Below are 57671 nucleotides of genomic sequence, written 5' to 3'. Positions count from 1 at the left end.
CCAATAATGCTTAAAAAACCAGCTTAATTTACCTAAAACATCAAACATATCAATCACCTACTTTATTATTTGAATCAATTTCATCATGCACTATTTCAATTAAAAACCCGAACAACGGAGTCGTTACTAGTTTCCACTCTAGGTGGTCGCTTTTTAGTGGGAGGCCATTAAGCCAACGTCTGAGCTAAAGCTCTCCTTGCCTTACCAGTGCCTTTCCTCCCACGACCCGCAATGTTTATTGCGACGAGTAATCGCAGGCCCAAAGGACTTCGATGGACGAGCATTTAACGAAGTCTCAAAATTCTTCAATGGGGCGAGTAAATACACTGCCCCAGGACGTGCTAGTGTCGGCGTTGGTCACAAATTTTTACGGTGGGACGAGCATTTAGCTAAAGGATCAGGATGTGACTGCTTTTAGCCAACCAGGAGTCGACCACCAAAGTGAATGCATAAAGTGAAAGTTACAATACGCGAATAGTTAGTTTTTTCAGTGTCTAATGTTCGGATTTGTTCTTGGAATGAACAGTTATGAAATTGACTCATTTATCAAAGCTTTTCAGTAAGTATCTAGTCTTATCAACCATTAAAAAAGCACGTTATTGTTACGTGCTATTAGTTTGTATATTTTATCATTCTATTTATTTAGTAAAATGTTATGACAAATTTTTCATATTATTCATTATAATATGTAAGTACTTAATGTCAATATGTAGAAAAAAATATATCGTTTAGCTCTTTCATTCCTCGACATTTCTTTCCTATGATATAATTAGTTTTATTAAAGAGATCATATTGACCTGGAAAAGGAGTTTTACTATGCAAATAGAAGAAATGCTAGAGTATAATAAAAAATTTGTTGCCGATAAAAATTATGAACAGTTTTTATCTAATACGATCCCGAATAAAAAAATGGTCGTATTTACATGCATGGAATCACGGCTCGTTGAGTTACTTCCCAAAGCATTAAACATCCAGAATGGTGATGTGAAAATGGTGAAAAATGCTGGAGCAATTATTCGAAAGTCGTTCGATAGTATTATTAAGAGTATTCTCGTCGCTATTTATAAATTACAGGCAGAAGAAGTAGTCGTTATCGGGCACCATGATTGTGGGATGTCTTGTGTCGATACGCATGACTTAAAGGATAAAATGAAGGCAGAAGGAATTACGGACGAAACATTTAAAGCACTCGAATATTCGGGGATTGATTTTCATAAAGAATTTCACGGCTTTAATACAGTGGAAGAATCGATTGCACAAAGTGTTGAAATCATTCGGGAACATCCACTCTTACCTTCCCATGTACTAGTTCACGGCTTAGTCATTGACCCGAACACTGGAAAAGTCGATGTGATTTCTCTTGATAAAAAGGAGAAAACGGAGAAAAACTAACGAAGTAAAAATAAAAGGCATGAAGGGTTTATCCTACATGCCTTTTCACTTTATATTGTGTTTGATCCTTAAACTAGAGGCTTTTCAAGACTAGGTTATCTCGCCATTTTTTCGATTAATTGAATAACTTGCTCACGAGATTGTTCGCTAGAATATTTCCTCATTTCATTTTGTAAAGTAGAAGTATCATCGACCAGTTGGTGAACCGCATCTATAAAGCTTTCTTTCGTCATTTTCTCCTCTTGCAACACATGTGCAAGACCATTTTGTTTGAAAGATTGAGCATTATCAATTTGATCTCCTCGACTAGCAGAAAGGGATAATGGGATGAGTAACATCGGAAATTGTAATGCTAAAAATTCAAATATAGCATTCGCCCCCGCACGTGAGATGACATAATCCGTTATTGCAAATATATCTTTTAATTGTTCGTTTATATACTCAAACTGAACATAGCCTCGTTGCTGTATTTTATCGTCCATATTATTCCGTCCACATATATGGATAATTTGAAACTTTTGTAATAACTCAGGCAAGTTTTGTCTCACTATATCATTTATTTTTTGGGAGCCAATACTTCCACCCATGATTAACAAAACTTTTTTATTAGGTGAAAATTTTGTTAATTGATAACCACGATTTTTATCTCCTTGAAATAACTCTTCTCGAATAACTGCCCCAACATATGTCGCCTTTTTCTCAGGTAAATATGTTACTGTTTCTGGAAAAGTTGTTAGTACTTTTTTTGCAAACGGAGTTGCTAATTTATTTGCAAGACCAGGCGTAAAGTCGGACTCATGAATAATCGTAGGGACACGACGAAAACGCGCAGCAACAATAACAGGTACGGAGACAAATCCCCCTTTGGAAAAGATGATATTCGGTTTCGTTTTCCGAATGATATTCCATGCATCTATCGTCCCTTTTAAAACTTTAAACGGATCTTTGAAATTTTCTACCGACATATAACGACGTAATTTTCCTGTCGATATTGGATGGTAAGTTACATGCGGTAATTCACTAATTAAATCACGTTCAATTCCTGTTTTTGACCCAATATAATCTATTTTCCAACCTTGTTTCTCAAAATGCGGAATTAAAGCAAGGTTCACAATAACGTGACCTGCCGTTCCACCACCCGTAAATAAAATACGTTTTTGCTTCATATGTATTTCCTTTCTCAAACGTTCCATCTCTTAAATTATAATATCATTACTCATTATATATTACATCATTTATGAAGAGGTAATGAAATTTTTTATTGTATGTTCCATTTAACATTAAAATTTCCTCTAACCTTATCCCCACCAATGACAATAAAATATTTTTCATCTTTTTCTACATCATACTCCAAATAATGTCCATCTTCAGCCATCGGTAAATAATCTCCTTTTTTATTTTCAAAGTGATATCCCCAGCCACCATCATTTTCAGCATAAAATGTAACTGTATATGTCAACTTTTCCCCTTTTGTGAGCTTGATTGGAATTTTATGCTCCCCATGGAAATAGGAGAAGGAGGCTTCATAACTTGAATCTAAACGTTCTGATTGCCAATTTATTTTTTTGGTAAAATCATTCACCATAACTAAAACCAGAAGGAGTGGAAGTATCACTGAGAAAACAATCGAAGTCCACTTGTTTTTCGTTATAGCAGTTACCCCAACATAAAAAAGAAGGGCTGCACAAAGTCCAATAATTCCAGCGATCATAATATATGCAATATGAGGTTCAAAAAATATAAAAGGAAAAAAACCAAATAATCCATAAAGAATAAAAGGTGTTGCCTGGAATTTCGGTAAGAACTTTATCATAACATCGATAAGAATCGAACAGAGCATACCATATCCATAAAATGCAATCCATAATAATGGTTCCTTCAATGTTTGCGAAAGTTCAAATAAGTCAAACTGAATGATTACTAGATAAATAAACATAAAAACAGAAAAAGAAAAGCCTGCACCAATAAATTTGATGTAACTATAGTGATACCACGTCTTTTTAATAGGCAATATCTTTCCCCCTCTTACACATACTTTATTATATATTGAGGCAGAGAAATTTGCGAATATCATTGAATGTACATTTGGAAAAGTAAAAAGGCAGAATGTGGGTATCACTGACGATGATATAGAGAAATCTTCAGATAATGTGATGGAACTTAGGCTCTCTTTGACGAACATGCGCATGGACAACTCCTCCGTTAGATGGCGAATTGAATTAGTCTATACCAAAATATCTTAGCGGCCATATGCGCAATTCACCTGTTATGGCCCATCTTCGTGATTATATGGCGATTCTTGGATGTTATGTGGCGCATCTTCGCGATGAGATGGCGATTCTTAGATGTTATGTGGCGCATCTTCGCAGTTAGATGGCGATTCTCGGATGTTATGTGGCACATCTTCTCGATGATCTGGCGAATCTCATTCATTATTGTTGAGAATGGCACAAAAAATCTTAACACTATATTTCAAAGTAAATATTTTCGCATCCTGCCTGTTCCAATTGGTTCAAAACCAGCATTTTTGATCATTCGTTTCATTACATGGATACAATCTACCGCTAAAAAGTTTCTCAGTTGTTTGTTTGATGCAATATGTCCAAGAAGTAATTTGTAGTCATTAATGTTTTCTAAATGAGCAGAAAAGGATTCATCCTTACATTTCTGACAAACCCATTTATTATATTTTTTCACCATGGTAGGTAATTCGCATTTAAAACAAAACATTCCTTTTACTAATTCACCGTTATGTACATGGTATTTCTCCATCATATTGTTGTCTGGTGGTGTGTGTGAATGAATTAATAGTTGAGTTAAATCTTTTACATTTTGACTGCATCCATTAGGGGGAAGGGTGTTCATTCTATTGTTCCATTTAAATACTAATTGATTACTATGAATGACTTTTTCCATGGATCCTTTAAAATTAGGATCTACTTGGACGATAGTATGAGGGAAGCTAATTACTACTAAATATTGAACTAGAATATTTGTATAGCCATGTTTATGCAACCATTTTCGTAAACGATATTGTTGTAATTTTGCTTGTGTAATTGGATTGGGAAAGCCTTCCTGTTCGCCATTATCATTAATACGAATGACTTGATCTATCTCTTTAAACAAGATTGTTCCATACCAGTTTTTCACTTCTAAAATAACAATACATTTTGGATTTAATAATATGAAATCCATTTGAAAATGACCGAATTTGTCTTGAAGGCGTATATCATGAAGAATGATCGCCTCATTTTTAATAAATTGAAGCGGAAAATCAATTGCATTTAACCCCTTTATTTCCGTCTTTTTTCTTATCAGGTCACTGTAAACATTTTCCCGCTTTGTATTATCTTTATGCATCCTTCTATAAAGTGCTTGTAATTGATCAAGTTCCAGAGATCTCTCTCGTTTTTTAATCATAATTTAAAACACTCCCTCTTATTAAATTTGGATAGAGTACTTAAACTTCTGGTAACGGATAAAAACGAATGTTGACGTACAACAAACAGATCAACTGGTGCATATGGACGTTGATATCGATGATTCTCGGATGCTATATGACGCATCTTCACGCTGGGATGGTGATTCTTCGGCGTTAGATGGCGCAACTCCACGATGAGATGGCGATCCTTCGGCGTTAGATGGCGCATCTCCACAGTGAGATGGCGATTCTTCGGCGTTAGATGGCGCAACTCCACGTCGGGATGGCGATTCTCCAGCGTTAGATGGCGCATCTTCACGATGAGATGGCGATCCTTCGGCGTTAGATGGCGCATCTCCACAGTGAGATGGCGATTCTTCGGCGTTAGATGGCGCAACCCCACGATGAGATGGCGATTCTTCGACGTTAGATGGCGCATCTTCACGCTGAGATAGCGATTTACAATACAAGCGTATCACGAGCAGTGCAGGGGAAACAAATTAGCAAAACTTCATTTTAGCTCGAAAAGATAGGGTAAAATGAAGTTTTCATTGATTGGAAGGGGCAAGACTGGGAATATAGAAAAGGATGCAGTTAAAAAGACTGTCAAATTGAAAAAAATGACATAAAAAATCCTGCTTAGGTTATATCAACCTAAGCAGAATTTCAATGTAAAACTTATCCTTGTAGTAATAAGTCGTATGGATCTTCTAACATTTCTTTAATTCGAACTAAGAATTGTACAGCTTCTTTACCATCGACGATGCGGTGATCGTATGAAAGTGCTAAGTACATCATTGGGCGTACTTCAATTGTGTCGTCTGGCATAACGACTGCACGTTTAACGATATTATGCATTCCAAGAATACCAACTTGCGGTGCATTTAAAATTGGTGTAGAAAGCATAGAACCGAAAATTCCACCGTTTGTAATCGTAAATGAACCACCTTGTAAATCATCGATGCCTAGTTGATTATCACGAGCTTTTGTTCCAAGTCGAACAATTTCACGTTCAATACCAGCAAAGTCTAATTTATCCGCATCACGAACAACAGGAACTACTAGGCCACCTGGTGCAGACACTGCAATACCGATGTCATAGTATTCTTTAACGATAAGGTTTGTTCCGTCAATTTCTGCATTGAGTAAAGGGAATTCTTTTAATGCAGCAACACTTGCTTTCGTAAAGAATGACATAAAACCTAGTTTGATATCATTTTTAGCTACAAAGCTTTCTTGACGTTCTTTACGCATATTCATTACTGCCGTCATATCTACTTCATTGAATGTAGTTAACATTGCAGCCGTTTGTTGTGCTTCTACTAAACGTTTTGCAATCGTTTGACGACGACGTGACATTTTCTCCACTTTCACAGGTTTACTAAATTCTTGTGCAGGTTCTGCAGCTGCCTGTTTCGATGCTGGAGCAGGTGCTGATTGAGTAGGTTGATTTGCCGCTTCCACATCCTCAGGACGAATACGACCTAAAGGATCTTGTGCTTTTACCTTACTTAAGTCGATATTTAGTTCACGCGCTAATTTTCTTGCCGCTGGTGAAGCGATCACATCAGAAGAATCCTCACTTGTTTCAGTGTTTGCAACAGCTGCTGGTGCTTCTTCTTCAGTCGTAGCTTCTGCCTTTGGTGCGTCTGCAGCCGGTTCACTTACCGTACCAGCTTCTGCGTTTTCGTCCACTTTTGCAATTGTGTCTCCTACGCTAACATCGTCACCTTCTTCAGCTAAGACCTCGACAATAACACCTGCATAGTCTGAATTGACTTCCACATTTACTTTATCCGTTTCTAGCTCAACAACAGGGTCACCTTTTTGAACTTTATCCCCTGCTTTAACGAGCCACTCCGCAATTGTTCCTTCTGTAATTGATTCAGCTAGTTCTGGAATTTTAATTTCCTTCACTACTATTTCCTCCCTTTGCTGGTCTAATCGCTTCTGTAACGACTTTCTTTTGGATTACTTTATGGATATTCGGTTCACCAACAGATGTTGATGCTCTTTCCGGACGTCCAATATAACGAATTTCTTGTCCGTCTTTTGCTAGATCGCGTAAATATTCTAACACAAAACGCCAACTTCCCATATTTTTCGGCTCTTCTTGGACCCAAGCGATTTCTTCTAAATTTGGCAATTGGTCGATTTCTTTTTTCAGTTGTTCCAATGGAAATGGATATAATTGCTCCACCCTTAATGCACGTAACCAATCGAACTTTTCATCAGCATTAGCAATTTCCTCTTCAATATCAACCATCACTTTACCAGAACCAAGTAGTAATCTTGTAGCATTTTTCTTACTTACCTTTAAGTTTGGTTGATTTCGTAGTGGTAAGAATTTACCTTCTGTAAACTCTTTAGCCTCGGATGCTACACGCTCATTACGTAGTAAGCTTTTCGGTGACATAACGACTAAAGGTCTAGCTTCTTCTCGGCCACGCATTTTCGCTTGACGACGTAATAAGTGGAAGAATTGTGCAGATGAAGTAACATTTGCAACGATCCAATTATTTTCTCCGGCCATTTGTAAGAAGCGTTCAAGCCGTGCACTTGAGTGTTCAGGTCCTTGGCCCTCATACCCATGTGGTAATAGCATGACCATATTGGATTTATCTCCCCATTTCGCACGTGCAGAAGAAATAAATTGGTCAAAAATCACTTGTGCCACATTGGCAAAATCACCAAATTGTGCCTCCCAAATCACTAATGTTTCAGGAGATTGAATACTATATCCATATTCAAAACCTAATACAGCAGTTTCTGATAATGGGCTATTATGAATATCAAATGAAGCATTTGCATCCTCTAAACCGTGCATTGGACAATATTTTTCGCCTGTTTCTGTATCATATAGAACAAGGTGACGATGCGCGAAAGTTCCACGTTCAGAATCTTGCCCTGTAATTCGAATTGGAATTCCATCTTTTAAGATAGAAGCGAATGCTAGTGCTTCTCCTTCACCCCAATCAGCCTTATGTCCTTCTTCTAAAATATTTTGACGACGTTTAAATACTCTCTCTAAACGTTTAAACCCTTTAAAATCTTCCGGTCGGTTCAATAAATCAGCGTTTAACTTTTTCAAGTCTTCTAATGGAACTGCGGTTTCATAATGATCGATACTGTTTGCTAAAACGGTAGGCATATTTACTTCAGAAATTCCCGAAAGTTCATCCTCTTTCATCCCATCATAAACAGCTTGTAGTTCGTTTTGATGTTTTTCTTTCATTGCATTTACTTCATCAGCAGTTACAATTCCTTCGTTTGTCAAAACATCTGAAAAAATTTCAGTAACTGTCGGATGAGTATCAATTTCACTGTATAAAATTGGCTGAGTTGCTCTCGGTTCATCCATCTCATTATGTCCGTAACGACGGTAACCGACTAAATCAAGCACACAATCTTTTTTGAACTCGTGCGAGTATTCATAAGCAAGTTGAATGGCTCGAATACATGCAATTGGGTCATCAGCATTTACTCGGATGATCGGAATTTCATATCCTTTAGCTAAATCACTTGCATAACGAGTAGAACGGCTCTCTTTGCGATCTGTTGTGAATCCAATTAAGTTATTGGCAATAATATGAAGTGTCCCACCTGTACGGTACCCTATTAAACCACTTAAGTTCATCGTCTCTGGTACGATTCCTTCACCGATAAATGCAGCATCCCCATGAATTAATACGCCAATTGCTTTATTTAAATCTTGAACAGGATAGCCTTTTTCATCACGGTTATCTTGCGCTGCTCGTGTAAATCCAGCAACTACCGGATTTACAAACTCTAAATGTGATGGGTTATGTGCTAATTTCACTCTTGTTGAAGCTTCATCATTTTTCACTTCTCGAGTTGCACCAAAATGATATTTCACATCACCAGACCAGCCATAATTAATCCCCATTGACCCTTCGGATGGCATTAATTCTTTATCAGGAGCATGGTGGAATTCAGAAAAAATTTTGTCTAACGGCTTACCTAGAACATAAGCAAGCACACTTAAACGACCACGATGAGCCATCCCCATCATAATGTTTTCAATTTTATCATTGTTAGCAGACTTCACAATCTGATCAAGGACTGGAACCATCGATTCCAAGCCTTCAATTGAAAAACGCTTTTGTCCGACGAATGTTTTTTGTAAAAAGTGTTCGAAACCTTCAACATTAATTAATCGTTCTAATAATTGCTTTTTTTCCACTTCAGTTAAAGTAAGTTCAAATTCACCTGATTCAATTCGATTTAAAAGCCATTTTCTTTCTTCATCACTATTTACATGGTCATATTCAAATGAAATTTTACCAGTATATTTTTTACGTAAAAACGCAACAGCATCATATCCATTTTCTACATGGGTAGGAGCTTTGTCCCACAACCATGTTGCTGGAATATTTTTTAAGTCTTCATCCGTAATATTGTACGTTTTTGGATCTAATAAATTAGTCTTTTCATCCCAGCCTCCGACAGCATAAATATCGGCTTCAAGATGTCCAAAACGTCTTATAGCATCAAGATAACGCATTGCTGAGGTGATTTTCTTCACGTCGTTCGTTGAAATTTCACCACTTACTTGTTGATTCTGTAAACCTGTATGATCCATCCATTGAGGGGCACCATGTTTGTCAAACATTGCTTTTAAAGTGGGATCAACTACAGTTGGATCCTCTTTATATAATTCATATTGTTCTTCTACATATCCCATGTTTGGACCATAAAAATTTCCCCAAATTTTTTCACTAGGTTCTGCACTTTGTGCCACGTCTTATACCCCCATTAGATATTGACTTTACCGTTTAAACACGGAATGATACACTCATGTTTCATTATAGAACTGTCCTCTTACTTGAGCAACTAATAACCCCTAAATAAGGTGAAAGTAAAATGAAGGCGCTACCTTATGTTTGAAAACGATCTAGACGGCATAGTTTATTTACATTTTTTGTTATGTTTTTATACCAATTTGCATAAAAAACGTTACGTCACACATGCTAAATGAACACATCTTTTAACAGAATGTAAAAATTATGAGATGATCATTATTAGTACTTGTTTAAAAAGGTAGATAAAAAGAACTGAGGTCATTTTTACCGGACTTTTTAAACAACCTCTTTACAATACTTTTAAAGGAGCATAAGTAATGGTATTTCAAGGGTTTACAAAAACTGATTTTGAAACATTTCATATTGAAGGATTGTATCCTAGAATGGAAGCGATCCAGCAAAGAATACAGCCTAAATTTCATGAAATTGGTTCTATTTTAACGGATGATTTAACCGCAATGGTTGGCTCTGAAATGTATTTACATATTGCAAGACATGCAAGACGAACCGTTAATCCACCGCAAGATACGTGGCTTGCGATTGCTGGAAATAAACGAGGATATAAAAAACACCCTCATTTCCAAGTAGGTCTTTGGGATGATCGTGTTTTTATTTGGTTAGCATATATTTACGAGTTACCCGAGAAGGTGAAGATCGCCAAAAGTTTCCTTAAAAATATAGATATAATTAAATCACTGCCGAACGATTTTGTTATTTCACTCGATCATATGAAAAAAGATGCAACATCGATTAACGAAATTGATTTAAATGCAGCACTTGAACGATTCCGTGATGTAAAAAAAGCTGAGTTCCTCATCGGCAAACAGCTTTTCCCATCTAATCCCATTTTAGAAAATGGGGATGAATTTATTGAACTTGTTAAGAATACATATAGACAGCTAATTCCCATTTATCGTTTAAGTTATAAAGAAGACTAATGACGAAGCTAAAAAACTACACGCAATACTCTTTTTTAAAAAATCACATGCTTCCTCATCTTGCGTTCGTCACTAAGGAGAATGAATGCCTTTAACAAACACAGGTGGTTATAACAAGAGGAATAATAATATAACAAATTTGTGTACTTGTTAGTTTACATTTCACAAATTAGGTTATTGGCGTTATAATATGTACTAATAAATCATTTCGGTCAGTGAAGGAGGAATATCACAATGAAATTAGCCTTAATTATTGCCGTTACTATTGCATTTCTTACTTCTTGCTTAACTTCTGCTTATGAATCAAAACCAGGTGTTCCGAAAAATAATCAATAACCATTTCGTCATGTAAATCAATTTGCATGACGAAATTTTTAATTTTATTACGTAAGTGCTGGAAAACCTTGTTGCCGTAGCACTTCATAAATAACGATAGCAGCCGTATTCGATAAATTTAACGAACGAACTTGATCTGTCATATGAATTCGCAGACAATGATCTTCCTTTCCTTCTATTAATGCCCTCGGAATTCCATCTGTTTCTCTTCCAAAAACGAAAAACAACTCGTCACTTCTATTACTATAATCATAATCGGTATAATATTTCTTTCCAAAATTCTCAATATAATAAAAGAGTCCATGCTTATATTTTTCGTATAATTCATCGATTGAATCATACTCCATAATGTTTACATTATGCCAATAGTCTAGTCCTGCTCTCCTAAGCATTTTATCGTCGGTTGAAAACCCTAATGGACGAATCAAATGTAACGTCGTATTTGTTGCTAAACAAGTTCTAGCGATATTACCTGTATTGGCAGGTATCTCTGGTTGGTATAAAACAATATGTAATCCCATTTTTAAACTCCTCGTATGTCAAAAAATTATTCTCCGATTGTAAAAAAAGCATATTTTGTTTGCGGTGTCCATGCTGCGGAATCCATATACATCCAATAGCGATGACGACTATTATCCGTATGTGCATTAACGAGTGGTACTCCACTAGCGTCTTTTCTCACAACAATTGTTGTATGATCCCATCTATTATTCCCCTCGAAATCATAACAAATTACATCCCCTACGTAAAGTTCTTTTTCACTTTCTACCTCGGTAGCTTGTAAGCCAATTGTTGACGTTTTTAAATACCAATAGAAGGAATGTGCTACAGACCAACTAAAACTCCAATTATTCGGCTTGCACCACCACCCTTTTTCTCGTACTGGTTCTCCTCGCATTGGAGCACCACCTGCATAAAGGCATTGTGAAATATAATTTGTACAATCAACGGAAAAATGCGGAAATGCTGGATTATAACTATTCCACCATTTTTCTGCATACAATACTGCTTGTTGACGATCATACATAAATCCATTCATCATAACTCCTCCTTTCATGAAAAAAATCTCTCATACTAAATCATATGAGAGATTGGGATCGCTAACGCTATATTTCTTGAAAATGTAACCCTTTTTTCATTTCTTCACGTACTCGATCATCTGTTTCTTTATGAATCGCTTCTTCAATCGCAATTAGTGCTTCTGTTGTCCCTATTTTCCCAAGTGCCCATGCGGCTGTCCCGCGAATAATTGGCCGAACATCATTATTCATTACATCGATCAAATCATTGACAGCTGTTTCATCTTTAAAATGTGCAAGAGCAATCATCGCATTACGTTGTAGTGGATTTTTACCACGCCAAAATCCAGAAATATGGCCGAATTTTTCTCTAAATTCCCGATTAGATATTTTCAACATCGGTCTAAGTAATGGTTTGGCTACTTCGGGCTCCGCTTCAAACTCTTCATGTAAATGAAAATCTATTCCTTTATTTCTCGGACAGACCGCTTGACACGTATCACAACCGTACAATCTTGTCCCTATTTTCGTTCGAAATTCATCCGGTAGAAAATCTTTCGTCTGTGTCTGAAAAGCTAAACATTTTTTCGCATTTAATTGCCCACCCTGAACAAGAGCACCTGTTGGACATGCGTCTAAACAGATACGGCAATCTCCACAACTATCTTCCACAGGACTATCAGGTATAAACGGTATATTAGTGATCATTTCACCTAAATAAACGAAAGAACCAAATTCTTTCGTAATGATTGTCGTATTTTTTCCACTAAAGCCAATTCCAGCTCGTTCCGCAACAGCTCGGTCACTAAGTTCACCGGTATCAACCATTGATTTATATGAAAACTGGGGAATATTCGTTTGCATGTACTGAGCTAACTTTTCTAAACGATCTCTTAATACGTGATGATAATCAATTCCCCATGATGCACGGCAAAAAATCCCTCGTCTTGCTCCTTTTATACTTTTAGGTGGATCCATTATTTTGGACGGATAGGCAAGTGCAATCGAAATAATTGATTTCGCACCAGAAAGTAATCTCTCTGGTTCAGTTCTTTCTTCTGCTGTTCCTTTTTCAAATCCAGAGGCAAAATTCAATTTTTCCTGAATGATTAATCTTTCCTTTAATTCTGTAAACACATCCGCAGATGCAAATCCAATTTTATCAATCCCTATTTCCTTACTATAAGCAATAATGTCTTTTTTTAACGCTACAACATCCAAACGAACACCTCCTTTTTCGCTGTTACCTATTATAGTATAAAATACTACCATGATGAACTAATTTACAAGCTAGCGAATAAGATGTAAAATACAATTGTAACTTAAGGAGGAATGAGCGTCATGTCTATGTATCCAATTATTATGTCTCAAGGTAAATTTACGCATAAAGATAGTTTAACATTTCCTTATGAAGAACGTGGGCTGCAGTTTGGTGACGGCGTGTATGAAGTAATTCGAATTTATGAAGGTAGACTTTATTTATTTAATGAACATATTGATCGCCTCTTTCGTTCATTAGATGCTATCCAAATTAAAATCCAACAATCAAAAGAAGAAATTAAGTCTTTATTGACTGAACTAGTTGCTAGAAACAATATGGAACAAGATGGTCTCGTCTATTTACAAGTTTCAAGAGGCTCCGCAACTCGGATTCATACTTTCCCAGAAGATACTGTACCTAATATGTATGCATATTTAGAAAATGCAGCACGTAATCTAAACGGCATTGAGAACGGTGTGAAGACGATCACTTTGCGTGATGAACGTTGGCAAAACTGTTATATTAAAAGTCTAAATTTATTACCGAATGTACTTGCAAAGCAAACAGCGGCTGGACAAGGATGTTATGAAGCAATACTACATGAAGATGGGCTTGTTACGGAATGTGGTTCATCCAATGTCTTTCTTGTAAAGGAAGGGAAAGTATACACACATCCAGCAACAAACCGAATTTTAAAAGGATGTGTTCGTATGGCTGTTGAACGCTTTTGTAACGAGCTTGACATTCCTTTTATTGAAGAAGCATTTACTGTTAATGATATTCATGAAGCAGATGAAATGTTCTTAACGAGTAGTATGTCTGAAGTGTTGCCAATTATCCAAGTGGATGGAAAGTTAATAAAAGACGGAAAACCTGGAGTTATTTCTGGTAAACTTCAAGAAGCATATGAAAAAGATGCGCAACTAAAGCTAGAAACAATTAAGTAATTTAGATTCCTACCTTAAAAAGGTGGGAATTTTTTATGTATTGGTATTCAAACAGGCCATCACATCAACGAACATAAGGCTTGTCTATTCAATTTTATAGGCACTAGAATATATCCCATCCCGATACTAGCATAGAAGATTTTCAGGCTTCTGGACAACCATAAATCTTTTAAAATTAAAGTATATTGAGTGCTAAGCAAGGATAAGGCGATGATAGAGGTGATGTTGCACTTACGACGCACAGGACGTGCTAGTGTAGGTGTTGACACAGGACGTGGCGCTCTTAACCTGCGTTCGACTTGTTATAAGTGATTAACTTATTTATAGAGCTTTAATTGCACTTATGCGGTCAAGAAAGTTTTACTTTCTTATCTGTAAATAAATAACCAGACTCTCACAGTAAATGAGCCTGGTTATTTATTACTTCATTATATAGCTTGTACATTTGTAGCTTGTGGTCCACGTTGACCTTCTTCTACTTCAAAAGTAACCTTTTGCCCTTCGTCTAATGACTTAAATCCATCACTTTGAATAGCAGAGAAGTGTACAAAAACATCGTCTCCATCTTCACGTTCGATAAACCCAAAACCTTTGTCTGCGTTAAACCATTTTACTGAACCTTGTTCCATATTGTTTCCTCCAAGTGTGAAAATCACACAATTTAATACTATCCCTGTCCAAAGTGATTATAAAAACATACAGTCTCTTCACCGAACAAAAATAATTCTTATTTAGAATAGCAGGTCACACAATTTATAGCAAATTATGTTACTTATTCTAGATGTTTTTCATGCATTCAACTTTATTAATTAGGATAAAAAGGCAAATTTTTCTTGTTCTGACAAAACAAATATAAGTAAACAGTACAGCTGCCGTAATCCAAATAAGAACAATACCTAATGGACCCTACGCCCTAGATTCATCCATTTGGATTAATTGTGGGATAGGAAATAAATTAGCTATTTTCAGCGTTAAGCTATCTTTACCGAAATTTAAAAATTCTATCATTAAAGTAAAACCAAATAAAAGCATAATCGGCATTAAATATACAGTAGTCATTCCAACTGTTTTCACAAATAAACCAACACCGATTCCTAATAAGAAATAGAAAAAGAAGAATACGAGTGCAATAATTGCTTTATGATTAAGAAGGTAATATCCATTTTTCATATATTATACACTTATATTTGACTTTTTCGTTTGTTTCTTTCCGATCATATTAGATGAATACAATATCAAACTTTGTTTTGCAAACTACCCCCATACCAATTCACTTGTATAATTTCTCTTTATCCGTGCATAATTTTTCCTCTTACAACAACATTGCAGATTCCATCTCGCGATAGATCTCCTTGATTTCAGGTTGACAGTACCTCACCAAGTTGTAGCCATGCCAGACATACAAATGAGCTTGGCATGTTTTTATCTAAAAACAGCCAAGCTCATCTTCATTGCACATATTTTTCTATAAAACGAGTAATCGTCTGTAAATATTCATCCCGGTGCAGTACGATCGATTCTCCATGGTTTGCACTAGAAAAGGTAATGATTTCACTTTCACTTTTCGTATTCTCGTATAATCTTTTAGCCATATCCGTCGGAACAAAAGTATCTTCTTCACCAGAAATATATAAAATTGGAACGGACGCTTTTTTTACTTGGTCAAGTGCTGATGCTTCTGTTAATGAATAACCTGCCTTTAAATCTGTTACTAAGCTAGTAGATGGTAAAATTGGTTTGTCAGGCAAGTGAAACATTCGTTCCATTTGGTAAGCAAACAAATCATAAACAGAGGTGTAAGGACTATCCGCAATAATAGCTTTTACATTTGCAGGGAGTTCTTCTCCACTTGCCATTACCACTGTTGCCGCTCCCATTGATAATCCATGCATGACAATTTCAGTATTTGGATTTTTTTCGATTAACAGATTCATCCAACCAATTAAATCGAGACGATCATGCCAGCCAAACCCAATATAATCTCCTTCACTATTGCCATGTCCGCGTAAATCAGGCATAAAAATATTATATCCTAGGTTTTCATAATAATATTCACCAAACAACCCCATATCGAATGCGTGTCCAAGATATCCGTGGGCAAAAATAACTGTTTTATTTGATGGTTCTTTTGATTGTAAGTAATAACCATGTAGTTTTAATCCATCAAATGAAGTCATTTCCACCGTTTCAAACTCTTGCTGTCCCGTCCAGTCAATCCAATCCCCTTCTAAAAAAACATCCAACGTTTCTGCTGATACTTCTAAATCAGAGTTTCCTTGTAAAAAGTCTTTCGGTCCACGCTTTATCGCTAAATTATAAAAATAAAAACTAGCAACTACATCTATTATAAATAAAGTACTTACAATAGTAGTAAATAGTATGATCCATTTCTTTTTTTTCAATTCATATTTCCCCCTTAAAAAGCAGGCTCTCTTATTCTATTATAGTCGAAAGAAAAATATTAATCTGCTAAATGGGCCAAATATATTCTATTTGTTTTTTACATATAATCCTTTTTATACCATTTGCGATATTTAAAAACCTGATGCCGATAATCATCAGGTTTTTCAGGTTATGAAATAAATCTTTTTTCCATTAAATGAATGCCGACTCCTGTCATGATCACACTCATTAATAATAAAATGCTAATTGGAAATAATGTTTGTTCAAACGAATATCCGTATAAGGTTACACCATTTAATGCCTCCATCCCGTACGTAATTGGAACAATTTTTGATAATAAAAGCATAAATTTCGATTCCACAATTTCTAGTGGCCAAAAGGCACCACCAATCATTGCCATGCTTATAGTAACGATCGGAATCACCGCATTGTACTGTTGGGTTGTTCGTACTGCACCAGTAATTAAAATAGACAAAGCAACGATAGCAAGGACATAAGGAATCATGACAAGTAATGCTTGAAGAAAGGTACCATGGAAATCAACTTTAATGATAAAACGAAAGACGAGAAATACAGCTAGTATTTGGCTATATCCGATTAAAAAACTATATAAAAAGTTTGCCACATACATTTCCCATTTTCGAATAGGTGATAAAATCATCCGATCCCATACACCGCTTCTTTTTTCAATTAATATTTGAAATACACTATATGCGATCGTATAGACAACGAAAAATAGGGTAAACCCATAGACAGAATGCAAATTACTGTCGTAAACAAACGTGTCATTTCCATAAAAACTAGTTGACTCTGTCTTGAAGATCGGTTCTTCCGTTATTTCATGTAATATTGCCTGTTTCGACTCTAATATCCCACTGGCAAGTTGGTCAATTTGTCGGTCTTTCCGATAAGCATTTGTTACTGATTGTTCGACTATATTGATGTTTGGTGAGTCGATCCCGACGATAATTTGGAAATCATCCTCATATAAATGAAGTCCAAATTCACTTTTTCCACTAATTATTTTCTCTTCCATTTCTTCATAGGACATCCATTCAAAAACAAATATACCTTGTTTTTCTATTAGTTGAACAACATCCATTTCCTGCATACTCTTTTCCTCGACATATGTTGGAACTTTTATTTTATCAAAACTATTAAACCCTCCGACGATAAATGCAAATCCGATTGAAAAAACAGTCATAAGAAGAAAAGTCCACGGATTTCTAAGTAACCATTTTATTTTAGTAAGGAAAATACCGGTCATGAAATTTGCCCCCTTTTCGGAAAACTAATAACTGCTATAACGATAAATGCAACCGTAATAATGATAAGGTAAAATAAATGGTTTATTGTTTCTAAAAGGTCATTCCCTCGTAAAAGATTTAAATATAGGGACATACCAGCACCATTCGGCGTTAAGTCTCCAATCCATTGAAAGGTAGAGGACAAATCACCAATTGGGAAAAAACTTCCACCTAATAAAGCTAAAAAAGCAATAAAGATTGTTATAAAGAAATTAATGACTGCCTCGGAATTTAAACGATAACTAATTGCCGTCAATAACACTGCTAATCCACCTACTGCGATCGCAATCGTTAAAGTGATAACGAAAAATTCTCCCAATGGCCATGTCACTCCAAAAATAATCCATGAAAATGCAAAGATGATCAGTAATTGAATAAATGCAAAAATAGTCCCCGATAAAAACACGCCAATAAAATAAATCCATCTCGAAACATCTGATAATATCACCCGATTAAACACTTGTGATTGCTTTTCGAGAAATGAAAAAGATGCAATTGCTGTTGCAATATATAACACATTCATTACTGCCATCGCGATTGTATAGTATTCTTTTGATGTAATTGGTTCACTTTGTTGAATAGATGTAACTTCTCCAATCATTTGTTCTTTAACTATTTGAAATGTAGTTGGATCTAGTTGATGTTTAGCAGCTATGTCCATTAACTTCAATTGTTCTTGGAATGAATGAACCATGCCTTTCACAGCTGAAACACCCATTTCTGCTCCTTCATTTTCATAAAGAATAATCGTTTCCGCTTCTCCTTCGTCCAGTAAAATATAACGTAGCGTATCATATGTAAAATTAGCAGGAATTTCTATAACAATTGCATATTGGTCACTCTTTAGTGCTTCCTCTTTATTTTCAGGGGAAATTTCCTCGACGGTAATCGCACTATCCACATTTTGCAAAACCTCTTTGTTTAATAGGTGAACGATTTGATATTGATTTGCCGTTTCCTTGTAAATTGCTTTTTCCATTTCAGATATATTGCTGTTTTCTACTTCCTCTATAAACTTCTCTATTTGCATTTTTTCATCGGAATGTTCAATGAAAGCAACATTAGTATCGATTTCGATTGCATTACCACTAATAAATCCACTAAGGGACACACTCAAAATAATAATTAATATTAGTGGCAAAGCGATAAGTAAAAATAATTGCTGAGGATTGCGCATAAAAGTTAGCCCTTGTTTCTTCACTATTTCCCATATCATCCATATCACCTTCAATCCCTTAATGCTCTACCCGTTAAATGGAGAAAAACATCTTCCAATGTCGGTGTTTTCACATTTACTGATTTTAATTCTACCTTTGTCTCATTGGCTAATCTTGTAATGAGTTGAAACACATTTATTTCTTTCGGTACAATAATCGTTATTGTTTCATCTTTTACAAACGTTTCTTTGATCGTTGGTTCTTCTTGTAACGCTTCGATGAAATCATTATTTAATAGTTCGGCTTCCACATGTATCGTATGTTCCGCAGATAATATTTCTTTTATATCGTCTTTTGTTCCTACTGCAATTAAATTCCCTTTATCCATAATATAAATTCGGTCACACAAATACTCGACTTCCTCCATATAGTGGCTCGTATAAAGAATGGTCAACCCTTTTTCTTCATTTAATCTTTTTACCGTTTCCAAAATATAACTTCTCGATTGCGGATCAATTCCTACAGTTGGTTCATCCATAATTAAAAATTCTGGATTGTGTAATAGGGCAACACCAATATTTAATCTTCTTTTCATTCCACCAGAAAACTTTTTTACGACATCCTTTCTCCGATCTACTAAGCCAATAAGTTTTAATACATCATCAATTTTTTGTCTTAATTCCTTACCGGACATCCGGTATATTCGTCCAAAGAAATGTAAATTTTCTTCGGCTGTTAATTCCTCATATAGGGCAATCTCCTGTGGTACTACTCCAATTACTTTTCGGAGTGGAGATGGATTTTTTAAAATACTTTTCTTATGAAATAATACATCTCCCTCTGTTGGTTCAATAAGCGAGGACAACATGGAAATCGCTGTTGATTTACCAGCTCCATTTGGTCCTAACAATCCAACAATTTCACCTTTTTCAATATACATGTTCATATTTTTTACTGCATAAAATTGCTTATAACGTTTTGACAAGTCCATTAACTCAAGCATGTAGCATTCCTCCTAACATACTTTCATCATAAATGAAAAGTATTCCTTCTGGCACTATCTGTAGTCATTATTTAAGAGAAAAGATATGACTTAAGTCACATCTTTGTAAATAAGACCCTTTTGAAACAAAAAAAGTGTTTAGAAAACTTAAGCATTCACGAAAGAAAACATGCCCCTTCATAGGGGTATGCCGACGTTAGGCGCAAAGCCTGTCCTTAGGCCTTCCCTAAAATAGCCACTAAGACGGTGACTAGGTGATGTTGCACTTATGTAAGTAAGGAATTGCTTATTTACCAAGCCTTAGTTCATTTACAACACAAAAGACGTGCTAGTACTGGGGTTGCGACAAGGCTTTTCGATGGGACGTGCATTTAGCGGAGTCCCAATGGTTTTCGGTGGTGCGAGCGTAAGCGCAGTCCCGTAATATCGCACTTTTTATCCAGTGAATAGTAAGAAAGGATTTAAACTTTCTTATTCTACTAAAAAAACTGCTCATACTTTATAGAGTACGAGCAGTTTGAATATTTGCAACATGACTATTTATCTTTCATTATGTCTATCGTTCTTTTTATGCCTTCATCATACGGCGTTTTTGGTAAGATGCCAATATTTTTCTCATATTTTTCGCCATCCAAAACAACAGGTTGTTCATTTAAATACATCATTTCCACGAACTCTCGCATCTGTCGATCAAATAAACCGATGAAGCGAACCATGTTTTTCGTAACGGTGGAAACCTTTTTGTGATTGTTCGTTATTGATTGTAAAATATGAATAATCTCCTCTCCTGTTATCACATCATAAGCGGGAATATTCCAAATTTGATTATATGCCGTTTCATTTAAGGCTAATTCCACCAATGCTTTAGCTCCATCAGGGGTATAAATATGTTCCCTTGATAGGCGTGGATCTCCAACATATTGTGCTTTTTTATTTTCCATCATTTTAGTTAAAGTAAAGTTTAATAAAGAACTTTCGACATAAGGGCCATAAAAGTCTGGAAAATGCGCAATGATATAAGGTACTTGAGAACTCTCATAAAGTTTCTGCATTTCCAACCTTATTTTGCCCTTTTTCGTATGCGGGCGTTTTTCTGTCGTTTCTTTCACTTTTTCACCTGGACTTTTTCCGTAGCTATAAATGTTATCCACTATAGCCAGCTTCGTACTATTTTTTTGCGCAGCTTGAATAATTTGTTGAGTCATAATAGGTAGTTTCGCTTCCCAACTCGCATATGGTAAATTGATCGCATGAAAAATGATCTCATTTCCTTTTACAGCATTCATTAATTCATTGGTAGAAAATACATCCCCTTGGTAAATAGTAATATGTGAGTTATTACCAAAAAAATGATGCAGTTTATCTTTATTACGTGCAAATGCCGTTACTTCCATTCCTCTTTCAACTAGTTCATTTACTAACGAATACCCCATGCCACCTGTTGCACCTAAGACAATTACTTTTTTCATTTCCATTTCCCCTTCCCTTTTGACCACTGTTCAAATTATAGTAAAAATGATGCAAGTAAGGGATGATCACTTACTTGCGCATACATGCACTTATACTTCTGCCCATTTTATTACCATTTTGACATGAAATTTTGCCATTTCTTCCACTTCTGTAAAACCGACAATATGCCTTAAGTAGTGGGATACAAATCCGTGTAACGATAAAAATATCGACCAAATTTCTTGAATGGAGAGCTGTTTTTCACTCAATTGAGCAATTGCATTTGCAAATTTTTCATATGTTTTTGTCGGGTTCTCGTTTAGAAAATGGAGAACTTCTTTATCTTTAATTAAAAACATAATTTCATAATGACTTTGATAATTAAGTCCAAATTCAATAAATCCTAATAATAACTTTTTCAATTTATCCTTATTCTCTGTTTGCTCTTCCAAAATTTCATCCATTCTTTTATCTAATAATGAAAAATGATCTTCCACTAACGCATAAAAAAGTTCCGCCTTGTTTTTAAAATGGTAGTAAATTGCCCCATGACTACATGTCATTTCACTTGCAATTTGCCTCATCGAAACATTCCTATATCCTTTTTCCAATAATAAAGCTCTTGCCACATCCATAATCCGTTCACGTGTTAAATCTGTTTTTCTATCCATTTATTTCAATCCTTTTGACCACTGTTCAAATTAAGTGTAAAGAAAAAATAACAGAATGTCAACTCCTTTTTTATTAAGAAAGAAAATATAGGGGAAAGTGGTACGATAAATCGAAAACCTTTACAAAATGGAGGTTGTAAGATTGACTAACAACAAGAAACGACACAACATAAACGCGGAGCATCTTATGTATGAAGATTATGCGAATCTAGACGATGAAAGACGCTACGATTTAGTAGAAAACCAATTGGAGCTTATGAGCCCTCACGTCAACCATTCATCAACTGATTAGCTTTCAATTACAAATAAACATTGCAAGGAAAGGATTTATACTTTCTTAACTGCTAAAAAGCATTCCAACGTTTGAAAAGGAATGCTAATACAAACTAAAGTTTCGATTTGGAAGTTATTCACTCCCTCTGGAGCAATATTTCCGTTTTTTATTTGGTCAATACCTTAGCAAGGTAGAGAATGAAATTTTATTACATGAGGGGATTAAAGTATGCTAAGTGCCCCATTTCGGGTTAGTACTTATTCGTACCTTAGGAATGGCGATTTCTCTTTTCTTGGGTAGCGATTAGCATCTATTCACACCCTAAGATGGACGGCTTCCCCTTTCTTAGGTAACGATTAGCATCTATTCGCACCCTAAGATGGACGATTTCCCCTTTATTAGGTAACGATTAGCACCTATTGAGCCACACTTTAGCAGTTTTTCCGCTTCCTTGGGTACGATCAGCATCTATTTGGCTGAATCTATTCCTATCATCCAATATTTCCTTGGACAGCATCAACGTCAAAAAACGATTCAACCACTTTATGAAATATGATGTTTCACCGCAAAAATGGCTAGCTGGGTACGATCTCGGCAATCTAACTTTTGTAAAATATTTGTCAGGTGATTTTTTACTGTTCCAATAGATAAATATAAGATTTGAGCTATTTCTTTATTCGTTTTCCCTTCTCCGACTAGCTTGATAATAGCGATTTCACGCTCTGTAAGTTCAGCTGGTATTTCAGCGGTTTTCACTTCATCCCTCTGTAATAAATTCGGAATCACTTTTGCTGCTACCTCCTCATGAATGGGAAGTCCGTCATTCATTGTACTATATACTGCCTTAATTAACTTTTCGGAATCAGCTGTTTTTAGTAAAAATCCGCTTGCGCCATCTTTTAACGTTTCAAGCGCATACTGTTCATCATTAAATGTCGTTAAAATTAATATCTTTATTTCAGGCCACTTTTTCTTCATTATTCGCGTTGCTTCCATTCCATTCATTACCGGCATTCTTACATCCATTAAAATTAAATCGACTAGGTGGTTTCTTTCCAAAATGTCGATCGCTTCTTTTCCATTTTCAGCTTCATGTGTCACTTTCATCTTCTCATCTTGTTCCAACATGACTTTTAATCCTTGTCTAACAATTGCTTGATCATCAACAATTAATATACGCCACACGCCTTTTCCTCCTTATTTATATGGCATCATTCCTTGAATAACAAATTCCTCATCTGTTTGATAAATTTCTATTTGCCCTTCCACTTCTTTCACTCTTTCTATCATATTGCTTAATCCGAAGCCAAATTCAAATTTTTCTTTATTCGTCATCGGATTTGTAATCGAAAAAGCAAGCGTATGAATAGCTGACTTGCCAATCGATATATGAACATGTTTCGATGAAGCATGGCGCATCACATTCGTTAATGCTTCTTGAATAACTCGATATAAAACAATTCCATGTTCATTGGAAAGTGGAATCGATAATACACCATCTTTTATCGTAAATTGAATGAGTAATTGACTTTCTGCCTCTAATTTTCGTATCAATTGAACGACAGCTGTAATTCCCTTCGTCTCACTCTCTTGTAGAGTTTGTACTGCTTGGCGGGTTTCATTTAAACTTTCGTTCGCCATTTGCTTTAAGTCAATATATTGTTCATTTGGATGTTGAATATGTAACATTTCTAATTTCATGATGAGGGCGGTTAAACGATGTCCAACAGAATCATGAATTTCCCGAGCAATTCGGGTTCGCTCTTCTGCTTTTGTGACTTCCTCTGATGCGATATGCATTCGCTTTAGATGACGGTATTCGGCGAGTAATTGTTCATATATTTCTTTTTGCTCTTTTCGGAGAAGTTCCATCTTATTTAATTTAATAAGTAAAAATGCATAAAAACCCCATACGAGCAAAACAGGAACTAAATATTCGAGATGTGGGATCAGTAGACTACAAGAAAACAGCAAATTTACTATTAGTAAAAATAAATTCTTTATATTCGATAACCGAAATGTTGCCATAGTCGTAATAAGCAAAAGTAAAAGGGAGCTATAAAGGAAATCATGTATGATAAGCCCATGTAAAAAAATGACCATTGACAATATGCCATAAACGTACACGGAAATATCCCGTTTAGATAAGAAAAAAAACAAAGCTAAACTAGCAGTCAGCATAAAAAAGCTTAATGTTAGCTGGCTACTAGTTTCATAGATCATCAGTATCCATATAATTACAAACAGTACAAATCGAATGAAGAACTCTTGCATTTCTCTCCACTACCTTTCTGACAAAAACCTTATTGTGAGTTTTCAAGAAATGTTTTTAATACATGTACTGCCTGAACACAATCATTCAAATCAGACCATTCATCTGGATGATGACTTACACCGTTTTTACTTTTAACAAATAACATTGCAGCCGGAACTTTTTCTCCGATAATCATCGCATCATGACCTGCTCCACTCGGCAAATAATAGGGAGAAATATTATTTGTTTCTAGAGATTTAGCAAGTAAGGCTTGAAATTCTGCTTCAATAGGTACCGGAGAAATACGAATTTTTTCCTCATATGAAAGTTGCACTCCATGTTTTTCAGCAATTTGCTGTGCAGCTTCGACTACTTTTTCTACTACTTGTTCTTGATTTTCCCGTGTTATATCACGCATATCGACATAAAGACTGACTTCTCCCGGAATTACATTTACTCCGTTCGGTTTCACAGCTAGTTTTCCAACTGTTGCAACTGCAGACGAACTAATAGTTACGGGAATAGATGGTACCCTCTGGATAAATTCACTTGCAACAATGAGTGCGTCTTTCCGGTCATTCATCGGTGTATTTCCCGCATGCCCTGCTTGTCCAGTAAAGGTAAATTCAACCCAACAAGGACCTGCTATTCCTGTGACAACCCCACAAGCGAGATTTTCTTTTTCTAATCTTTTTCCTTGTTCAATATGGACTTCAATAAATAACTCATAATCATCCAAGTTGCGAACAGCCTGTTGATATCCTTTAACGGATAAATCAACTGATGCTAACACTTCGGAAAAAGTCACACCAGCTTGATCTGTTAGTTGTAATTTTTCGTCGATGTTTCCTTTCCCAGTTACTGCCTCACTTCCATGAAAGCCACTATTAAAACGAGAACCTTCTTCATCTGTAAAAACGACGACTTCATAAGATTTTTCTGGTTGATAGCCCGTTTTGCGCCAAGCTTCGACAACTTCTAGTGCTGTTATCACACCAAGCGGTCCATCAAAATGTCCGCCATTTGGTACACTATCAACATGCGAACCAGAAAGGATTATTTTTGCATTTTTATCCTTTCCTTCCAAGCGACCAAAAACATTTCCAGCTCCATCGATTGTCACACTTAATCCCGCTTCTTTCATCCATTGAGCAACTAATTGTTTTGCTAACCTTTCTCCTTGCGAAAACCCAGGTCGGTTAGAACCATTATCATCAGTTAAACCTATTTGAGCAATTTCGTGTAATCGACTAGCTATTCGTTTTCCACATACCCCATCTTGATCGAACGCAATATCATAGCCTGCTACAAGCTTTTCTTGTAAATTATAGTGATTGTTACTCATTTACGTCTCTCCTTTAGATTAGAAATCTGTTTATACAAATGGATTATAAAACCTCGAACCATCAGAAAAAGTAATTACTAGTGAAACGATTAAAATAATAAAACCAACTAGCATTGTAACATAGTCGTGTCGATTAAAGTTTCGTTCATTATACCATGTCCTTTGTTTCTTTTTGCCAAACGCACGTAGTTCCATTGCATTACTAATCGTATCAATACGATCTAAACTCGATAAGATGAGGGGCAAAATGATAGAACCTGCATTTTTAATTCGTTTCGTCAATTTTTCCTTGCTTGACAAATCAATGCCCCGTGCTTGTTGCGCTTGAGCAATTGTTCTGAAGTCCCTTTGAATATCTGGTATATAACGCAAGGCAAGTGATACTGAGTAAGCAATTTTATAGTTCACGCCAATTTTATTTAAAGAAGCAGCAAATTCACTTGGATGTGTCGTTACGATAAAAAGTAATGCAGCTGGAATAACAGCAAAATATTTAAGTGTAATATTAAACTGATAAAATAATTGTTCTAACGTTATATTATATCTTCCAACAATTTCAACTAAGACATGGCTTGTTCCATATATTTTAACTCCTTCTTGTGGAGAAAAAATATAAATTGCAATATTATTTAATAATAGAAACGCTAAAATAAATAATAAAACAAAACCAATTTCCCGAAGCTTTATTTTAGAAACTTTTAAGACTATCATACTAAAAATAAAAAGAACGAGCAAAATTCGAGTATCATATGTTAACATAGCAATACTTGACCACATAATAAAAATAATTAATTTCGTTGCTCCTGATAATCCATGAATAAACGACTTTCTATCAATATATGCTAGCATTTCAGTTGCCAAACCCTCTTACCTCCTTATCAAAGGAAATAAAACGTGCGACAAATTCAGTAGGATGTTCAATATTCGCACGTCTTGCTAATTCAAATAAAGAAGTTTGTTTTAAATTTGCAGCTTCTACTATTTTTTTATTTGACAGAACGTTAACTGCCGAATCATCAGCAATTAACTTCCCATCTGCTATCACAAGACAACGCGGCGTATACTCTAGCATTAAATGCATATCGTGTGTCACCATGATAATCGTAATTCCCAGTCTATTTAATTTTGCAAGAAATTCCATTATTTGCGTATAATGAAAAAAATCTTGCCCGGCAGTTGGTTCATCTAAAATAATTACCTCTGGATTTAATACTAAAATAGATGCAATCGTTACTCGTTTTCTTTGGCCAAAACTTAATGCAGAAATTGGCCAGTTTCGAAACGGAAAAAGTCCACAAACTTGAAGTGCTTTTTCTACTCTTTCTTTTATTTCATCTTCACTTATTCCTCGCAGTACTAGCCCTAAAGCAACTTCATCATAAATCATATGTTTTGAAATCATATGATTCGGATTTTGCATGACCATTCCTATTTTTTCCGCACGCTCTCGAATCGTAACATCTTTCATATCCTCCCCAGCAAAAAACATTTTGCCACTATGCCCTTTTTCAAATCCACAAATTAATCTTGATAACGTAGATTTTCCTGCACCATTTTTACCGACAATGCTAATCATTTCACCTTTTCGAATTGTAAATGAAATATCATTTATTGTAGGCTTTTGAGCACCATATGCAAATGTAATTTTTTCTACTTCTAAGATTGATTCCGCTTCCGGAAGACTTTTCTGTATGGAGGTTGATTTATACCAATTATGTAAAGCCTCTTTACAATCATATAAATTAAGTTTATTGAAATGTTCTAGGTTCATTTCTGGTGTTAGTTTACAATTGGCATATTTTAATGCTCTAATATAAAGTGGCTCACGGATATTCGTTTGTTCAAGAATGGATGAAGCCAATAATTCATTTGGTGTCGTATCGCTGATGATTCTTCCTTGATCCATTACAATAATCCGATCTACATGTTGATCTAATACGTCTTCTAATCGATGTTCAATGATAATAACAGTTGTATGAAGTTCTTTTTGAATTTCATCAATAAGTTTGATTGCATGTCTACCTGTTGCTGGATCTAGATTAGCAAGTGGTTCATCAAATAAAAGAACATCAACTTGCTCAACCAACACACCACCTAGGGCAACACGTTGCCTTTGTCCACCCGATAACTCATGTACAGAAGCCCCTAAATATTTCTCCATATTTATTAATTTTGAAATATCGATCACTTTTTCTTTCATTATATCGATAGGGACTTCATCATTTTCAAGGGAAAAAGCAATATCTTCTCCTACCGACAAACCGATAAACTGTCCATCGGGATCTTGTAGAACAGTTCCAACTATTTTTGATAATGAAAAAATAGTTAAGTCTTTTGTTTCCTGCCCATTTACCTTTAAGCTTCCAGTAATATCACCTTTATAAGCAAATGGAACTAACCCATTTAGACAATGGCCTAACGTACTCTTCCCACAACCCGAAGGCCCTACAATTAAGATTTTTTCTCCTTGATTGATTGTTAGATTAATGTCATGTAATGTCGGATTTTTTTGACTATCATATTTAAACGTAAAATTGTTAAAACAAATAATTGGTTTTTTCATCTTAAGTCTCCCTTAGTAGATCAAGAGTGTTCTTTACAGAAAACAAGCCCCTCCACATAAGGGAGCGGAAAGGCTAATTAACTATCATCTATTTTCATTATAATATACTATAACAAATAATTTCAGACTACTCTTTGAGAAAATATTATTCAACTGAAAGACTATTACTTTTGCTGCGCGTTCTTGCATACGATATTAATAATATGGTACCGATAACACCAACAGTTACAATATTGGATAGTCCGGCTGCAATTCCTTGTAGGTAAACTTTATTTGCTGGTTCTGCATAAATGATAATGTCTAATGTTGGAGCAATTAAAAACCAACCAATAGCTTGAACAATCGCTTGAACAATATTAAATGTAATAATTTGTTTTCCGCCAAAAATTCCTGATTGGATATTAATTCGGCTAGCAAAAACTCCAATGAATAGTCCGACAAATGATGAAACTAAAACCCAACTCCACCAAATAGAACCATAAAACAAAGCGTCTTTTAATGCATGGCCAATTAGCCCAATAAGTACTCCAGCAATCGGTCCGAAAATAATAGACATTAAAGCTAAAAATGCGTACGAAGTTTCAATTGATGTATTCGGAATTCCAGTAGGGATCGAAGCAAACCTCCCTAATATGACAAATACTGCTGATCCAATCCCAATTGCTACAATCGTTTTAATTGATAGTCCTCTTTCCATTTTCATTCTCCTTAAAGTTTATTTTAATCATCATTTTTAATCATTAACATCATTATATGCTGTATTAATTGCTTTTCGAATCGTTATTTTCCAATTCATACCTGTACCGATATGATAAGCTTTAGCAAAAGATCCCTGATTAATCGCTACTCCTAATTTATCAACAGAGTTTACATAAATTAACGGTTCACCTAGTCGGCTATCAGCAAAAGATCTACCATATGTCATTGCATTTTTATACACTTGGCGTTCATTATTTTCAATTGTAACTTCTAGTAAATCCCCATATTCGACATTAGATTGAATAAAAAGGTCCCTGCTAATATTCGTCCATAGATTCCCGAATCGGACATCAAGAATATCGATATTTCCTGATACGAGGCCATTTTCTACGGTTGGTTCAGGATTAGCTAATTCGACAATTTCCTTAACATTTAGTTTCCTCCCTACTTCTTCAAAACTTATAACATTTGCCGCAAGTCTAGCTCCTGTGTATGCGTAAATATCGCGACCATGGAATGTATAGGATTCTCCAGAATTCGGCAAACGATTGATTGTTTCGTCAATTTCCCTTAGTTCGATAATTCCGATATTTTGTAATACATGTGTTAATGTTCCATTGTTTGGCGTTATAATATATTGATTATCCACCGTTTTTGCAACTACACTTAAACGCTCTGTTCCAACTCCGGGGTCGACAACAGATACGAATACTGTTTCTTTAGGCCAATATGAAATAGTTTGATATAAACGGTACGACCCTTCCCAAATATTGTACTGTGGAATTTCGTGTGTTAAATCAAATATTTTTAAATTTGGATCGACAGATAAGGCAACTCCATACATAGCACTTACTGCACCATCACATAATCCAAAATCTGTTTGTAATACTAAATGTCTACTAGTCATCTTAAAAAATACCTCCAATAAATAAAATTTAAAAGCAAAAAACCACGTCCTTATCTTTAATATCGATAAGGACGTGGTTGAATATACGTGTTACCACCTTATTTTACTATTTGCTCACACAAATAGCCTTACTAAGTACGCAAATGTTTTAAACAAACATTTTTAATACTTTTGCTTTGATAACGGGTACCAAATCCCGTCGGAACCTACTTATACACAATGGTATGTTCAGCACGAAACTCTGAGGCCATTTTCCAATTTTCCATTTTTGCTTCTTTTCAGCTACCGAAGCTCTCTGTGAAAAAATGATCAAACTGTACTTTTTCTCGTCAACGTCTTTTTATAATCATATGCGAATTTTTAAGTTAAATTGATTATACGAACAGAAGAAATATAAGTCAAGTATTTTCTATTCAACTTTTATTTATATTTAGTCACTACATCTATAATAAGCTGTTAACGTGATTTTATTTTTTAAAAGAATATACTGTATATAAATAGCATTTAGAGGTGACAACGTGAGACCAATTTTAATTGGATTATTAGGGGCTTTATTTTTTTCTTTTGCATTTATTTTTAACAGATCGATGGAACTTGCTGGAGGAAGCTGGGTTTGGAGTGCTTCCATTCGGTTCTTTTTCATGTTGCCAATGCTTTTACTATTAGTAAGTTTTAGAAGAAATATTACACCTGTATTCCTTCATCTTAAAAAATATCCATTCCAATGGATCATTTGGAGTACAGTAGGATTTGGTTTTTTCTATGCTCCACTTACTTTTGCCACCATTTATGCACCTGGTTGGCTTGTTGCAGCAACGTTCCAGCTTAATATTGTTGCCGGGTCTCTACTCGTTCCGTTTATTAATAAAAAGAACCGTTCCATCCCAATACAAAGTGTTATTATTTCCATCATTATTATTATTGGTGTCTTCCTTATGCAAATCGAGCATGCAGACAATGTTCCAATAAAAGGCGTTATCTTAACGATTATTCCATTGCTTATTTCCTCTATCTCCTATCCATTAGGTAATCGGAAAATGATGCAACTCGTTAATGGCGAGTTAAATACAATACAGCGTATTTTAGGAATGACGATTGCTTCTTTACCATTCTGGATAATTTTATCAATTTACGGGATATTTTCATTTGGGGCACCAACACAGCATCAAGTAGTGCAAACATTTATCGTCGCAGTCTTTTCGGGTGTGATCGCAACTATTTTATTCTTTTATGCAACGGAGCTTGTTAGACACGATAACCATAAACTAGCGGGAGTAGAAGCAACTTCTTCGGGTGAGGTTCTTTTTGCCTTACTTGGTGAGATTATATTTTTAGGAGCCTTATTACCAAACTTTACTTCTTTCATAGGCATTACACTCGTTATTTTCGGAATCATTCTTCATAGTATTATTTCGACTTTAATTGATCGAAGGCGATTAATGGTCAACAGGCAAAGGTTTTCTTAATTAATTTGTAGCCGAAAAATAATGGGGAAGTATTTTACTTCCTATAGGAGTCTCGGTATACTTGGAATGCTTTGTGTCTGAATACTTTTGTTTTATGTTTCCCGAGGAGGCTGAGACAGTGCCCACGGTAAAGAAGACACTGTGAAAGCAATGATCCGTAGCGGAAAACAACCTATCTAACAGTTATGCCGCATTTTATAGACAATTGGTAAACACATTTGAAAAACAGCCAAATGAATAATCCGAACGAATGATCATTTTTATTGAAGAAATTTGAATCATCGTTCGGATCTTTCTATGATTAAAACACTTTTGTCCTCGCCTTTATTTTAGTGTTTTGCTGGGACAACATTTTCAATCTCAGTCCAGTCAAATTCCCCATTTTGAATTTTTTCACGGCGATCTTTTGTAATAATATCAGTTGGTCTTTTACCATGCGGAAAGTCATCGTCATGCCCTTCCCAAACTGGACGGTCTTGCGCTAAAATAAATGCTGCTAAATCGGCCGCTTCTTGATCTGATAACTCATATTCTGCACCAATCGGCATATTGTTTTGCAAGTATCCTGCCATTTTCGTTAAACGTCCCATTCCAGCTCCATCGTTAAAGGAATTTTCCCCCCATAACGCTGGCCCTGTATTTGCTCCGGTTCCAGCCCCATCTTCGCCATGACAAGTGAGACAGTTTTTCTTCCCGTATAATTCCTCGCCATTTTCGACATTTGGTTCAGGCACTTCGTCCATAGAATTAACAACAACCCAAGGTCTTTCTGCACCAATTTCAACGCCTTGAGAAATGTACGTTAAATACGAAATCATTGCTCGCATTTCTTCACTATCATTTGGAATCATTTCTCCATTCATACTACGAATCATACAACCGTTGACTCGGTCTTCTAACGTAAAAGTGATCCCTTCACGTGGTCGATATTGTGGATAATCTGCCGTTACCCCGACTAATGAAGAACTTTTCGAGAGTCCACCATCTGCATGACAACTTTGACAAGATAATTCATTCCCAACATAATCTGATAGTACGGTATTCGTTTCATTAAAAATTTCTTCACCATATTTAATTGCATCTGTCATCGGATCATCAGGATCCAACTCTTCTAAAGAGGGAGGCGTATGCTCATTTTCGCCACTTACGTCATCTTGTATGCTTTCTTTATTCTCTTTTGCTGTACAACCTATAATCACAAATAACGAAACGAATAAAAGTATCCATAATTTCTTCTGTTTCATCCTCATCTCTCCTCCTCTAGTTGTTATACTCTTATTATAACTTTCTTCCATTTTGAATAATAGTCTAAGGAGGATTCTGTACTGTTTTTTCACGAGAAATTCAAATTTTGTTTAAAAATTTGTCGGTTTACATTTGGGATGCTGATTTTTTCTCATTTGCCCGTACGTTTCTATCCTTTACATAAAAAGATAAGATAAGCGCAATAAACGTTATTGCAGTTGCAACATAAAAAGCAATATTAACTCCATGAATCAACGCTTCTGTATCAGTAGCGTGGTTAGGAGCAAGCGCAGTTACGGACATAATGGTAACAAGTGTTGCTGTTCCAATCGAGGCTGCCACTTGACGCATCGTGTTTGTCATTGCTGTTCCATGTGGGATTAGCCGCGTCGGTAAAACATTTAGTCCAGCAGTTGTCGATGGCATCATCACCATCGAAATTCCAACCATTCGTATCGCAAAAACAGTTGCTAAATAAATTAAGGAAGTGGAGGAACTTAAGTTTGTGAAAAACAATGTTGTTACTGTCATGATCGATAATCCGATAATTAATAACCATCTTGCACCAATTGCATCAAAAATTTTTCCGATGAATGGCGATAAAATTCCCATAATAAGTGCACCAGGTAAAATCATTAATCCCGATTCAAACGCTGTAAAACCTGCCATCAATTGCATATAAATCGGTAGGATCGTTTCTGCTGCAATAAGCATCATAAATCCAACCATTCCGATAACAGTTGTAAGCGTGTATACTTTATATGTAAATACACGAAACTCTAATACTGGTTCTTTTAATGAAAATTGTCTAAAGATAAAAATGGTAAGTGTAATCGATCCAATAATCAATGACATAATTACGGCAGGATTAGACCACCCATAATTTCCTACACTACTAAAACCGTACAATAATCCCCCAAAACCGAACATGGATAGAATGATAGATAGATAGTCCACTTTTGGAAAAGTGCGTGTAATAATATTTCTCATAAAGAAAAATGCTAAAATTAAATCGATCAATGAAAGTGGAATAATAATATAAAACAAAGATCGCCACGGTAAAATTTCGATTAACCATCCTGATAAAGAAGGCCCAAGTGCTGGTGCAAAGGAAATAACAAGTCCAGCCATGCCCATAGCAAACCCTCTTTTTTCAACCGCAAAAATTAACATAAAAATTGTCATCATAAGTGGCATCATAATTCCAGCCCCAACTGCTTGTACAATTCTCCCGACCATTAACATTGGAAAGTTTAAACAAACGGCACAAACAATTGTCCCAATAATAAAAATAGCCATGGACACAAAAAATAATCGTCTCGACGTAAACGTTTCCATTAAAAAAGCTGTAATCGGAATCATAATCCCATTCACTAACATAAAGATTGTCGTAACCCACTGTCCAGAATTCTCTGATAAATTAAATTCGATCATTATATGTGGTGTTGCTGTTATTAATAACGTTTGATTTAATATTGCTAAAAATGTACCTGCAAGCAAAATAGCTACAATCGACTTCTTGTTAAACTGCTCTTCATTTTTTGTCGTAAACTTTGCCACAAATTCAACTCCCGCTTTTTGAGTATGTCACTATTATATATCTTTTTTGATATTCTTTTAGTTTTTTGCTCATTCTATGAATTTATTATTGTTCATAAGACCTAAATTTGAGCCATTCAGTATCATTCTAAAGACAACTTGGAAGAGGTCGTATTTACAAATACTCCTAAAAAATCGTATCCCTGTCTCTTTTTCCATTTCTTACTCATTAAAAAACCGCCCTTATGCAATATAGGAGCGGATGTATAGACATAAACTTTTTTTAAAAAGGAAAGAGCCACAATGTCGTAATAAATTAAAAAGTTTTAACCACCACTTTACTAAGTGGGTGTCCGCAGAGAACTTCCTGTCTTCCACACAAACGAGGCATGACATTTGGCTCTCGATTAAAACTCCCTAATTCTTGTTTAGAGGTTAAACTTAAGTAAATTACGAACATCGCAGCTTTATATACATGATAAACGTAATTGCTAAAAATATCAATGGAAAGTAATTATCTTTATGGATAATTACCCCATGAACCTTGAAAACATGGGACTCTTTTAATATTTATGTATAATAAGATAGGAGGGGTGAAATACGTTGAAAAAAAGGATTTTTGGCAATCATGAAGAAGACACAATAAGACAGTTTCATCATTGTTTACAAACTGGGAATGTTACAGGTGGAGTTTTATGCGCCGATGGTCACTATGGTTACTCACAACCAGTTGGTGGAGTGGTTGTTTATGATGGACAAATATCTCCATCCGGTGTTGGCTATGATATTGCTTGTGGAAATAAAGCAGTAAAAACAAACTTAGTTTATGATGATATAAAAAATAATCTTTCTCAAATTATGGATGAAGTTGAAAAGAAAATTCCATTTGGATTTGGAAAAAAGAATCCGGTTCGAGTAGATCATGAGATATTTGATGACAGTGATTGGGATGTATATCGTGAAATTGGAAATCATGAACACGATGATCTAAAAGCATTAGCAAGGGCTCAACTTGGAACGACTGGATCAGGAAATCATTATGTTGATATACTGATCGATGAAAAAACAGCAGCTGTTTGGGTTGGAAATCATTTCGGAAGTAGAGGTCTTGGTCACCGAACTGCTACAGGTTTTTTAAACTTAGCAAATGATCGAGCATTCTCGGATCGTCCACCTGGAGAATCGATGGAAACACCTCCAACCCTTTTTGAACTAGATAGTGAATTGGGACAGATGTATTTTCGAGCCATGAACCTAGCGGGACGTTATGCATATGCTGGCAGGGATCATGTGATTAATCAAGTACTCGATATCCTTAATGCAAAAGCCGTAGATGAAGTGCATAATCACCATAATTTTGCTTGGAAAGAAAACCATTTCGGCAAAGAGTATATTGTCGTTCGCAAAGGCGCTACACCAGCTTTTCCAGGGCAACGTGGTTTTGTCGGTGGAAGTATGGCTGATATATCAGTTATTTTACGAGGGGTAGACTCTGAAAAGAGTAGAGAGGCATTTTATAGTACGGTTCATGGTGCCGGACGAATCATGAGTCGAACGAAGGCAGCTGGTCGGATGAACTGGCGAACCCGTACTCGCCGTGGAGGAGCAATTACGGAGGAGCAAATGAAAAAAGCCGTTGAAAAATTTGGTGTGGAATTAAGAGGAGCCGGAACAGATGAAAGCCCGTTCGTTTACCGAAAATTACAAGAAGTGCTTGATGCACACAAAGGAACGATTGAAGTTCTACATATCTTAAAGCCAATCGGTGTCGTGATGGCAAGTGATTAATTCAGTCAACTTTCGTAGAGTGAAACGGACAAAACAGTCTTCGTAGAATGAGGGATAAAGATACAGTGCTTAAGTTGACTTTGGATGAACTTTTTGCTCAGAAGCAATCTGTTTATATTTAGACTCCACTTGCTCTTTTCGTTACGTTTGTTGCTATTATCACGTATTTGAAATAAACTGTGCAGTAACTTAATTTGATATTTTGTCTACAAACATAGTCACAGCAACGTTGATTTGCGCTTCGGACAGTCGTTTTCACCACAGGCATAAGAACGACATCTGTTTAAGCTACGTTTTCACTTGCTTTCTCAGTGTCTCCTTTAACGCGGGCACGGCTGCAGCCTCCGAATGACAATGTTTATTGCGACGAGTAAGCGCAGTCGCAAAGGTCTTCGATGGGGCGAGTAAATACGCAGCCCCAGAACGTGCTAGTGCAAATTTCTACGGCGGAAGAGTAATCGCAAATGCACTTCGATGGGACGAGTAAGCGCAGTCCCAGTCCCAGGTGTTGCAACAATGCTTTTTGGTGAGACGAGCATTTAGTGGGATCCCAGGACGTCGCATACTTAACCTGCCTGAAGAAAAAACGGCCTCCTTGTACAAATGTTAAGTTAATAATCGTACCCAAGTATGAGGTGTAAGTGGATAAATAGACCACGAATAGGGGCTAATCATTCCAGCGGGATCTTTAGATACGTAGGATTGTACATCGTGAAAAGTTGGAAAGTTGCACTAACCTTCATTTAGGACGATATGATCAAAGGCTTGTTATCTCATACAATTTCTACATGATTATTTGTGTAACTCTAACCAAGGGACTCTAATTCTCCTAGACCAGAGCATACACAATGCAATAAAATACGTTTAGAAATGACAAACATCATAGACAATCTGTATACTTATATAAGTAAAATTTTTAGCAGATAAGAAAGTATCAAACTTTAAAAGTTTCTTACTGCATCAGTGTAACTAAAGCTTTCGCTATAAAAAATCGTAGTGATAAGCCAAGTTTTTTAAGGAGTCGTGAAAAAATGTCAATTTATACACAGTACTATCGAAATAAAGAGAATATTGGACGATTATTAGTAAAATGTCCTGATAAACCAGGAATTGTTGCTGCCTTATCAAAGTTTTTATTTGAACATGGCGCAGATATTATGGAGTCAAGTCAATATTCAAGTGATGATCCAAGTAGAATGTTTTATATTCGCTTTGAATTTTATTGTGAAGGACTTTTAAGTAAACGGAAACAAATGGAAGAAGATTTCCAAGAGTTAGCTAAAAATTTTAAAATGGACTTTACTTTTACATATAATGAAACGAAAAAGCGTAGCGCCATTTTTGTATCTAAAGAAATTCATTGTTTACTTGAGCTCCTTTGGGAATGGCAAAGTGGCGACCTTGAGACAGATATCCCACTCGTTATCAGTAACCATAAAGAAGCACAAGAGATTGTGGAATCATTGGGAATCCCTTTTTATTATATACCTGCAAATAAAGATATTCGAAAAGAAGTTGAAGCAAAACAAGTTGAGTTAATGTATAAGTATAAAATTGATGTCATCATTTTAGCTAGATATATGCAAATTTTAACACCTAAGTTTGTTGAAAAGTTTCCAAATAAAATTATTAATATTCACCATTCATTCTTACCAGCATTTATTGGAGCCCATCCATATGAACGAGCGTATGAACGAGGAGTAAAATTAATTGGAGCTACTTCCCATTACGTCACAAATGACCTTGATGAAGGTCCTATTATTGATCAAGATATTGAACGAGTAGATCACCGTGACAATGTTCCTACATTAAAGAAAATTGGTCAACAAGTGGAAAGACGTGTACTTGCTAGAGCTGTAAAGTGGCATTTACAAGATCGAATTATCGTAAAAGATAATAAAACAATCGTCTTCCATTAACAAAAACGCCTCTCCCATCTTTTGTGGAGAGGTTTATTCAATTTGTCCCATTTTTTTCGCTTCGGCTTGTGCTGGATAAGACGCCGCGATATCGCCATCTATCATAATCCATACATGGTCTCCTGGTTGCAAATTGTTTTCTCCTTCATACGTAATAACGATTAGCGATGGACCAGGTGATAATTCCGTTAATTCATTAAAAGACAATTCTTTCCATGTTCCATATTCTTCCTCTGATGCATTTTCTGCAAAAAGAATTTCCCCATCATTATTTTCTAATATATATCCTTCTATCTTTTCGCCCGAACTACATCCTGTTAATACAAATAGTAAACAACCTATCATAATAATGGTACTAAAACGAAACAAAGCTACACCTCCGTTGCTATATACGTGTAAATTCTGCTTGACATTTTTTCCAGTTTCTCGTATTCTAGTAAGTGTGTTGACTCATATTTGTTTCGGTTTACATACAATAACAAAAGGAGTTACGACAATGAATCATTCGAAATTACAAATGATGATTGTAACAGCATTATTTGCTGCAATCATTGGAATCCTTGCACAAGTAACTATTCCATTACCACTTGTGCCAATTACAGGGCAAACATTGGCAATTGGACTTGCTGCCACTATTTTAGGCTCTAGATATGGCACACTATCATCGATTCTTTACCTCATTATTGGGGCTATCGGTGTCCCCGTTTTTGCACAAATGACTTCAGGTCTTGGTGTTATTTTTGGACCTACAGGGGGCTTTTTAATTGGATTCATCCCAACTACGTTTATCATTGGTCTATATTTAGAGAAAACTAGCTTTACTGTAATTAACGCGTTTATCGCTAATGTAATTGGTATGTTTATTACGTTAACTTTCGGAACATTTTGGTTAAAGTTTGTAGCAGGTCTCACTTGGACAGCAGCATTTTTAGGTGGATTCGCTCCTTTTATCATCGTTGGAATCATTAAAGCTTTTCTTGCAGGTTGGATCGGTGTCCTCGTACGTAATCGACTTCAATCAGCAAATATATTATATACAGCAACAAAATGAATATAAAATGGTAGCGTACCAGTCTTGACGGTACGCTTTTTTTATGATCGAAGACGCCGCTTTCTTAATACGTATTCCAACGTACCTGAACCAATAAAAATACCTAATAAAATAAATACTAGTCCGAAATAGTGATTTCGTAAAATTGGTTCTCCTAAAAAGATAGCTGTACCTAACAAAGCAAAAAGAGTGTTTAAGTTAACAAAAATCGTCGTTTCTGTTGGTCCAACATTTTTAATGGCATAATTATAAGTCATATGTCCAAATGCTGTTGCCATAATAGCACTAAATAAAAAAATGATGCCTAGCTTAAAGGAAAATAATTTTGTTAACTGTGTCACATTCCCCTCTACTATTAAACTAACAATAAATATAAAACCTGATCCTAAAACAAGCATATACCCAGTAAGTAGCCTAGGGTCAAAGGTAGGATTTAGTTTACTTATTAAAATAAAACTAAAGGCTTGCATCAGCATTGATAAAAAAATCATTAAATCTCCATAAGAAATGGAAGATAAACCTTCTGCGCCTGCCAGTGAAGTGATCATAATACCGATAAAGCCAAAAATAAAACCTACCGCTCGTAACCGGGAAACTTTATCATGTAATAAAATAATCGATAAAACCATTGTGACAAGTGGTGCAGCTCCTAGAATAATTCCCGCATTTACACCAGAAGTACTTGTTAATCCAATAGCAAGCAAAGTGTGATGAAAAGCTACATTAAAAATCGTAATGATAAAAATTGTTTTCCATTCTTGTCTCGTCGGCAAACGAAAGATTCCAATAATCTTTGAAATAATTAAAACGGATATTCCAGCGACGAAAATGCGGACTGAAGTCAATGTAATAGGTTCAATATTATTCACTAAAATGACTAATGCCGATAAATTAAATCCCCATATTGCCATTACTAAAAATAACAATGTGTATATTCTTCCCAAATTATCACCTAGTTCCTTTAAAGGAAATCTTTAAAAAATGCTGTACAAAACAATAAGGTTAGAACAAAAGTGTTTTTGCCAAAGAAAAATCCAAACAATGGTAAGCTATATATAACCTGCTCTGGAAATATACTACGCACATCCTAAGGCGGCTTGTAAGCCGCCACCGACGTTACAGGACGTACTAGTGTCGATGACGTCACAAATCTCCCCAATGGGACGAACGAAGTGCAAACTCTTTTCGATGGGACGAGCATTTAGCGCAGTCCCAAATGCTCCTCAATGGGACAAGTAAGCGCGGTCCCAGTCCCAGGACGTGACCACTATTAGCTGACCAGAAGTCTACGTATATTTCCTCTGCTAAATTCATACATTGTTCGTCTTTAGATTGGATCATTTCAGTTATGTCCTAACCTATTATTATAGCAAATTATTTCCTATAAAGCTTTATCTCTTTTCTTTTTGAAGATGATGGGATATGTAATTCATCACGATATTTTGCAACCGTCCTTCGTGATATAACGATACCTTTATTCTCCTTTAATTGGTCGGCAATCTTTTGGTCAGATAGTGGTTTACTTTTATTTTCCTGATTAATCATTTCTTGCAAAATTGCTTTTACTTTCGTTTGCGACGTATTATCACCGGTTTGTGTCGTCAATTTGGTTGAAAACAAATGCCGTAATTCAAAAGTTCCAACTGGTGTTTGCACAATCTTATTTGCAGTTGCACGACTAACAGTCGATTCATGCATATTAATTTCGTCGGCAACTTCCTTCAAGGTTAATGGTTTAAGAGAACTGAATCCATTTTGGAGGAATTTCCACTGTTTGGAAATAATCACATTCATAATTTTTAGAATGGTAGACCTACGTTGTTCAATACTTTTTTGTAACCATTCGAATTTTTTAAACTGTTCACGAACGTATGGCCTCAGCTCTTTCGAATTGATTAGTCCACTTGAATATTGTTCATTAAACGTTAATGTAGGCAAATAATAATCATTTAACTGGATGGAGTATGTGTTGTTTTTATCATTTAAAACGACAAAAATATCTGGCAACACATAGTCAACTTTTCCCGCTGATAAGTTGGAACCAGGCTTCGGATTTAATGTTTGAATCTTGTCATATAACTCCTTCACCTTATCTAATGAAATATTCAATTGTTTTTCAATTTTTTCCCACTGTTTATCGGCAATCAATTGTAAATAATGTTCAATAAGAGAAAAGAGTAAATGATCATTAGGATACATCACTTTTGCTTGGATTAATAAACATTCAGCTAAGTTGCTAGCACCTATTCCTCTAGGTTCAAGCTGGTGCAAAATGTTTTTAGCCTTTTTTAATTCGAGTTCATTGATATTAAAATGTTTACATATTTCCTCGTCCTCTATTGTTAAATAACCTTGCTCATTTATATTTAAGATTAAATAGTGAATCAGTTTGTAGTCTTTTTCCTCTATCTGAAGCCAAATGATTTGGTCTAATAGATAGTCATGCATATTTTTCTCATATTTTGCTGTAAAATCAATTGGATTTTCATGTTGTTCATACGAGCTTTTACGAGGACGCCTTTCAAAATCAACATGATAATCCTCTTTTTCAACGAGTTCAATAAAGGGATTTTCTTCTGCTTGCTCTTGGATAAATTGCAAAAGTTCATATGTTGAAAGCTGTAATAACTCAATTGCTTGACGCAATTCAGTCGTCATAACCATTTTCAACATTTGCTTCTGTTGTAAAACCATTTTCATTTTAATCTCCCCCATTATGGAACAATTGAAAAGTTGTAATGTATGCCTCATTTCTCCTCTCTTACTCATATGAACAAATGAAAGCGCCGCCATTTTAAATAGAACGTATTATTTTATTAATTTACTTATCTCCCTAAATTTCGAATGTTCTGCCGTTCCCATTAATTCGAATAATACCATTTCTACCGACGTTACCGAAGCACCTAATGATTTCATTTTGTCTAGACCAATTTCTTTATTTGCTAACGTTCTTGATGAGACACAATCAACGACAACTTCCACTTCTTTTCCTAAATTCAGTAATTCACTAACTGTTTGATATACACAAATATGTGTTTCAATCCCAGCTACAAGCATAGATTTTCTTTCAAGTTTCTTTAATTCTTCCTGAAACGTATCACTTTTACAAGCACTAAATGCCATTTTGTCAATCGGACTATTGTCTGTTAAATGTTGTTTTATTTCTTCCGCTGTTGGCCCTAGCCCTTTAGGGTATTGTTCCAACCAAAGGATCGGAATGTCAAGAAGTTGTGCACCTTTAATTAGCCGTTCTAAATTCCGAAGCATTTCGCCGCTTTGATGCATAATTTTTGCTAATTTCCCTTGTACATCAATAATTACAAGCGCTGTTTCATCTACTTTTAACATATTACTCATCAACTCCTTTTATCATAGTTTATCATATTTTTTTGTAGACTACATTTTTTCGTTGTTATAGAGGATGTTCAAAAAGTCCAACAAAAATGATCCATCGAGTTTCTTCGTTGGCAATTAAGAAAGGATAAATCCTTTCTTATTGCTCACTGGCTAAAGGCGCGACGTCCTGGGACTCCGCTAAATGCTCGTCCCACCGAAAAGCATTGTCGCAACGCCAGTGGAACTTCTCGGTCCTTTTTATCGATCTTTTTGAACACGCACTTATAGTGAATAAAATCGCTCTGTCGTCGTAAAAATAGTTTCATAGACTTCCTTAATCGGTAACTTTTTAATTTTTGCGATTTCCCTCATGGTGAAATGGATCATTTTGGGATGCGTTTTTTCCTTTGAAAACTGCCAAGGACCATCCGTTTCAACCATGATTAAATGAAGTGGGTATACTGCCACTAAGTTTCTTGTACGTTCCTTATACAAAATATCTGGAGTAACAGAGATACAATAACCGTTCGCAACCATCCTCTCGATTGTTTTCTTATCTCCTTTAAACCAATGAAAATGGGCGAGCTTCACTGAATGTTTTTCCAATAAATCACAAACAATTGGTGCATCACCATAAACGGCATGTAAAACAAGCGGCTTTTGAAAGTTTTTAGCTTGGATAATAAAACATTCCAATAACTCGATATAAGGTTCAACTTTTAATAGACTATTTTCTTGTCTCAGGTAGTAAGGTAGACCGACTTCTCCAATAGCCACCATTGTTTCTTTCTGTTCTTCCAAGAAATTGATTAATTGTTGGAGTTCTTGTTCACTAGGGAGTTCCTGTTCAGGATGATATCCGTATACCGGTTTTACTTCTTTATGAGCCAAAGCTAATGATTTTATTTGTTTGGCCGAAGCTAAATTTGTCGACACAGCAATTAATGCTTTTATATGATAATGTATTAATTCTTTTATTATTTTAGTTTGATCGATTTGACTATATTGATCGAGATGGATATGTGCATCAATGATTGGAAAGGGCATTTTTTGTCTCCTAAAAATGGTACAACTATTTAATTCAATATTTTATCATGCTCTTTTACATTGTCAAAGTCTTTCCAAGCTTGTAACGATGAAAATTTCCGACTATTCCCTCATTTTTTCTGTTTCATTTTTTAATAAAAAACTGTTCTATAACAATAATGCGTTTTTTATGGTATAATAATAATACATACTATTTATACTTTATGTTTGACAGATACCTAGCGATTTATTATGGCGATCACTCCTAGGTACCTGTCGTTTTACCGTTTCAAAATTTACCATATAGGAGTGTTGTAAATTGTTTAAGGATGATCGCTTCAGGGGGATAACGACGAGCGATTTAAGAAAAGATTTGATAGCAGGAATAACGGTTGGTGTTGTGGCAATCCCACTGGGAATGGCGTTTGCTATTGCCTCAGGGGTAAGTCCCGAATACGGAATATATACGACGATTATCGCTGGATTAATTGTCGCTTTACTCGGTGGTTCACATTTCCAAATCGCTGGTCCTACTGGTGCGTTTATCCCAATCTTGCTTGCAGTAGTATTACAATACGGTTATGAAGATTTATTAATTGCTGGAATGTTAGCTGGGGTTATGCTCATCATCATGAGTATTTTTAAATTCGGAAGTTTAATCACATATATACCAAGGTCTGTTACTATTGGCTTCACTTCTGGTATTGCAGTTATTATCTTCTCTGGACAATTAGAAAACTTATTCGGCTTAGAAAATATCGAGAAAAAACAATACTTTCATGAAAATATGCTAGAAATAATTGGAAATTTCCATACGGTAAATATGTATAGTATTATCGTTGCCATTATCGGGCTACTCATTATTATTTTTATCCCGAGATTTTTTCCACGTGTACCTGTTTTACTTGTTGCACTTATCATTCCTGCTCTTCTAAGTGTATTAGTATTTCCGGGAAAAGTAGCAACAATTGGTTCGGCCTTTGGAGGCATTTCTCAATCTTTACCAGGATTTCAACTTCCTAATATTACTGTTGATAAATTACTGTATTTATGGCAACCTGCATTTGCTATTGCCATGCTCGGTGGAATTGAATCACTTTTATCTGCTGTTGTTGCTGATGGTATGACGGGAAAACAGCATAAATCAAATAAAGAACTTTTTGGACAAGGGTTAGCAAATATCGTCACGCCATTTTTCGGAGGAATACCAGCTACTGGAGCAATTGCTAGAACAGCAACAAATATAAAAAGTGGTGCAGTAAGTCCATTTTCGGGAATCTTCCAAAGTATATTTGTTCTACTTACATTGATGTTATTTGCACCCTATGCATCCCATATTCCACTGGCAAGTATGGCACCTATTTTAATGGTCGTTGCGTTTAATATGAGTGAATATAAATCTTTTGCTTCTATTTTAAAATTAAGAACATCAGATTCACTCGTCTTAATTACAACTTTTTTATTAACGATATTTGTCAACTTAACAATTGCAGTTCCAATTGGTTTATTACTTGCGATGGTTTCTTTCGTCAGAAGGATTAGTGGAGTGCTCGAAGTGGAAAACATCAAGCCTGATCGTTTTACAAATGGAGAGATAAAAAATGAAAAAACTGCATATAGTTGCCCTAAAATTGCCAGCTTTACTATTCATGGACCACTATTTTTCGGGGCGGCTGATCGTTTTGAATCTACTTTGTCAAGATCGATTCATAAACGTCCAACCGTTTTAATCTTGAAAATGCGTCATGTATCGATGATTGATGTAACTGGTGAAGCAAACTTATCTACTTTTGTGAAAAACTTTATTAAAAAGAAAGGGACTGTGCTTATTACTGAACTTCATGAAGAGCCTCTGGAAATGTTAAAAAGAAGTGGACTTTATGATATAATCGGTTCCAATCACTTTTTCTCTGATACGACAGATGCAATTAACTATGCTTTACAACTGATTGATGTTAAAAAATGTCCATATTGTGATAAACGAACAGATTGCCGTGTGTTTAAAAAGGTTGAGAACAGTCTTACGGAAGAAACTCAGGCACATCATTAAAATAAAACCTTTTATATACAAGATCCTTTTAGTGAAAGAATGATGGCTGACTCCTAGAACATTCTATCGGGTTTGACCTTTGTAAAATGAGCATGCAGGAACCTGATGAAAAAGTTCCTGCGAATTAATTCTTTATGAAAATAATGGGGAGTGATCTAGGGGAATTCCAGCGAGCCGCTTCTTATCAATCTTGAACGAGAAGTGACACGAGGCGAGTTCCGGCGAGTCACTTCTTTGCGATTTTGAACGAGAAGTGATACGAGGCGGGTTTCAGCGAGCCGCTTCTTATCAATCTTGAACGAGAAGTGGTACGAGGCAGGTTCCGGCGAGTCACTTCTTATCAATTTTGAACGAGAAGTGATACGAGGCGGGTTCCAGCGGGGCACTTCTTTGCGATTTTGAACGAGAAGTGATACGAGGCAAGTTCCAGCGAGCCGCTTTTTATCAATTTTGAACGAGAAGTGATACGAGGCGGGTTCCAGCGGGTCACTTCTTAGCGATTTTGAACGAGAAATGGTGCGAGGCAAGTTCCAGCGGGTCACTTCTTTGCGATTTTGGACGAGAAGTGGTGCGAGGCGAGTTCCAGCGTGGCACTTCTTTGCGATTTTGAACGAGAAGTGATACGAGGCGGGTTGCAGCGAGCCGCTTCTTATCAATTTTGAACGAGAAGTGATACGAGGCGGGTTGCAGCGAGCCGCTTCTTATCAATTTTGAACGAGAAGTGGTACGAGGCAGGTTCCAGCGAGTCGCTTCTTAGCGATTTTGAACGAGAAGTGACTCGCTGTGGGATCTATCAAACCTTTTTTTACGAAAACGACTAAGAATTGATACGAGAGAAGATCTTGCAGCAACTTTAATATAATACGTCTGGGAGTTAGATTAGACGGAGCATCATCGGACATTCTCTAACCAAATCTTTCATTAATAAACGAAAACGATCGCACGCATTCTTTTACATGCAAAAAATGATTCCCATATACAAACGGGAATCATTTCTTCTTTACTAAAATTAAATTTCTACTCTGCTCCTAAACCTGTATGTGAACGAACAGACATTTCAGCGTACATCTTATCATTATCTTCCGGCTTCGTCATCAATGTAACAACTACAGCTGCGATGAAACCGAGTGGAATACTTACAATTCCTGGGTTTGATAAAGGATAAATTGCAGCTTCGCCCATAATATTCGGACTTAATAAAATTAAGATAACGGATGTAATCGTACCTGTAAGCATCGCCGCAACAGCGCCAGGTGTGTTAAAACGCTTCCAGTAAATCGAGAAGATAATGACTGGTAAGTTTGAACTTGCTCCAACAGCAAACGCATACGTAACTAATTGGGCTACGTTGAAGTTTTTAGCAAGAATTCCTAAAATAATGGAAACAACACCAATAACAAATGCAGTAATACGAGCAACTTGGAATTGTTTTCTTTGATCTACTTCTCCACGTTTAATAACGTTTGTGTAAATATCATGTGCGAATACTCCAGCTCCTGTAATAACGAGTCCCGCTACAACCGCTACAATCGTCGCAAACGCTACTGCCGAAATTCCAGCCATAAAAATCTCTCCGCCGATTGTTCCAGCTCCACCACCGAGTACTTGACCAAGTAATGGTGCCGCCATATTACCGCCACCACCTGCAGCATTAATTGCTTCTTCACCAACAAGTGACGCTGATGCAAATCCGATAATCGCAATAACGAAGTAGAATGAACCGATAATAACCATTCCCCAAACAACAGACGATCTAGCCGCTTGTGCTGTAGGAACTGTAAAGAAACGAACAAGCAAATGTGATAATCCTGCCGTACCTAAAATTAACGTTAAACCAAGTGATAATAAGTCAATTGGGTTTGTATATAACTTACCCGGAGTTAAGAATTCCATTCCGTTTTTATCAATAACATCGCCAAATAAAGAGGATAAATTGAACTTAAAGAGCACCGCGATAAAAATTAACATAATAAGCATACAACTCATTAATAATACCGCTTTAATAATTTGCACCCAGCTCGTTGCTAACATCCCTCCAAGTGTTACATAAATCATCATTAGCACACCAACGATAATTAATGAAACTTCATACGGAATACCGACAAGTAAATGAATAATTGCACCTGCACCAACAAGTTGAGAAATCATATAAAACATCGTAATTGCCATCGTAACTACAGCAGCAGATGTTCGAACTGGTCTTTGCTTTAAACGATAGGAGATAACGTCTGCAACCGTAAAATTACCTGAGTTTCTAAATGGTTCCGCAACGATATATAAAACGATTACATAACCCATTAGCCATCCAATTGAATACATGAAACCATCATAACCGTATAATGCAACTAGTCCTGCAATACCAAGGAAAGAGGCCGCACTTAGATAGTCTCCCGCTATTGCAAGCCCGTTTTGAAATCCTGTTAATGAACGACCAGCTGCATAGAAATCACCTGTTCCTGTCGTTCTTTTTGAAGCTAAATATGTTACATACATCGTTAAAGCAATAATTGCACCAAATAGTATAATTCCAAATAGTTTAGCCGTATCCAAGTTTTATGCCCCCTTTTCCTTCTCTTTTGGTCCGTATTTAGCAATAATATTTTCTACTTCTCTATCGTATTGTTTAGCTTTGAAAACATAGACAAATGCCAAGGTCCAAATTACTAAGTAGTACGAGATTCCGAATAAATATCCAAAGGTGATGTTACCAAACACAATGGATGACATAAGTGGCTTTGCATATGCTGACAAAATAGGAAATGTTAAGTAATAAAGAAGAAAAATAACTGGTATCGTAAAAATGAATCGATATTTCCTACGTTTTAAATGCTGAAACTCCTCCGTTTGTTCAATTTTTTCAAATTCAATCGTTTTAGGCATTAAATTACCTCCCTTTATAATCCATAATGTAAACGCTTAAATGGTAGTTTATCAAAAACATAAACCATTTGTGCAACTTTCGTTTGAATGGTCTGAATTTAAGATTAAGCGGTCAATTATGATTATTGGAAGGGGTTTAATTACTAAACTTTTCAAATAATGCTTTTCTCGCTGATCTGCTAACAGGAATAGTCGTTCTTTCTTTATTTTTAAGGGTAATATTGTAAGCTCCATTAAACCATGGAGTAATTTCCAAAATGTGATTTAAATTCACTAAATAGCTCCGATGTGTTCTAAAAAATGATAGCCCTTCAAGCTTCTTTTCTAACTCTTGCAACGTCATTTTACTTTCAATTACATCATTTTCAGTATGAATTTCTAACATTCTTTGAGACGGAACAGCGTAATAGATAGAGTCAGGTGATAATACAATCATTTTTTCTCCATCATCAATTAATAATTTTGAGCTAGTTACGGAATCCGTTTTGACGGGTGAATTGTCACCTTTCTTGTCTGATAATCGCTTTCTAATTCTTTCCATTGCCTGGTGAAACCGAATATGATCAAAAGGTTTTAATAAATAATCAGTTGCCTCTATTTCAAATGCATCAATTGCATAAGCATCATAAGCTGTCGTAAAGACAAATAAGGGTGCATCACTTGTCGACTTCATTATTTGTTTTGCCGCTTCTACACCTGTTATGCCGGGCATTTCGATGTCAAGAAATAATACATCGGGCTTATATTCAAAATAAAGTTCCAACAATTCTTCACCAGTTTTCGCACTAGGACATAGGATAATGTCTTTTTCCTTTTCTAACATATAAATTAACTCTTCCAAGGCCATAAGCTCATCTTCGGCTATCATAACGTTTATCATCATTTAAATTCCTCCTCACCGTACCGTTTGGGATAGTGAAATACACTTTACTGCCTCTTGTAGGCAAATTTTCAACATGTAATCGCGATTCTTCACCTAATAAACTAATCAACCGTTGATTTACATTGTATAAACCTACACCACCATCTTCGCTTTGATGATGTTGCTGTTGATGTTCTTGGCTAATCATCGCTATTTTATCTGTTTTAAATCCAACTCCGTTATCTTGAACTGTCACTTGGATTAAATCACCCTTTTTCTTTATGAAAACATCAATTTTTCCATTTGTTGTTACATTCTTTAATCCATGTTGAATAGAGTTTTCGACTAGCGGTTGAATGGTGGATGGTGGAATTAAAACATTTGATACAGTATGTTCTTTTTCAAACATAATTTGCAAACGATTAGAAAAACGTGCCTGAATTATTTCAATATATGCTTTGACATGTTCACATTCCCTTTCTAATAAAATGAGTGATTCTGAAGCAATTCCTAAATTAAAACGCATAAAGTTAGCTAATTGTATCGTAATATGCCTTGCTCTTTTTGGATCGACTCTAAATAACGTTGCGATTAAATGTAGCGTGTTAAAAAGAAAATGTGGATTGATTTGTGCTTGTAGATTTCTTAATTCAGCATCTAATATATTCTTTTTTAAATTTTCATTTGAAATGACTTTTAATTGATTCGAAATAAGTTGTCCGATTCCTTGTGCCAATACTTTTTCTACGGGACGAATATGTTGTGATTTTTTAAAATAAAATTTAATTAAACTTGTTGTGTCATTCGCTTCCGTAATTGGTATGATAATTGCTGCTTCAAGGGGACAATCAGGATTCTCACAAGCTATATCTGTTCGGGAATAAGCAATTCTTACCTCTTTTGATTCAAGTGCTTCTTTCGATAGTGGTGTAATAATCTTTTTACCTAACTGGTGATGATCATCGCCGATACCTCTAAAAGCTAAAACTTCATCTTGACTTGTTACTGAAATGGCAGCGACTTGTAGCCTTTCATACAATAAATTTGCAATTCCTTCTGCCCTTTCATTTGGCGATTTCCGCTGTAAAAAGGGTAATGCTTCTTCTGCAATGGTTAATGCTTGTCTTGTAGCAATGGCTGCTTCATTTTCTTGTTCTTTCAGGACAATACCTATCATTGCTGTAAAGATCGCGATCGCAATACTGTTTGATAAAACAAGCGGAAGTCCCGTCACATTTACAAACTGCAAAATAGTCGTATGCTGCGGATAAAGGACGAGCAATAATTGCATTTGTAAAATTGGTGGAAAAACACCAATAAACAATGCTTGAATCGGAGAAATTACCCGTGCTTTCGAAAAAAATCTACCTGTTAATCCTGCCAATAATCCAGTAAGAGGGTTCACTAGCATGTTAGCAAACCAACCAATTCCACCTAAAAAACCTAAATGTACTCCGGCAATAATTCCTGCACCAAGCCCAACAATTGGTCCCCCTAATAATCCAGCAATAACGATTGCAATTAAACTAAGACTTACTACCATTTGATCGTTTTCGACACTCCAGACAAAACTTTGCTTCAGTACTTCTCCATTCGAAAAGACAATTCCAAAATGTGTGCTAGCGATACCGAATAGGCCAAAAACAATCGCATGGATAATCGTCATTTTCGTATCGAATTCACGATAGAGTAACGATTTGAAATTAGGAATACGAGTTAGAACGAACGCAATGACGAGCAATAAACCGATTCGTTCTAGTAATATAATTGTTAAGTCTTTCAATCGTTTCCTCTCCTTATGCTTATTCCTGTTTGGGCTTTTATATAAAATGTTTCAAAATCCACCTTCTCTCTCCCTGGAAACAGAAGGGACCCGATAATTGCCCCTAAAAAGCCTATCGGAATCGCGATAATCCCTGGATTATATAGTGAAAATATCGGCTCTCGTAAAATCCAACCATTTTCTACATTCATAATATGAGGTCCTAGTACTAATAAAGATAAAGATGCAACTAAACCACTAACCATCCCGATAATTGCCCCCGTTTGACTAAAGCGTTTCCAATAAATCGTAAAAAGAATGATTGGTAGATTGCTAGAAGCTGCAACAATAAAGGTTAGTGAGACGAGAAATGTAACATTAATATTTTTTAAACCTAGTGCAAATAAAGTGGAGATTAACCCAATACCAAAAGCAGACCACTGTGCTGCTCTGAGTTGTTCTTTTTCAGTCGTCTTTCCTTTTTTGAAAATATGATGATATAAATCATGTGAAAATGCCGTTGTAGCCGAAATAACTAATCCTGCAACAACAGCAACGACAGTAGTAAAAGCAATCGCCGACACAAACGCTAATAAAAAGTCGCCACCTAGTGCTTTTGCTAAAAGAGGAGCTGCCAAATTTCCAGTAGAATCAGCTACTATTAGTTCATCATATCCTATGACAGCCGCTGTACCTAAACCTAAAACGAGTGTCATGACATAAAATAGTCCAATAATCCAGCTTGCTGTTAGAACTGATTTACGTACTTCCGCTGCATTTTTTACTGTATAAAAACGAATTAATATATGAGGCAAACCAGCTGTCCCTAAAATTAACGCAACATATAGTGAAATCATTTCATATGGATTGGACAATAAATGTCCTGGCATAAAAAATTGATCGCCAAAAGGAGTGCCTGCTTTTACTTTTTGAAGTAAATCATTTATATCCCAATTATAATAAGAAAATACAATTAACGATAATAAAAAAGTACTAGACATAAGTAATATCGTCTTCACTATTTGCACCCAAGAAGTAGCTATCATTCCACCAAATACAACATAGACAGTCATTAAACTACCAATAATTAAGACGGATGTCGTATAATCAAGATCTAATAATAAACGAATTAAGAGTCCAGACGCAACTAATTGTGGGATCATATAAAAGATGGAAATAATAAAAGATCCGATTGCCATAATCCACCGAATTTGATTACTCGGAAAGCGAGCACAAATAACATCTCCTAGAGAATATTTTCCTAGATGATGGATAGGTTCAGCAACAAACAATAATACAACTAGGTAAGAAACTAAAAATCCTAGCGAATATAAAAAACCATCATAGCCATTTAATGCAATGGCACCGACAATTCCTAAAAAGGATGCAGCACTAATATAGTCACCAGCGATCGCCATTCCATTTTGAATTCCAGTCAATTCCCCAGCAGCAGTATAAAATTGGAATGTCGTTTGGCTTCTTCTGGCTGCCCAATACGTAATAATTAATGTACAAATCACAATACAAACAAAAAATAAAAAGTACGTAAAGTTCATTCTGAAGCCTCCTGTTTAATCTGGGCAACTAACTTGTCTAGTTGTTTCGCTTTTATCCAATAAATCCAACCAATAATCCAAGTCATAATTACTTGTAAAAAGGCATAAATCCAAGCCCATGTAATGGAGCCAATTGGGGATGCATTCATCCATTCAGGAATGATCGCTAAAGCAATTGGTAACGATAAATAGAAAATGATCGACAAGATCGTTAACCATATTAAAAATAATCTTCTCTCTTTTTTCCATTTTAAAATAGCATCCAACTAATCCCCTCCCCGTTAATATTTTTTAAAGATTAAGAAAACTCCTTACATCATACTAAAATATAGTAAAAATCCGAACGTGAAGCCATAACCTTCACGGTTCGGAAAATTATTATCCATCATGTTAAGAGGTTGCATTAATGAAAAGTTGCCCCTAAATTTGTGACGATTTGTTTTTTTCGAGATACGACTCCTTCTAAAAGGGCGCGATTTGCTGCTAAATTTACTTGGAATGCATCTTCTACATTTTTACTAGCTTTTCCTAATGCTAATACTTCAGAATTACTATGAATGATATCCGTTACGACGAGTAAAAATAAATCTAATCCTTTAGTTTCGATCATTTGTTTCATTTCCGTTTCAAATTCTGCTTGTTTTTTATAAATTTCGGCGATATCAACGGCATTAATTTGGGCAATTTCTACTTTTGAAGATCCCATTGTAAATTCTTTTGCATCCATGGATAAAAGTTCAGTGATTGTTTTATCGCTCAGATCTGTTCCAGCTTTTAACATATCTAAACCATATTCCTCTACATTAACTTCTGCGATATTCGCGAGTTCTCTTGCTGCAGCAACATCTTCTTCTGTGCAAGTAGGCGATTTAAAAAGCAATGTGTCAGAAACGATCGCTGACAATAACAATAATGCATTGGTTTTTGATATTTCGACATTTTTTTCTTTAAACATTTTATTTAAGATGGTTGCTGTACACCCTACTGGCTCTGCACGAAACAGAAGAGGGTCTGCTGTTTCAAAATTTGCAATTCGGTGATGATCAATTACTTCTGCAATCTTCACATCACGAATATTATCGACTGATTGTTGGAATTCGTTATGATCTACTAAAATAACTTGCTCCACATCTTCTTCTACTTTTTCAATAAGTCGTGGTGCTTCTTGTTTTGCATAGTGTAAGACATATTCTGTTTCTTTGTTCAGAGCTCCTAACCGAACAGCTTCTACATCAAAATCTAGCGTTTCTTTTAAGTTGGCATAAACAATCGCTGAACATATAGAATCAGTATCAGGATTTTTATGACCGAAAATGAATGTTTTTCCCATAACCATACTCCTAAAAATTATTAGTGTGATCTATGTATTAGATTACCATATTTCAGCTCAATTAGTTACAAAAAAAGCTTTATTTCTACCTTTTGGAAGTAAAATCGACATTTTAAGCTTTTTTATTACTCCATTTCTCGCTGGTGAAACCAATCTATTATGTTTTAGCGTTAGTACCTTCGCTTATTTTGTAGGTTATTGTATCGTCTTCCTAAAAACGGAAGATGGATATGACACTTAAAATTGTCGGGGTTGTTGTCAGTGAAATGCAGGATAAAAACGTCTTTGTAGGTTTCTTTTATTTTTTCCCGATTTAACTAACTTCAATTATATTGTTTCGCTTCTGATATGAATACGTTTTTTTATTTTTGAAGAGTGAAGTGTTTTTATTAGTCATGTTAACCTTTAGATTATGAAGCAATGTAATTAGTTGCGATTCCTAGACTCTACATAAATTTTCGGTATAAAGTATTTATTCCAAGAAAAAGATCGTCTACGAACCCAATCCCCATTATTGCAAATACAATATATGTGCAACCTTATTCACCTTCATTTGACTCACTTTTAAAACAATGCCTATAGTTATTCTATGTTAAAATATATATTACAAAACTGTATCAATTTCATACATGTTAATTCCAAGGATAAATCCGAACATCCGACACTGAAAAAATTACTATTCGCGTAATGTAGCTTACACCTAATGGGTTGGAACGGCAGGTGGTCGACTCCTAGTCGGCTAAAAGCTGTCACGACCTGGGACTGGGACTGCGCTTACTCGTCGGGAATAAACATTGTGCGTCGCGGAAGGAAAGGCACAGGTAAGACTAGGGGGCATTAGCTCAGGCGTTGGCTGAACGGCCGCCCGCTAAAAAGCGACCTCCAATAGTGAAAAACTAGAAACGAATCCGTTGTTCGGATTTTTAACTGAAATTGGATGAAATTGGTGCAACTATTAAAGAACGAGCAATATTGTTTTAATAAAGGGTGGTATTATCGTGAAAAAAGTAATTGTTGTTGGCGCTGGAATTGTTGGTGCTGCAACTGCTTATGAGTTAGTTCGTATAGGAATGAAAGTTGTTTTAATTGATGAGCATGTTGATGGTCGTGCAACATCAGCTGCTGCTGGAATCATTTGCCCATGGATTACGAAGCGGAGAAACAAAGCTTGGTATGAGTTAGCTAAAAGTGGTGCTGCCTATTATGAGCAGTTAATCAACTATTTAGCTGACGATGGCGAAAAGGAAATAGGATACGAAAAAGTTGGGGCTCTTAAATTACACACTGAGCGTGAGCGCTTAGATGAATTGGAGAACATTGCTTACGAAAGACGAGAAACTGCTCCACAAATGGGGGAAATATCCATTTTAAACAAGGAAGAAACAAGTGAAAAATTCCCTTTTCTAAACGATATATATTATTCGCTTTTTATCGAAGGTGCCGCTCGTGTCGATGGAAGAGCGCTCCGAAAGTCACTTATTCAAGCATGTTTGAAGCGAGGTGCAACATATATCAAGGGGAAAGCACAACTCATCATGTCTCGTAGTGATATTGATGGAGTAAAAGTGAATGGCGAAGAAATTTTTGCTGATATGACCGTGGCCGCAAATGGTGTATGGATGCCTGAACTTTTATTGCCGCTTGGTCTCAAGTTAAGTATTTTAGCACAGAAAGGGGAAATAATTCATCTACAAACTGAAACAGTGAATACATCATCCCTCCCAGTCATTATGCCACCTAACAATCAATATTTATTAAGTTTTGATGGAGGACGAATTGTCATCGGGGCAACTCACGAAAATAGGAGTGATTTCCAATCAAAGGTCACAGCTGGTGGCGTTCATTACATTTTGGATCAAGCACTTCAAATAGCACCGCTATTAGCAGGTTGTGCCATCACAGAAATGCGCGTTGGCTTTAGACCATTTACATTTAACCACTTGCCCGTTTTCGGTACAGTCCCTTTATTTGATCGTCTCCTTATTGCAAATGGACTTGGTGCTTCTGGACTTACGACTGGTCCATTTATTGGAAAACAATTGGCTAAAATGATAAATGGTGAAAAGCCAGATCTACCAGTTGATGATTATAAAGTAGAACAAATATTGAAATCTTAGCCTATTTTTGTTCAACGTTAGGTTACGGCTGAATCTTACAGTTCTTTTTTTACACATTGGAATGTGCATAGTCAACGTTGTTCCCCCGGGTCGCTTCTTCTCGTATTGCAGGAAGAACTTGCTCGGGGGTAGGTATCTTTAATAATAATTAATCTTAGATCGCCCCAGATTTCTCCGTATTCATCTTCACTTCCATCCTTTTCAACATGTTCACAAACTTTAAATAAACAAATTGAAAAATTGGACTCTGAATAAAAGTAAAAATAAAAGTAAAAACAAAGACAGGACCACCAATAAGTAAACCTATCAATAAAATACTAGTTTCTGTCACAATTCTAACTTTACCTATGGACATACCAGTTTTATCAGAAATTGATAACATAAATCCATCGCGAGGGCCAGATCCGACACCTGCTGCATTGTACATTCCCCCACCAATTCCCATAATAACTATTCCAATGATGATGATAATGATATCTGTCCATGAGTGTGTAGCTTTAGGGAGAAAATCCAACCATAAATATAAATCTACAAATGAACCTACTAGTATAGCATTGAAAAGCGTACCTATTTTTACATAGGTTCTATCTAAAATAAGTGAAACCGTAATCAATAAAATTCCAAAAATGACATTCCAACTGCCGATTGTCAAACCGACCTTCTCAAATAGTCCAACATTTAATACGTCCCATGGATGTATTCCTAAATGTTGCATATTAATTGTAACGGAAATCCCAAGACTAAAAACGATATTACCTATTAAAAAAAGCAAAATGCGTGCGTAAATCACTATGTTCACTTCTTTCGTTTAGCGTTACTGATCAAAATCACACAAAAAAGCCTCTACAAAAGTAAAGACATTTTTTAATGTGTATACTACCATGTAATAATGAAATAAGTATTTCCATATAAATTATACCATGACAACATCGATTTAACTATATCGTTAAGCTTGCTTCATTTATAGTGTTTTTATGAGTGCACGACTTTTCCACGTTTTTTCGCCTTGATCCACCCATATGATAACCAAAACAAACAGGTAGGGAAGCATGGATTCCCACCTGTTTGTAAGCTGCCCCAAAAAGGGATTAGTATTTTATTTACTCAACTTTCGCATAGTGAAATGGACAAAACAGCCTTCGTCGAATGAGGTGAGAGGAAGATGCATTGCTCAAGTTGACTTTAGATGAACTATTTGCTCAGGAGCAGTCTGTTTACATCTAGACTCCATCTGCTCTTTCCGTTACGTTTGTTGCTATTATCACGCGCATTTGATATAAACTGTGCAGTAACATTAGAAAGTAATTATCTTACCGCTACAGAAATATGCTACGCTTTTCACGGGCGGCTGTTGAGCCTCCTCGGGCTTTGCCCTGTGGGGTCTCACCGATGCCTTTCCTCCCGCAGAAGTCTACGCATATTTCCTTCGCTAGTATCTAGTTTACATATATTCACAATTTAGCGTAGGTAGAATACGAAGACTGATATGAACGAAACTGTCAAGTTCCACCCCTTATTTTTACTAAAAGTGTATTTTTGGGCAACCTTAATTAAGAGTCCTTATGCCTCTTTTTG

The 57671-nt window shown here is 35.8% G+C and carries 48 protein-coding genes, 1 other RNA gene, 1 pseudogene and 1 other annotated feature (1 of these 51 running past the window's edge); of the genes and pseudogenes, 10 read left to right on the top strand and 40 right to left on the bottom strand.

The annotated features are described in order from the left end of the window. Positions 1–48: the 5' portion of an ABC transporter ATP-binding protein gene (locus tag DFR56_RS09605; protein ID WP_110395226.1), read on the bottom strand. 1686 nt of this gene lie to the left of the window's left edge; only the first 48 of its 1734 coding nucleotides appear in the window; the start codon lies at positions 46–48; the stop codon falls past the left edge of the window. 768 nt (positions 49–816) lie between these two features. On the opposite strand from DFR56_RS09605, the gene DFR56_RS09600 reads away from it, so the two are divergent. After that, complete coding sequence (locus tag DFR56_RS09600; RefSeq protein ID WP_110395225.1) at positions 817–1392, top strand: beta-class carbonic anhydrase; 576 nt, start codon at positions 817–819, stop codon at positions 1390–1392. Between the two features lie 95 nt (positions 1393–1487). Here the strand turns inward: DFR56_RS09600 and DFR56_RS09595 are convergent, their stop codons facing one another. The 5 genes from DFR56_RS09595 to DFR56_RS09575 form a co-directional block, all read right to left on the bottom strand. Next, positions 1488–2558: an undecaprenyldiphospho-muramoylpentapeptide beta-N-acetylglucosaminyltransferase gene (locus DFR56_RS09595; RefSeq protein WP_110395384.1), complete on the bottom strand. Its 1071-nt coding sequence runs from the start codon at positions 2556–2558 to the stop codon at positions 1488–1490. Positions 2559–2650: 92 nt separating this feature from the next. Further along, complete coding sequence (locus tag DFR56_RS09590) at positions 2651–3403, bottom strand: hypothetical protein (RefSeq protein ID WP_110395224.1); 753 nt, start codon at positions 3401–3403, stop codon at positions 2651–2653. Between the two features lie 461 nt (positions 3404–3864). Next, complete coding sequence (locus tag DFR56_RS09585) at positions 3865–4812, bottom strand: nuclease-related domain-containing protein (protein ID WP_110395223.1); 948 nt, start codon at positions 4810–4812, stop codon at positions 3865–3867. Between the two features lie 679 nt (positions 4813–5491). Then, positions 5492–6730 (bottom strand): 2-oxoglutarate dehydrogenase complex dihydrolipoyllysine-residue succinyltransferase, encoded by a 1239-nt coding sequence (gene odhB / locus DFR56_RS09580; RefSeq protein ID WP_110395222.1) that lies wholly within the window; start codon positions 6728–6730, stop codon positions 5492–5494. Beyond that, a complete protein-coding gene (locus DFR56_RS09575; protein WP_110395221.1) occupies positions 6717–9575 on the bottom strand; it encodes a 2-oxoglutarate dehydrogenase E1 component in 2859 nt (952 codons plus the stop codon). The genes odhB and DFR56_RS09575 overlap by 14 nt, the downstream gene beginning before the upstream one ends. 378 nt (positions 9576–9953) lie before the next feature. On the opposite strand from DFR56_RS09575, the gene DFR56_RS09570 reads away from it, so the two are divergent. Beyond that, complete coding sequence (locus DFR56_RS09570; RefSeq protein ID WP_110395220.1) at positions 9954–10574, top strand: YktB family protein; 621 nt, start codon at positions 9954–9956, stop codon at positions 10572–10574. A 383-nt stretch (positions 10575–10957) separates the two neighbouring features. Here the strand turns inward: DFR56_RS09570 and trmL are convergent, their stop codons facing one another. From trmL to queG, 3 genes and pseudogenes are all read right to left on the bottom strand, one after another. Then, the gene (gene trmL / locus DFR56_RS09565) at positions 10958–11431 is read right to left on the bottom strand and encodes a tRNA (uridine(34)/cytosine(34)/5-carboxymethylaminomethyluridine(34)-2'-O)-methyltransferase TrmL (protein WP_110395219.1); all 474 of its coding nucleotides are present in this window, start codon (positions 11429–11431) and stop codon (positions 10958–10960) included. Positions 11432–11457: 26 nt separating this feature from the next. Beyond that, positions 11458–11940: pseudogene (locus tag DFR56_RS09560) on the bottom strand (amidase domain-containing protein); the annotation flags it as partial. A gap of 76 nt (positions 11941–12016) precedes the next feature. After that, positions 12017–13150 (bottom strand): tRNA epoxyqueuosine(34) reductase QueG, encoded by a 1134-nt coding sequence (queG, locus tag DFR56_RS09555; protein WP_110395217.1) that lies wholly within the window; start codon positions 13148–13150, stop codon positions 12017–12019. A gap of 120 nt (positions 13151–13270) precedes the next feature. Between queG and dat the strand changes: the two genes are divergently transcribed. After that, on the top strand, positions 13271–14137 hold the full coding sequence (dat, locus tag DFR56_RS09550) for a D-amino-acid transaminase (protein WP_110395216.1): 867 nt from the start codon (positions 13271–13273) through the stop codon (positions 14135–14137). A 428-nt stretch (positions 14138–14565) separates the two neighbouring features. Here dat and DFR56_RS09545 read toward each other — a convergent pair whose 3' ends face one another. The 8 genes from DFR56_RS09545 to DFR56_RS09510 all read right to left on the bottom strand — a co-directional run bounded on the left by DFR56_RS09545 (position 14566) and on the right by DFR56_RS09510 (position 22127). Further along, positions 14566–14766: a cold-shock protein gene (locus DFR56_RS09545; protein ID WP_110395215.1), complete on the bottom strand. Its 201-nt coding sequence runs from the start codon at positions 14764–14766 to the stop codon at positions 14566–14568. Positions 14767–15043: 277 nt separating this feature from the next. Then, on the bottom strand, positions 15044–15307 hold the full coding sequence (locus tag DFR56_RS23310; protein ID WP_207521091.1) for a hypothetical protein: 264 nt from the start codon (positions 15305–15307) through the stop codon (positions 15044–15046). A gap of 278 nt (positions 15308–15585) precedes the next feature. Further along, a complete protein-coding gene (locus tag DFR56_RS09535) occupies positions 15586–16539 on the bottom strand; it encodes an alpha/beta hydrolase (protein WP_110395214.1) in 954 nt (317 codons plus the stop codon). A gap of 170 nt (positions 16540–16709) precedes the next feature. After that, positions 16710–17807: an ABC transporter permease gene (locus DFR56_RS09530; RefSeq protein WP_110395213.1), complete on the bottom strand. Its 1098-nt coding sequence runs from the start codon at positions 17805–17807 to the stop codon at positions 16710–16712. Beyond that, a complete protein-coding gene (locus DFR56_RS09525) occupies positions 17804–19063 on the bottom strand; it encodes an ABC transporter permease (protein WP_110395212.1) in 1260 nt (419 codons plus the stop codon). The genes DFR56_RS09530 and DFR56_RS09525 overlap by 4 nt, the downstream gene beginning before the upstream one ends. Positions 19064–19074: 11 nt before the next feature. Then, on the bottom strand, positions 19075–20007 hold the full coding sequence (locus DFR56_RS09520) for an ABC transporter ATP-binding protein (protein WP_110395211.1): 933 nt from the start codon (positions 20005–20007) through the stop codon (positions 19075–19077). Between the two features lie 536 nt (positions 20008–20543). Then, on the bottom strand, positions 20544–21476 hold the full coding sequence (locus tag DFR56_RS09515; protein ID WP_110395210.1) for an SDR family NAD(P)-dependent oxidoreductase: 933 nt from the start codon (positions 21474–21476) through the stop codon (positions 20544–20546). A gap of 90 nt (positions 21477–21566) precedes the next feature. Next, a complete protein-coding gene (locus DFR56_RS09510; RefSeq protein ID WP_110395209.1) occupies positions 21567–22127 on the bottom strand; it encodes a TetR/AcrR family transcriptional regulator in 561 nt (186 codons plus the stop codon). 142 nt (positions 22128–22269) lie between these two features. On the opposite strand from DFR56_RS09510, the gene DFR56_RS22930 reads away from it, so the two are divergent. Beyond that, positions 22270–22419 carry a hypothetical protein gene (locus DFR56_RS22930; protein WP_158525591.1) on the top strand — a complete coding sequence of 50 codons (150 nt, stop codon included), beginning with the start codon at positions 22270–22272 and terminating at the stop codon, positions 22417–22419. Between the two features lie 525 nt (positions 22420–22944). Here the strand turns inward: DFR56_RS22930 and DFR56_RS09505 are convergent. The 7 genes from DFR56_RS09505 to DFR56_RS09475 all read right to left on the bottom strand — a co-directional run bounded on the left by DFR56_RS09505 (position 22945) and on the right by DFR56_RS09475 (position 30169). Next, positions 22945–23586: a response regulator transcription factor gene (locus tag DFR56_RS09505; protein ID WP_110395208.1), complete on the bottom strand. Its 642-nt coding sequence runs from the start codon at positions 23584–23586 to the stop codon at positions 22945–22947. A gap of 12 nt (positions 23587–23598) precedes the next feature. Next, entirely contained in the window at positions 23599–24675 is a 1077-nt protein-coding gene (locus tag DFR56_RS09500) for a sensor histidine kinase (RefSeq protein ID WP_110395207.1), read from the bottom strand. A gap of 29 nt (positions 24676–24704) precedes the next feature. Then, on the bottom strand, positions 24705–26000 hold the full coding sequence (locus DFR56_RS09495) for a Zn-dependent hydrolase (RefSeq protein ID WP_110395206.1): 1296 nt from the start codon (positions 25998–26000) through the stop codon (positions 24705–24707). Between the two features lie 30 nt (positions 26001–26030). Beyond that, a complete protein-coding gene (locus DFR56_RS09490; RefSeq protein ID WP_110395205.1) occupies positions 26031–26861 on the bottom strand; it encodes an energy-coupling factor transporter transmembrane component T family protein in 831 nt (276 codons plus the stop codon). After that, positions 26851–28563: an ABC transporter ATP-binding protein gene (locus tag DFR56_RS09485; protein WP_110395204.1), complete on the bottom strand. Its 1713-nt coding sequence runs from the start codon at positions 28561–28563 to the stop codon at positions 26851–26853. The genes DFR56_RS09490 and DFR56_RS09485 overlap by 11 nt, the downstream gene beginning before the upstream one ends. A 145-nt stretch (positions 28564–28708) precedes the next feature. Then, a complete protein-coding gene (locus tag DFR56_RS09480) occupies positions 28709–29266 on the bottom strand; it encodes an ECF-type riboflavin transporter substrate-binding protein (protein ID WP_372442985.1) in 558 nt (185 codons plus the stop codon). A 30-nt stretch (positions 29267–29296) separates the two neighbouring features. Continuing rightward, positions 29297–30169: an SAM hydrolase/SAM-dependent halogenase family protein gene (locus tag DFR56_RS09475; protein ID WP_110395202.1), complete on the bottom strand. Its 873-nt coding sequence runs from the start codon at positions 30167–30169 to the stop codon at positions 29297–29299. A gap of 64 nt (positions 30170–30233) precedes the next feature. Beyond that, positions 30234–30511 (bottom strand) — a binding site (T-box leader). Between the two features lie 176 nt (positions 30512–30687). Between DFR56_RS09475 and DFR56_RS09470 the strand changes: the two genes are divergently transcribed. Further along, positions 30688–31635, top strand: coding sequence for a DMT family transporter (locus DFR56_RS09470; RefSeq protein ID WP_110395201.1), 948 nt, complete (start codon positions 30688–30690; stop codon positions 31633–31635). Between the two features lie 329 nt (positions 31636–31964). On the opposite strand, the gene DFR56_RS09465 is transcribed toward DFR56_RS09470, so the two are convergent. The 3 genes from DFR56_RS09465 to ssrS all read right to left on the bottom strand — a co-directional run bounded on the left by DFR56_RS09465 (position 31965) and on the right by ssrS (position 34890). Continuing rightward, entirely contained in the window at positions 31965–32879 is a 915-nt protein-coding gene (locus DFR56_RS09465; protein ID WP_244916470.1) for a c-type cytochrome, read from the bottom strand. 127 nt (positions 32880–33006) lie between these two features. After that, positions 33007–34440 (bottom strand): MDR family MFS transporter, encoded by a 1434-nt coding sequence (locus DFR56_RS09460; protein ID WP_110395199.1) that lies wholly within the window; start codon positions 34438–34440, stop codon positions 33007–33009. 270 nt (positions 34441–34710) lie between these two features. After that, positions 34711–34890, bottom strand: a non-coding RNA gene (gene ssrS, locus DFR56_RS09455) — 6S RNA. 132 nt (positions 34891–35022) lie between these two features. On the opposite strand from ssrS, the gene DFR56_RS09450 reads away from it, so the two are divergent. After that, the gene (locus tag DFR56_RS09450; protein ID WP_110395198.1) at positions 35023–36207 is read left to right on the top strand and encodes an RtcB family protein; all 1185 of its coding nucleotides are present in this window, start codon (positions 35023–35025) and stop codon (positions 36205–36207) included. 1031 nt (positions 36208–37238) lie between these two features. Continuing rightward, entirely contained in the window at positions 37239–38126 is an 888-nt protein-coding gene (gene purU, locus DFR56_RS09445) for a formyltetrahydrofolate deformylase (RefSeq protein WP_110395197.1), read from the top strand. A gap of 33 nt (positions 38127–38159) precedes the next feature. Here purU and DFR56_RS09440 read toward each other — a convergent pair whose 3' ends face one another. Then, a complete protein-coding gene (locus DFR56_RS09440; protein ID WP_110395196.1) occupies positions 38160–38495 on the bottom strand; it encodes a DUF3221 domain-containing protein in 336 nt (111 codons plus the stop codon). A gap of 127 nt (positions 38496–38622) precedes the next feature. Between DFR56_RS09440 and DFR56_RS09435 the strand changes: the two genes are divergently transcribed. Next, the gene (locus tag DFR56_RS09435) at positions 38623–39177 is read left to right on the top strand and encodes a biotin transporter BioY (RefSeq protein ID WP_242694899.1); all 555 of its coding nucleotides are present in this window, start codon (positions 38623–38625) and stop codon (positions 39175–39177) included. A 41-nt stretch (positions 39178–39218) separates the two neighbouring features. On the opposite strand, the gene DFR56_RS09430 is transcribed toward DFR56_RS09435, so the two are convergent. The 4 genes from DFR56_RS09430 to DFR56_RS09415 form a co-directional block, all read right to left on the bottom strand. Further along, complete coding sequence (locus tag DFR56_RS09430; RefSeq protein WP_242694900.1) at positions 39219–40103, bottom strand: DMT family transporter; 885 nt, start codon at positions 40101–40103, stop codon at positions 39219–39221. A gap of 448 nt (positions 40104–40551) precedes the next feature. Then, entirely contained in the window at positions 40552–41877 is a 1326-nt protein-coding gene (gene rpoN / locus DFR56_RS09425; RefSeq protein WP_158525589.1) for an RNA polymerase factor sigma-54, read from the bottom strand. A gap of 108 nt (positions 41878–41985) precedes the next feature. Next, positions 41986–42525, bottom strand: coding sequence for a hydrolase (locus DFR56_RS09420; RefSeq protein ID WP_110395193.1), 540 nt, complete (start codon positions 42523–42525; stop codon positions 41986–41988). Positions 42526–42795: 270 nt separating this feature from the next. Beyond that, a complete protein-coding gene (locus tag DFR56_RS09415; RefSeq protein ID WP_110395192.1) occupies positions 42796–43560 on the bottom strand; it encodes a TatD family hydrolase in 765 nt (254 codons plus the stop codon). Positions 43561–43858: 298 nt separating this feature from the next. Between DFR56_RS09415 and DFR56_RS09410 the strand changes: the two genes are divergently transcribed. Then, positions 43859–45589, top strand: coding sequence for a SulP family inorganic anion transporter (locus DFR56_RS09410; RefSeq protein WP_110395191.1), 1731 nt, complete (start codon positions 43859–43861; stop codon positions 45587–45589). Positions 45590–46606: 1017 nt separating this feature from the next. Here the strand turns inward: DFR56_RS09410 and DFR56_RS09405 are convergent. From DFR56_RS09405 to DFR56_RS09375, 7 genes are all read right to left on the bottom strand, one after another. Further along, positions 46607–48082, bottom strand: coding sequence for a solute symporter family protein (locus DFR56_RS09405; protein ID WP_110395382.1), 1476 nt, complete (start codon positions 48080–48082; stop codon positions 46607–46609). A 60-nt stretch (positions 48083–48142) separates the two neighbouring features. Then, positions 48143–48469: a DUF485 domain-containing protein gene (locus DFR56_RS09400; protein ID WP_110395190.1), complete on the bottom strand. Its 327-nt coding sequence runs from the start codon at positions 48467–48469 to the stop codon at positions 48143–48145. 136 nt (positions 48470–48605) lie between these two features. Continuing rightward, the gene (locus DFR56_RS09395; protein WP_110395189.1) at positions 48606–49352 is read right to left on the bottom strand and encodes a LytR/AlgR family response regulator transcription factor; all 747 of its coding nucleotides are present in this window, start codon (positions 49350–49352) and stop codon (positions 48606–48608) included. Then, positions 49321–51114, bottom strand: coding sequence for a LytS/YhcK type 5TM receptor domain-containing protein (locus tag DFR56_RS09390; RefSeq protein WP_110395188.1), 1794 nt, complete (start codon positions 51112–51114; stop codon positions 49321–49323). Before DFR56_RS09390 ends, DFR56_RS09395 begins: the two co-directional genes overlap by 32 nt. After that, positions 51111–52649 (bottom strand): solute symporter family protein, encoded by a 1539-nt coding sequence (locus DFR56_RS09385; RefSeq protein ID WP_110395187.1) that lies wholly within the window; start codon positions 52647–52649, stop codon positions 51111–51113. Before DFR56_RS09385 ends, DFR56_RS09390 begins: the two co-directional genes overlap by 4 nt. Continuing rightward, positions 52646–52915: a DUF485 domain-containing protein gene (locus tag DFR56_RS09380; protein ID WP_110395186.1), complete on the bottom strand. Its 270-nt coding sequence runs from the start codon at positions 52913–52915 to the stop codon at positions 52646–52648. Before DFR56_RS09380 ends, DFR56_RS09385 begins: the two co-directional genes overlap by 4 nt. Positions 52916–53052: 137 nt before the next feature. Continuing rightward, positions 53053–53979 carry a manganese-dependent inorganic pyrophosphatase gene (locus DFR56_RS09375; RefSeq protein WP_110395185.1) on the bottom strand — a complete coding sequence of 309 codons (927 nt, stop codon included), beginning with the start codon at positions 53977–53979 and terminating at the stop codon, positions 53053–53055. Positions 53980–54977: 998 nt separating this feature from the next. Between DFR56_RS09375 and DFR56_RS09365 the strand changes: the two genes are divergently transcribed. Then, positions 54978–56096, top strand: a complete 1119-nt coding sequence (locus DFR56_RS09365) for an NAD(P)/FAD-dependent oxidoreductase (protein ID WP_110395183.1) — start codon at positions 54978–54980, stop codon at positions 56094–56096. A 154-nt stretch (positions 56097–56250) separates the two neighbouring features. On the opposite strand, the gene DFR56_RS09360 is transcribed toward DFR56_RS09365, so the two are convergent. After that, positions 56251–56886 carry a YczE/YyaS/YitT family protein gene (locus DFR56_RS09360; RefSeq protein ID WP_110395182.1) on the bottom strand — a complete coding sequence of 212 codons (636 nt, stop codon included), beginning with the start codon at positions 56884–56886 and terminating at the stop codon, positions 56251–56253. Positions 56887–57671: the final 785 nt, after the last annotated feature.

Origin of the sequence: Pseudogracilibacillus auburnensis, assembly GCF_003201975.1 — a bacterium.
GTDB lineage: Bacteria > Bacillota > Bacilli > Bacillales > Amphibacillaceae > Pseudogracilibacillus > Pseudogracilibacillus auburnensis.
Note: the sequence above shows the minus strand (reverse complement) of the source record. Positions and strands in the feature narration are given on the sequence as shown.

Coding starts and splice junctions, on each gene's coding strand:
- DFR56_RS09495 (WP_110395206.1), bottom strand. CDS start 26,000: ATGAGTAACAATCACTATAATTTACAAGAAAAGCTTGTAGCAGGCTAT.
- DFR56_RS09520 (WP_110395211.1), bottom strand. CDS start 20,007: ATGCTTGAGTTAATGGACTTGTCAAAACGTTATAAGCAATTTTATGCA.
- DFR56_RS09525 (WP_110395212.1), bottom strand. CDS start 19,063: ATGATATGGGAAATAGTGAAGAAACAAGGGCTAACTTTTATGCGCAAT.
- DFR56_RS09600 (WP_110395225.1), top strand. CDS start 817: ATGCAAATAGAAGAAATGCTAGAGTATAATAAAAAATTTGTTGCCGAT.
- DFR56_RS09515 (WP_110395210.1), bottom strand. CDS start 21,476: ATGAAAAAAGTAATTGTCTTAGGTGCAACAGGTGGCATGGGGTATTCG.
- dat (WP_110395216.1), top strand. CDS start 13,271: ATGTCTATGTATCCAATTATTATGTCTCAAGGTAAATTTACGCATAAA.
- DFR56_RS09415 (WP_110395192.1), bottom strand. CDS start 43,560: ATGCCCTTTCCAATCATTGATGCACATATCCATCTCGATCAATATAGT.
- DFR56_RS09400 (WP_110395190.1), bottom strand. CDS start 48,469: ATGCCTAAAACGATTGAATTTGAAAAAATTGAACAAACGGAGGAGTTT.
- rpoN (WP_158525589.1), bottom strand. CDS start 41,877: ATGAAAATGGTTTTACAACAGAAGCAAATGTTGAAAATGGTTATGACG.
- DFR56_RS09475 (WP_110395202.1), bottom strand. CDS start 30,169: ATGACTAGTAGACATTTAGTATTACAAACAGATTTTGGATTATGTGAT.
- DFR56_RS09500 (WP_110395207.1), bottom strand. CDS start 24,675: ATGCAAGAGTTCTTCATTCGATTTGTACTGTTTGTAATTATATGGATA.
- DFR56_RS09405 (WP_110395382.1), bottom strand. CDS start 48,082: ATGTATGTAACATATTTAGCTTCAAAAAGAACGACAGGAACAGGTGAT.
- DFR56_RS09465 (WP_244916470.1), bottom strand. CDS start 32,879: ATGAAACAGAAGAAATTATGGATACTTTTATTCGTTTCGTTATTTGTG.
- DFR56_RS09385 (WP_110395187.1), bottom strand. CDS start 52,649: ATGAACTTTACGTACTTTTTATTTTTTGTTTGTATTGTGATTTGTACA.
- DFR56_RS09480 (WP_372442985.1), bottom strand. CDS start 29,266: ATGAAAATGGAAAGAGGACTATCAATTAAAACGATTGTAGCAATTGGG.
- DFR56_RS09420 (WP_110395193.1), bottom strand. CDS start 42,525: ATGTTAAAAGTAGATGAAACAGCGCTTGTAATTATTGATGTACAAGGG.
- DFR56_RS09570 (WP_110395220.1), top strand. CDS start 9,954: ATGGTATTTCAAGGGTTTACAAAAACTGATTTTGAAACATTTCATATT.
- DFR56_RS09395 (WP_110395189.1), bottom strand. CDS start 49,352: ATGATGATAAACGTTATGATAGCCGAAGATGAGCTTATGGCCTTGGAA.
- DFR56_RS09585 (WP_110395223.1), bottom strand. CDS start 4,812: ATGATTAAAAAACGAGAGAGATCTCTGGAACTTGATCAATTACAAGCA.
- DFR56_RS09530 (WP_110395213.1), bottom strand. CDS start 17,807: ATGACCGGTATTTTCCTTACTAAAATAAAATGGTTACTTAGAAATCCG.
- DFR56_RS09375 (WP_110395185.1), bottom strand. CDS start 53,979: ATGGGAAAAACATTCATTTTCGGTCATAAAAATCCTGATACTGATTCT.
- DFR56_RS09545 (WP_110395215.1), bottom strand. CDS start 14,766: ATGGAACAAGGTTCAGTAAAATGGTTTAACGCAGACAAAGGTTTTGGG.
- DFR56_RS09485 (WP_110395204.1), bottom strand. CDS start 28,563: ATGAAAAAACCAATTATTTGTTTTAACAATTTTACGTTTAAATATGAT.
- trmL (WP_110395219.1), bottom strand. CDS start 11,431: ATGGGATTACATATTGTTTTATACCAACCAGAGATACCTGCCAATACA.
- purU (WP_110395197.1), top strand. CDS start 37,239: ATGTCAATTTATACACAGTACTATCGAAATAAAGAGAATATTGGACGA.
- DFR56_RS23310 (WP_207521091.1), bottom strand. CDS start 15,307: ATGAAAAATGGATATTACCTTCTTAATCATAAAGCAATTATTGCACTC.
- DFR56_RS09510 (WP_110395209.1), bottom strand. CDS start 22,127: ATGGATAGAAAAACAGATTTAACACGTGAACGGATTATGGATGTGGCA.
- DFR56_RS09435 (WP_242694899.1), top strand. CDS start 38,623: ATGAATCATTCGAAATTACAAATGATGATTGTAACAGCATTATTTGCT.
- DFR56_RS09595 (WP_110395384.1), bottom strand. CDS start 2,558: ATGAAGCAAAAACGTATTTTATTTACGGGTGGTGGAACGGCAGGTCAC.